The 51704-nt window shown below is 61.0% G+C and carries 37 protein-coding genes and 1 tRNA gene; 21 read left to right on the top strand and 17 right to left on the bottom strand.

Going from position 1 to position 51704, the window contains the following annotated elements; all coding sequences use genetic code 11:
* Window positions 1-1429: MGH1-like glycoside hydrolase domain-containing protein (locus AAFH49_RS14515; RefSeq protein WP_425293333.1), on the top strand; the 1429-nt coding region annotated here is incomplete at its 5' end.
* A 92-nt stretch (window positions 1430-1521) separates the two neighbouring features.
* Window positions 1522-3801, top strand: coding sequence for a GH92 family glycosyl hydrolase (locus AAFH49_RS14510; protein WP_342299244.1), 2280 nt, complete (start codon window positions 1522-1524; stop codon window positions 3799-3801).
* 90 nt (window positions 3802-3891) lie between these two features.
* Here AAFH49_RS14510 and AAFH49_RS14505 read toward each other — a convergent pair whose 3' ends face one another.
* The 3 genes from AAFH49_RS14505 to AAFH49_RS14495 all read right to left on the bottom strand — a co-directional run bounded on the left by AAFH49_RS14505 (window position 3892) and on the right by AAFH49_RS14495 (window position 7247).
* The gene (locus AAFH49_RS14505; protein WP_342299242.1) at window positions 3892-4977 is read right to left on the bottom strand and encodes a mechanosensitive ion channel family protein; all 1086 of its coding nucleotides are present in this window, start codon (window positions 4975-4977) and stop codon (window positions 3892-3894) included.
* Window positions 4978-5082: 105 nt separating this feature from the next.
* Window positions 5083-5943: an ion transporter gene (locus AAFH49_RS14500; protein WP_342299240.1), complete on the bottom strand. Its 861-nt coding sequence runs from the start codon at window positions 5941-5943 to the stop codon at window positions 5083-5085.
* Window positions 5944-5963: 20 nt separating this feature from the next.
* Window positions 5964-7247 carry a zinc dependent phospholipase C family protein gene (locus AAFH49_RS14495; protein WP_342299238.1) on the bottom strand — a complete coding sequence of 428 codons (1284 nt, stop codon included), beginning with the start codon at window positions 7245-7247 and terminating at the stop codon, window positions 5964-5966.
* A 126-nt stretch (window positions 7248-7373) separates the two neighbouring features.
* Here AAFH49_RS14495 and AAFH49_RS14490 point away from each other — a divergent pair, with 126 nt between their 5' ends.
* The 5 genes from AAFH49_RS14490 (at window position 7374) to AAFH49_RS14470 (ending at window position 16087) form a co-directional block, all read left to right on the top strand.
* A complete protein-coding gene (locus AAFH49_RS14490; RefSeq protein WP_342299236.1) occupies window positions 7374-8570 on the top strand; it encodes an acetyltransferase domain-containing protein in 1197 nt (398 codons plus the stop codon).
* A gap of 116 nt (window positions 8571-8686) precedes the next feature.
* Window positions 8687-9520 carry a phosphatase PAP2 family protein gene (locus tag AAFH49_RS14485; protein WP_342299234.1) on the top strand — a complete coding sequence of 278 codons (834 nt, stop codon included), beginning with the start codon at window positions 8687-8689 and terminating at the stop codon, window positions 9518-9520.
* Between the two features lie 197 nt (window positions 9521-9717).
* Window positions 9718-12609 carry an endo-beta-N-acetylglucosaminidase gene (locus AAFH49_RS14480; protein ID WP_342299232.1) on the top strand — a complete coding sequence of 964 codons (2892 nt, stop codon included), beginning with the start codon at window positions 9718-9720 and terminating at the stop codon, window positions 12607-12609.
* 311 nt (window positions 12610-12920) lie between these two features.
* On the top strand, window positions 12921-14444 hold the full coding sequence (locus tag AAFH49_RS14475; RefSeq protein ID WP_342299230.1) for a M48 family metallopeptidase: 1524 nt from the start codon (window positions 12921-12923) through the stop codon (window positions 14442-14444).
* Window positions 14445-14503: 59 nt separating this feature from the next.
* A complete protein-coding gene (locus AAFH49_RS14470; protein ID WP_342299228.1) occupies window positions 14504-16087 on the top strand; it encodes a DUF6770 family protein in 1584 nt (527 codons plus the stop codon).
* A 185-nt stretch (window positions 16088-16272) separates the two neighbouring features.
* Here AAFH49_RS14470 and pncA read toward each other — a convergent pair whose 3' ends face one another.
* The gene (gene pncA, locus AAFH49_RS14465; RefSeq protein ID WP_342299226.1) at window positions 16273-16881 is read right to left on the bottom strand and encodes a bifunctional nicotinamidase/pyrazinamidase; all 609 of its coding nucleotides are present in this window, start codon (window positions 16879-16881) and stop codon (window positions 16273-16275) included.
* Window positions 16882-17121: 240 nt separating this feature from the next.
* On the opposite strand from pncA, the gene AAFH49_RS14460 reads away from it, so the two are divergent.
* Window positions 17122-17991, top strand: a complete 870-nt coding sequence (locus tag AAFH49_RS14460) for an SDR family oxidoreductase (RefSeq protein ID WP_342299224.1) — start codon at window positions 17122-17124, stop codon at window positions 17989-17991.
* Here the strand turns inward: AAFH49_RS14460 and AAFH49_RS14455 are convergent.
* Window positions 17988-18539 (bottom strand): GNAT family N-acetyltransferase, encoded by a 552-nt coding sequence (locus tag AAFH49_RS14455; protein ID WP_342299222.1) that lies wholly within the window; start codon window positions 18537-18539, stop codon window positions 17988-17990. The genes AAFH49_RS14460 and AAFH49_RS14455 overlap by 4 nt on opposite strands.
* Before the next feature lie 135 nt (window positions 18540-18674).
* On the opposite strand from AAFH49_RS14455, the gene AAFH49_RS14450 reads away from it, so the two are divergent.
* Window positions 18675-19415 (top strand): SDR family oxidoreductase, encoded by a 741-nt coding sequence (locus tag AAFH49_RS14450; RefSeq protein WP_342299221.1) that lies wholly within the window; start codon window positions 18675-18677, stop codon window positions 19413-19415.
* 167 nt (window positions 19416-19582) lie between these two features.
* On the opposite strand, the gene mqo is transcribed toward AAFH49_RS14450, so the two are convergent.
* Window positions 19583-21094 carry a malate dehydrogenase (quinone) gene (gene mqo / locus AAFH49_RS14445; RefSeq protein ID WP_342299248.1) on the bottom strand — a complete coding sequence of 504 codons (1512 nt, stop codon included), beginning with the start codon at window positions 21092-21094 and terminating at the stop codon, window positions 19583-19585.
* 321 nt (window positions 21095-21415) lie between these two features.
* Here mqo and AAFH49_RS14440 point away from each other — a divergent pair, with 321 nt between their 5' ends.
* From AAFH49_RS14440 to AAFH49_RS14430, 3 genes are all read left to right on the top strand, one after another.
* The gene (locus tag AAFH49_RS14440; protein WP_342299220.1) at window positions 21416-22504 is read left to right on the top strand and encodes an asparaginase; all 1089 of its coding nucleotides are present in this window, start codon (window positions 21416-21418) and stop codon (window positions 22502-22504) included.
* A gap of 119 nt (window positions 22505-22623) precedes the next feature.
* Window positions 22624-22711, top strand: a tRNA-Ser gene (locus tag AAFH49_RS14435).
* A gap of 347 nt (window positions 22712-23058) precedes the next feature.
* Window positions 23059-24282 (top strand): acyltransferase family protein, encoded by a 1224-nt coding sequence (locus AAFH49_RS14430; protein ID WP_342299218.1) that lies wholly within the window; start codon window positions 23059-23061, stop codon window positions 24280-24282.
* A gap of 123 nt (window positions 24283-24405) precedes the next feature.
* On the opposite strand, the gene AAFH49_RS14425 is transcribed toward AAFH49_RS14430, so the two are convergent.
* Both AAFH49_RS14425 and AAFH49_RS14420 read right to left on the bottom strand, forming a co-directional pair.
* Window positions 24406-27930: a DUF7948 domain-containing protein gene (locus tag AAFH49_RS14425; protein WP_342299216.1), complete on the bottom strand. Its 3525-nt coding sequence runs from the start codon at window positions 27928-27930 to the stop codon at window positions 24406-24408.
* A gap of 275 nt (window positions 27931-28205) precedes the next feature.
* Window positions 28206-29018, bottom strand: a complete 813-nt coding sequence (locus AAFH49_RS14420) for a DUF5602 domain-containing protein (protein ID WP_342299214.1) — start codon at window positions 29016-29018, stop codon at window positions 28206-28208.
* Between the two features lie 229 nt (window positions 29019-29247).
* Here AAFH49_RS14420 and AAFH49_RS14415 point away from each other — a divergent pair, with 229 nt between their 5' ends.
* Window positions 29248-30675: an MFS transporter gene (locus tag AAFH49_RS14415; RefSeq protein WP_342299213.1), complete on the top strand. Its 1428-nt coding sequence runs from the start codon at window positions 29248-29250 to the stop codon at window positions 30673-30675.
* A gap of 84 nt (window positions 30676-30759) precedes the next feature.
* A complete protein-coding gene (locus tag AAFH49_RS14410; protein ID WP_342299211.1) occupies window positions 30760-31290 on the top strand; it encodes a DinB family protein in 531 nt (176 codons plus the stop codon).
* 71 nt (window positions 31291-31361) lie between these two features.
* Here AAFH49_RS14410 and AAFH49_RS14405 read toward each other — a convergent pair whose 3' ends face one another.
* Both AAFH49_RS14405 and AAFH49_RS14400 read right to left on the bottom strand, forming a co-directional pair.
* Window positions 31362-33029 (bottom strand): amidohydrolase, encoded by a 1668-nt coding sequence (locus tag AAFH49_RS14405; RefSeq protein ID WP_342299209.1) that lies wholly within the window; start codon window positions 33027-33029, stop codon window positions 31362-31364.
* Between the two features lie 167 nt (window positions 33030-33196).
* A complete protein-coding gene (locus tag AAFH49_RS14400) occupies window positions 33197-33967 on the bottom strand; it encodes an AMP nucleosidase (RefSeq protein ID WP_342299207.1) in 771 nt (256 codons plus the stop codon).
* Between the two features lie 120 nt (window positions 33968-34087).
* Between AAFH49_RS14400 and AAFH49_RS14395 the strand changes: the two genes are divergently transcribed.
* Together AAFH49_RS14395 and AAFH49_RS14390 are read left to right on the top strand one after the other, a co-directional pair.
* Window positions 34088-34549, top strand: coding sequence for a type I restriction enzyme HsdR N-terminal domain-containing protein (locus tag AAFH49_RS14395; RefSeq protein WP_342299246.1), 462 nt, complete (start codon window positions 34088-34090; stop codon window positions 34547-34549).
* 899 nt (window positions 34550-35448) lie between these two features.
* A complete protein-coding gene (locus tag AAFH49_RS14390) occupies window positions 35449-37044 on the top strand; it encodes a T9SS type A sorting domain-containing protein (protein WP_342299205.1) in 1596 nt (531 codons plus the stop codon).
* A 141-nt stretch (window positions 37045-37185) separates the two neighbouring features.
* Here the strand turns inward: AAFH49_RS14390 and AAFH49_RS14385 are convergent, their stop codons facing one another.
* On the bottom strand, window positions 37186-37482 hold the full coding sequence (locus tag AAFH49_RS14385) for a hypothetical protein (protein WP_342299203.1): 297 nt from the start codon (window positions 37480-37482) through the stop codon (window positions 37186-37188).
* A gap of 648 nt (window positions 37483-38130) precedes the next feature.
* Between AAFH49_RS14385 and AAFH49_RS14380 the strand changes: the two genes are divergently transcribed.
* The 5 genes from AAFH49_RS14380 to AAFH49_RS14360 all read left to right on the top strand — a co-directional run bounded on the left by AAFH49_RS14380 (window position 38131) and on the right by AAFH49_RS14360 (window position 44662).
* Complete coding sequence (locus tag AAFH49_RS14380) at window positions 38131-38289, top strand: hypothetical protein (RefSeq protein ID WP_342299201.1); 159 nt, start codon at window positions 38131-38133, stop codon at window positions 38287-38289.
* A gap of 205 nt (window positions 38290-38494) precedes the next feature.
* A complete protein-coding gene (locus AAFH49_RS14375; RefSeq protein WP_342299199.1) occupies window positions 38495-39658 on the top strand; it encodes a serine/threonine-protein kinase in 1164 nt (387 codons plus the stop codon).
* A 64-nt stretch (window positions 39659-39722) separates the two neighbouring features.
* On the top strand, window positions 39723-42137 hold the full coding sequence (locus AAFH49_RS14370) for an ABC transporter transmembrane domain-containing protein (protein WP_342299198.1): 2415 nt from the start codon (window positions 39723-39725) through the stop codon (window positions 42135-42137).
* The gene (locus AAFH49_RS14365; RefSeq protein WP_342299196.1) at window positions 42112-43341 is read left to right on the top strand and encodes an HlyD family secretion protein; all 1230 of its coding nucleotides are present in this window, start codon (window positions 42112-42114) and stop codon (window positions 43339-43341) included. The genes AAFH49_RS14370 and AAFH49_RS14365 overlap by 26 nt, the downstream gene beginning before the upstream one ends.
* On the top strand, window positions 43331-44662 hold the full coding sequence (locus tag AAFH49_RS14360) for a TolC family protein (RefSeq protein ID WP_342299194.1): 1332 nt from the start codon (window positions 43331-43333) through the stop codon (window positions 44660-44662). The genes AAFH49_RS14365 and AAFH49_RS14360 overlap by 11 nt, the downstream gene beginning before the upstream one ends.
* Before the next feature lie 44 nt (window positions 44663-44706).
* Here AAFH49_RS14360 and AAFH49_RS14355 read toward each other — a convergent pair whose 3' ends face one another.
* The 6 genes from AAFH49_RS14355 to AAFH49_RS14330 all read right to left on the bottom strand — a co-directional run.
* Complete coding sequence (locus tag AAFH49_RS14355) at window positions 44707-46617, bottom strand: LTA synthase family protein (protein ID WP_342299192.1); 1911 nt, start codon at window positions 46615-46617, stop codon at window positions 44707-44709.
* 241 nt (window positions 46618-46858) lie between these two features.
* Complete coding sequence (ald, locus tag AAFH49_RS14350; RefSeq protein ID WP_342299191.1) at window positions 46859-47986, bottom strand: alanine dehydrogenase; 1128 nt, start codon at window positions 47984-47986, stop codon at window positions 46859-46861.
* A gap of 99 nt (window positions 47987-48085) precedes the next feature.
* The gene (locus tag AAFH49_RS14345; RefSeq protein WP_342299190.1) at window positions 48086-48607 is read right to left on the bottom strand and encodes a VOC family protein; all 522 of its coding nucleotides are present in this window, start codon (window positions 48605-48607) and stop codon (window positions 48086-48088) included.
* Between the two features lie 89 nt (window positions 48608-48696).
* Complete coding sequence (locus tag AAFH49_RS14340; RefSeq protein ID WP_342299189.1) at window positions 48697-49785, bottom strand: hypothetical protein; 1089 nt, start codon at window positions 49783-49785, stop codon at window positions 48697-48699.
* A 105-nt stretch (window positions 49786-49890) separates the two neighbouring features.
* The gene (locus AAFH49_RS14335; RefSeq protein ID WP_342299187.1) at window positions 49891-50880 is read right to left on the bottom strand and encodes a sulfatase-like hydrolase/transferase; all 990 of its coding nucleotides are present in this window, start codon (window positions 50878-50880) and stop codon (window positions 49891-49893) included.
* 227 nt (window positions 50881-51107) lie between these two features.
* A partial coding sequence (locus tag AAFH49_RS14330) for a DUF1573 domain-containing protein (RefSeq protein ID WP_342299184.1) occupies window positions 51108-51704 on the bottom strand: 597 nt, incomplete at its 5' end.

Here is a 51704-nt window from a genome sequence, read left to right as displayed (position 1 = left end):
GCACCTGCACAATGCCGACATCGTTTCGATGCCCGACAAGTGGGAGTACCCTTGGTACGCCGCCTGGGACCTGGCCTTCCACTGCCTGCCGCTGGCCATGGTCGATGCCGATTTTGCTAAGCAGCAGCTCCGCCTGCTCTGCCAGGACGGCTACCTGCACCCCAACGGCCAGATGCCCGCCTACGAGTGGAAATTCGAGGACGTGAACGCGCCCGTGCACGCCTGGGCCACCTGGCGCGTGTACCAGATGGACCGCAAGCTGCACGAGGGCCAGGGCGACACCGCCTTCCTCGAAGCCGTGTTCCAGAAGCTGGTCATGACCTTCACCTGGTGGGTAAACCGCAAGGACCGCGACGAGCGCAACATCTTCGAAGGCGGCTTCCTGGGCATGGACAACATCGGCGTGTTCGACCGCTCATCCCCGCTGCCTACCGGCGGCAAAATCGAGCAATCTGACGGCACCAGCTGGATGGCCATGTTCGCCCTCAACCTCATGCGCATTGCCCTGGAGCTGGCCCGCACCACGCCCGTCTACCAGGAAATGGCTACCAAGTTCTTCGAGCATTTCCTCTACATCGCCGAGGCCATGACGCGCGGGGGAGGCGGCCATTTCAACCTTTGGGACGAGGAGGATAAGTTCTACTACGACGTCCTCCACGCCCCCGACGACTCGCGCACCCGTCTGCGCATCCGCTCCATGGTCGGCCTCATCCCGCTCTTCGCGGTCGAAGTCATTGACGATGAATTACTCGCCACCGTGCCCGAATTCCACGCCCGCGCCCTGGCCCTCATCAAGCGCCGCCCGCGCCTGGCCGAGCTGGTGAGCCGTTGGGAAGAGCCCGGCCAGGCAACCCGCCACCTCATGGGCCTCATGCGCCGCAAGCGCCTGCGCAGCGTCCTCACCCGCATGCTTGATGAGACCGAATTCCTCTCCGAATTCGGCATCCGCTCGCTCTCCCGCTACCATCTCGATAACCCTTATCACTACCACACCGACGAGGACAGCTTCTCGGTGTCCTACGTGGCGGGCGAAGCGGAATCGGACATGTTCGGCGGCAATTCCAACTGGCGCGGCCCGGTCTGGTTCCCGGTCAATTACCTGATTATCGAGTCGCTCCAGCGCTACCACACCTACTACGGCGACGCCTTTACGATAGAATATCCCACCGGCTCGGGCCAGCTGCACACGCTGGCGCAGGTGGCCGATGCGCTGTCGGGCCGCCTCGCCCGCCTCTTCCTGAAGGATGAAAACGGCCGCCGCCCGGCGATGGGCGATACTGAAATCCACCAGACCGACCCGCACTTTCAGGACAACCTGCTCTTCCACGAATACTTCCACGGCGACGACGGACACGGCCTCGGCGCCAGCCACCAAACCGGCTGGACCGGCCTGGTGGTGCGCCTGCTGCACAAGGCGGATGCGAAGTAGCGCGGATTTTGTAGTCCGCGAGTCGAACAGTCTAACTCGCGGACTACAAAGTCCGCGCTACTTTGCGCATCAAACCGTTTTCCCGCCCGCCAATGTCCCTTCGGCTACTTCTGGTTCTCCTGCTCGCGCTGCTCGGCTCCGCCCAATCCTCGGCCCAAACCCTCGCGCCCGCCGATTTGGTGAACCCGCTCATGGGCACCGATTCCAAGCCCGACCTCTCGAACGGCAACACATATCCCGCCATTTCGCGGCCCTGGGGCATGAACTGCTGGATGCCCCAAACCGGCAAAATGGGCAACGGCTGGGCCTACCAGTACGGGGCCGATAAAATCCGGGGCTTCAAGCAGACGCACCAGCCCTCGCCCTGGATGAACGACTACGGGCAGTTCGTGCTCATGCCCGGCACCGGCAAAATCAGGGTGGGGGAGGACGAGCGGGCCAGCTGGTTTTCGCACAAATCCGAAACCGCCCGGCCCTACTACTACAGCGTGTACCTGGCCGATTACAACATCACCACCGAGCTGGCCCCCACCGAGCGCGCCGTCCGGTTCCGTTTCACCTTCCCCAAAACCGACAGCGCCTACGTGCTGCTCGATGCCCTCGACAAAGGCTCCTTCGTGAAGATGCTGCCAGCCCAGAACCGCATCATCGGCTACACCACCAAAAACCGGGGCGGCGTGCCCGCCAACTTCAAAAACTACTTCATCGTTGAGTTCGACCGCCCATTCACGGCCACTCACTTAGTCAACGATAACACCCTGACCAGTACCGGCACCGAGCTCACCGCCGCCCACGCGGGCGCGGTGGTCAGCTTCCGCACCGGCCGGGGCGAGCAGGTGCAGGCCCGCGTGGCGTCCTCGTTCATCAGCGCGGAGCAGGCTGAGCGCAACCTGCTGGAAATCGGGACCGACGACTTCGAAAGCGTGAAGCAAAAAGGCCGCGACGCTTGGAACAAAGCCCTGGGCCGGGTCGAAATACAAGGCGGCACCGATGAGCAGCAGCGCACATTTTATTCCTGCCTGTATCGTTCGCTCCTGTTTCCGCGCAAGTTCTACGAGCTGGACGCGGCCGGCCAGGCCGTGCACTACAGCCCGTATAATGGCCAGGTGCAGCCCGGTTTCCTCTACACCGATACCGGGTTTTGGGACACTTTCCGGGCCTTGTTTCCGCTGCTGAACCTGATGTATCCGTCGGTAAATGCCGAAATCCAGGCCGGGCTGGCCAATGCCTACCGCGAGGGCGGCTGGCTGCCGGAGTGGGGCAGCCCCGGCTACCGCAACATCATGGTGGGCAACAACTCCGCCTCCGTAGTGGCCGAGGCTTACCTGAAAGGCGGGCGCGGCTATGACATCAACACCCTCTACCAGGCCCTGACGCATGGGGCCAACAATGCCGGCCCGCTTGAAGCCGTGGGCCGCGCCGGTGTGAGCTACTACAACAAGCTCGGCTACGTGCCCTACGATGTGAAAATCAACGAAAGCGCCGCCCGCACCCTCGAATACGCCTACGACGATTTTGCCATTGCCCAGCTGGCCACGGCCCTGAAACGGCCCAAAAAGGAAATTGCCCTCTACACCCAGCGCAGCCAGAACTACCGCAAGCTCTTCGACAAGCAGAGTGGCCTGATGCGCGGCCGTAACCAGAACGGCACCTTCCAAACGCCGTTCAATCCCTTCAAGTGGGGCGATGCCTTCACCGAGGGCAACAGCTGGCACTACACCTGGTCGGTGTTTCACGACGTGCAGGGCCTAATGAACCTGATGGGCGGCCCCCGGCCCTTCCTGGCCACGCTGGACTCGGTTTTCACCCTGCCGCCCATCTTCGATGAGGCGTATTACGGCGAGGTAATCCACGAAATCCGGGAAATGCAGATTGCCAATATGGGCCAATATGCCCACGGCAACCAGCCGGCCCAGCACATCATCTACCTCTACAACTACGCCGCCCAGCCCTGGAAAACCCAGTATTGGGCCCGCGAAACCATGAACCGCCTCTACCGCCCCACGCCCGACGGCTACTGCGGCGACGAAGACAACGGCCAAACCTCGGCTTGGTACGTGTTTTCGGCCCTGGGCTTCTACCCCGTGTGCCCCGCTTCGGACCAATACGTGCTCGGCGCGCCCCTTTTCCCCAAAGCCACCCTGCACCTCGAAAACGGCCACGACGTGGTGCTGAACGCCCCCGCCAACAGCGCCGCCAACCGCTACATCAGCCAGCTGAAATTCAATGGCCAGCCCTACGGCCACAACTGGCTCAGCCACGCTGCCTTGCAGCAAGGCGCTACGCTGGACTTTGATATGGTGCCCGCGCCCGCCACCACCCGCGGCACCGCCGCTGCTGACGCGCCCTTTTCCGCCTCCAAACCACAATAGCAACGTAGCGTGGACTCTGCGAGTCCGCGTCCTATACGGATATCTGAACGGCGCGGAGACGCGGACTCGCAGAGTCCGCGCTACAGCCTGCTAAACAGTTGCGCCAACCACCGGCGGCCCGTCCACCTCGGCCCGCATGCGCGGCAAACTCCCCGGAAAATTCCGCTGCAAAAACGCCACCAGCCCCTCGCGCACGGCGCAGCGCAGGTCCCACAGCGCACTCGCATTGGCCGCGCTCACCAGCGCCCGCAGCTCCAGAGTGCGCTCCTTGGAGTCCGTCACTTGCAGCACGCACACCCGCTCGTCCCAGAGTGGGGTGGCTTCCAGCAGGCGGCGTAGTTCGGCGCGCAGGGCGTCCACGGGAACGGTGTAGTCGGTTTGGAGGAAGACGGTGCCGGTGAGGCGGGCGCTGGTGCGCGTCCAGTTCTGGAAAGGCTTTTCAATAAAGTAGTTGAGCGGCAGCACCAGCCGGCGCTCGTCCCAGATGCTGAGCACCACGTAGGTAAACGTGATTTCCTCGACGCGGCCCCACTCGCCCTCCACCACCAGCACATCATCAATGCGAATGGGCTGGGTGAAGGCTATCTGAAACCCCGCCAGCAAGTTGCTGATGGAGCGCTGCGCCGCAAAGCCCACAATCACGCTGGCAATGCCGGCCGATGTGAGCAGGCCCGTCCCTAGCCGCCGCACCGTTTCAAAGCTCATCAAAACTAAACCCACCGCCACGAATGCTACCAGCGAAGCCGCCAGCTTCTTCAGAAACTGGAGCTGCGTGAAGAGCTTGCGCACGCGCAAATTATCGGGCGAGCCGAGTTGGTAGCGGAGCTGCACCAGGTCCTGAAACACATCCAGCGTCTTAATCAGGCCCCAGGCGAAGGTGAGAATCAGCGTGAACTCGATGAAGCGGCGCAGCACCTCAAACGGCCGGGGCGGCAGCGGCACCAGCGGCAGCAGCAGCGAAATGGCCAGCACCGGCAGAAACCACGCGCTGGCCATGCGCAAGTGCCGCGCCAGGGAGCGGGCCAGGACCGAATCCTCGCGCCGGTCATAGGCCCGCAGCCCGGCGAAGATGACGAACCGGACCACCAGCCCGGCGGCCAGCCCGCCCAGCAGCACGGCCAGACCCGTGAAAATATCGGGAAAATGCGAGACGAGATGCGCCAGCGGTTCGTTCATAATTACCAGTTGCGCGGGCGGCCCGGGCCGCCTTCGGGTGAGCAGGGTGTACCGCGCCCGCCTCGGAAAGGTTAGCCGTCGGCGTTTGTGGTGCCCTGGCCGATGCTACACCGGCTGCCCGCAGTGCCAGCAGAAGGCCGCATCGGGCCGGTGGCCGTCGGCCTGGCAGGCGGGGCAAACGGCCTGCTTGAACGCGGGCGCGGCCGGCGCAACGGGCGCGGCTGGCTTAGCTGAGTTTGCCGGCATGGCCATCTGGGCTGTCACGATGCCCGTGGGCACGGCAATGATGGCGTAGCCCATTACCATGAGCACCGAGGCCAGCGTCTGGCCCAGCACCGTGACGGGCGAAATGTCGCCATAGCCCACTGTCGTCACCGTCACCACGGCCCAATAAATGCTTTTCGGAATGCTGGTGAAGCCGTTCTGGCCGCCTTCCACCACGTACATCAGCGTGCCCACCACGACAACCAGCGTGAGCACCGCCGTGAGAAATACCATGATTTTATAGCGGCTGGCCTTCAGCGCCTGCACGATGAACTCGCCCTCGCCCACGAAGCGCCCCAGCTTGAAAATCCGGAAAACCCGCAGCAGCCGCAGCGTGCGAATGGCCAGTAGGTAGTGACTACCCGCCAGCACCAGCGCCGCCAGCGCGGGCACAATGGCCAGAAAATCAATGATACCGAGCAGGCTCAGCGCGTAGGCCAGCGGCCGGCGCACCACCAGCAGCCGCACCACGTATTCGATGAGAAACAGCCCGGTAAACGCCCACTCCACGGCCCGCAAAAAGGGGCCGTACCGGACCGCGATATCGTGCACGCTTTCCAGCATCACGGCCAGCACGCTGAGCACCACGGCCACCAGCAGCACGATGTCAAACGCCCGCCCGGCGCGGGTATCCGACTCAAAAATAACGCGATAAGCGACCCGCTGCCAGCGTGGAGCGTCGTCGCGGGGCCGAATATCCATGGGTGAAAAGGGGGCTTGGGTTAGGACGCGGGCCGCGCCTGCAAAGCAGCCAGGGCAGCCTGCGTTTGCTGGAGTTTCTTCTGGGCTTTTTTCTCTTTTCTGTTGTCGTCGTGCTCCTTTTCCTGGGCGGCGGTGGGCACGCCGTTGGCGAAGTAGCTGAGCAGGGTCTGGCGCAGGGCGGGGGTGAGGTGCTCGAACTTACGTTTACGCAGCTTGCGCAGCAACTGGCCGTAGGTCTGGTCGGCCAGGGCGTAGGCGGTGGGGCGGGTGGGCTGGCCGGTGTCGAGGTTGGTATCGGGCAGGGCTAGGGTGCGGGTGGTGTCGGTGGGCTGCTCGTTGGTGAGGGTGCAAAACCGGGCCAGCGAAGCGCGGTAGCTGCGGTGAAACTGCAGGGCTCCCGGCACGTCGGTCAGGGTGAAGGCATATGGTTTCAGCGGGCCGACTTTGGGCAGCACGCTCAGCACACCCGCCATCAGGCGCGCGCCGAAGCCCGGTCGCTCGTAGTCGTGGCCAAACTCGCGGCGGTACTGGCGGCGGTTGTTGTGGTAGAGCGAGTCGCCGCGCCGGGCGCGCGGGCTCAGCTCCCGAATTTCGTCGTGCTTGTGGTGCCAGGCGGCCCGCGCCGCCGCCGGCAGCAGCTGGTTCACCGCGAAGCGGAACATGGCCACGCTGGCATTCACGTTGAAAAAAATCTGCTTCATTTCCAGCCCGTAGGTTTGCCGGAAGGCGCGCTCCATCACCGGCTTGCTCACCCGGAAGCCGATGGCCTTGTGGTAGGTCTGGCTGCGGTAACGGCCGGCCGCCACCTGCACCACATCGAAGGAAAACTCCAGCTCGGTATGCCGCACGGTGGCCTGCTCGTAGGTGATGATGGGGCCGAATTTCGCCTTCAAATCGGGGTAAACGGTGGCGATAATCTGGTTGGTGCCTTCGGGGTGGCCGGTGTTGTCGGCGGCGTAGTGGGCCAGCGCGCCCAGCGCGAAGGCGTACTCGTTGCGGTTGCGGGCCTGGCGCAGCAGGTTGCGCACGAAGTCGCCGGAGCGCACGTAGTGCGTAAGGTTGGTGAAGAACGTGGAGCCCAGCGGGTAGTAGCCCATGTCCTGCAAAATGGCCCCACCGTAGGCGTAGCTTTTGGCCTCGTTCATCTCGTGGGGCGTGCCGCCGGGGTAGTGGTGTTGCAGCAGCGGGGCAATGCAGTCGGCCCAGGTCGTGTCGATAATGGCCTGGTGGGTGAGCACCGAATAGGCGGCGGCCGGCGCGGCCGGGGCCAGCAGCAACAGGAAAAACAGAAGGCGAAAGCGCATGAAAACGGGCACGAGAGAAGCGTAACATGGGCAACGTGGAAACCCGCCCGCCCGTTGCTGGCCCTTTATTAGCAAGCTTCGGGAAATCTCCTAACTTGGCTGCGTCTTTCTCCAAAATACCCGCCTATGCCGCTGACTACTACCCATCCACCCCAGCCAATTGCCGGCCGCGCCGCCACGCCCCGCGTGCAGGCCATCGACGTGGTGCGCGGCCTGGCCATGGTCATCATGGCCCTCGACCACATCCGCGAGTTCTGGACGCCCACCGCCGTACGGCCCGAAGATGTGGCCCACGCCTCGACGGCGCTGTTTTTCACGCGCTGGATTACGCATTTCTGCGCGCCCACCTTCGTGTTTCTGGCTGGCACCAGCGTGTTCCTTTATCAGCAAAAGCAGGCCGACCGGGGGCGGGTGAGCCGGTTTTTGCTCACGCGGGGCCTGTGGCTGATTTTCATGGAAATCGTGATTGTTAATTTCCTGCTGCAATGGGGCGCATTTAATCTGATTCTGCTTCAGGTAATCTGGTCGATAGGCTGGGGCATGGTGGCGCTGGCCGGCTTCATCTGGCTGCCGCGCTGGCTGACGGCCACGCTGGCGCTGGCCGTGATTTTGGGGCATAACGCGCTGCCCAATATTCAGCCCGTGACGGCCGCCACGCTGCTGCCGGCCCTCATTTACGACAGCCCATTTCTGTACCAGCTCACGCCCAAGCTGCCCGTGCTGGCGGCTTACACCATCCTGCCTTGGGTGGCGGTGCTGGCGGCGGGCTACTGCATCGGCCCGTGGTTTCAGCTGCCGCTGCCGGCGCGCAAGCAGCGATTGCGGCTGGCTGGGGCGGGCGCGCTGCTATTCTTCGTGGCGCTGCGGTTCAGCAACCTGTACGGCGACCCGCAGCCCTGGGCCGTCCAGCCACGCGGGGCCTTCTATACCGCCTTGTCCTTCGTCAACATCACGAAGTACCCGCCGTCGCTTCTGTTCCTGAGCCTCACGCTGGGCACGGCGTTGCTGCTGCTCTCGGTAACTGAGGACGTGCCCGGCCGCCTGGCCCGCTGGCTGAGCACCTACGGCAAAGTGCCCATGGGTTATTACCTGATGCATTTCTGCCTCATCAGCGGCGGCGCGCTGGTCTGGACGTGGCTGCAATTCGGCAAGCCCTTCAACTTCTCCTTTGCCCAGCCCAAGGACTGGCCTGCGGGCTACCAGCCCAGTCTGCTGCGGGCGTATGTGGTGTGGGCGGTGGTGGTACTGCTGCTGTACTGGCCGTGCCGCTGGTACCAGGGCTACAAGCAGCGGCACTCGCACTGGTGGCTGTCTTATTTGTAAACGCTGGTGACGTCAAAGGGGGCCGGGCACTGGAAACGAACGAAAAAGAAAGCTCAGCCATCATTAACCCTGCGCGCTGATTCTCCGTTTCGGGCTTCATCACCAGATTTTTTCAGATGAAGTTTTTTGCCTCTCTCGCCCTGGCCGGCACGTTGCTGACGGCTGCGGCCCCCACGGCATCGGCCCAAAGCCGGGCCGGCTCGCCCTACCACACCCGCTTCGCCGTCGATGGCCCCGTCATCCTGGGCCTGGGGGCGGTGAGTGCCTTCGGCCTGTACCGCGTGCAGCAAAAAAGCGGCCTGAGCGATGCCCAACTGGCCGCCCTCAATAAAAACGATGTGCCGAAAATCGACCGCTTTTCGGCCGGCTGGTACAGCGAAAGCGCCCAGACCGCCAGCGACTTAATCTGCTACCCTACGCTGGCCATCGCGCCGGCGCTACTAGCCCTCAACGATGACGTGCGCAGCCACTACGGCCAGGTGCTGGGCCTCTACGTCGAAACCATGCTGGCCACCGATGCCCTGTTCACCACTTCGGTGGGCAACATCTACCGCTACCGGCCCTACCTCTACGGCCCCGAAGGCGACGGCGGACGCTCGGGCAAAATCGCCACCAATTCCTTCTTTGCCGGGCACACCGGGCACACGGCCACGGCCACGTTCTTCGCCGCCAAAGTCATGCACGATTTCAACCCCGGCTATGCCGGTGAGCCCTTCGTGTGGGGCGCGGCGGCTGTGGTGCCGGCCGCCGTGGCCTATTTTCGCATCGAAGCGGGCAAGCATTTCCTCACCGATAACCTCGTGGGCTACGCCGTGGGCGCGACCATGGGCGTGGTGGTGCCGCAGCTGCACAAAGTGGCCGGCCGCAATGGCGTGTCTTTGATGCCGTTGCAGGGGATGAATGCCAACGGGTATGCCTATTCGGGGATGCTGCTGAGCAAGCGGCTGTAGCTAAGGGTAGAGCTTAGACCCTGCTGAAACCCGAAATGCCCGCCGGATTACTTCCGACGGGCTTTTTTGTGGATTGATGGCAAGGCTGTCGGGAAATAATTTATCCTGAGACAGGGTAGGGGCGTGAGTGGTTGAGCTTTACCTTGCCGTGGGGTTGTCTGGCCCCGGTTTTCCTCATCCACCCCCATCACCACCCCATGAAACACTGCTACTCCCGATTTTGCCTGCTGCTGGTGCTGCTGGCGGCTACCCTGGCCGCGCAGGCCCAGATTGAGCCGGCCGCCCAGTACACCACTCTCACCCCAGCCCAGCTGATGACCTGGACCGCCACCGGCCCCACCGCCGTGCCGGCCAACGTGAGCACCGTGCCCCTGGCCACCCGCCAAAACTCCCTGGCCCCCCAGCTCAACCCCGCCCAGAGCTTCAGTTCCAAAGTGAACTGGTGCCCCGATGGCATGAACAACTTCGTGGGCTACCTCAACGAGCAGCCCCAGTTCAATCTCTACAACTTCACGCACTGGCAATATATCGACGTGCTGACGTGGTTTGCCAGCCCCATCGGCATCCCGTGCCGGCCGTGGGTGGAGGCCGCGCACCGCAACGGCGTGAAGATTATCGGCACCGTTTTCACCGATGGGCCGGGCTTCATCGCCCTCACCCAGAAGGATGCGGCCGGCAACTACATCGGCGCGCAAAAGCTGGTGGACGTGGCCAATTATTACGGCTTCGACGGCTGGTTTTTCAACGAGGAATCGCGCCTGACCACGGCCCAGTCCACCGAATTGATTAACCTGCTCAAGCAGCTGCAAGCCCTCCGGCCCGCCGGCATGGAGATTCACTGGTACGATTCGATGCTGCCCAGCGGCGTGGTGTCGTATCAGAACACGATGAACACCAGCAACGCCCCGCTGCTGCAAAGTGGCCCCGACCGCGTGAGCGACGCGATGTTCACCAACTATTTCTGGTCGGGCACCACGGCCATCAACACCGCCGTGACCACGGCCGCCAGCATCGGCCGCAGCCCGTTTGATGTGTATAGCGGGGCCGATATCTGGCCGGGCCGCAACCCCCAGCAGTTGTTCAGCAGCACCACCTGGCTGGGCAATTACTACACCGGCAACAGCCCCGCCACCCCGCGCACCTCGCTGGCCGTGTTCGCCCCCAACCTCACCTTCAACGGCGGCCTGAACAACTTCAACAGCAACCCGGCCGACTACGCCAACTTCTACAAAACCGAAGTGCGCCTTTTCGCCGGCGATGACCTCGACATCACCACCGCCGATGCCAGCGGCTGGCAGGGCTTCGGCTACTACCAGCCGGTGCGCTGCGCCATCACCAGCTTGCCCTTTGAAACCAACTTCTGCGTGGGCCAGGGCAAGATTTTCGCCAACAACGGCGCGGTGGCCGTGAAGGGCTGGACCGATATGGCCAAGCAGGCCATCCTGCCCTCGTGGCAGTGGGCCAAAACCGGCGCTACTACCATCAGCACGGGCTTCGATTTCAGCCGCGCCTGGTACGGCGGCACCAGCGTGAAACTGGCCGGCAGCCTGGCCGCCGGGGCCAGCACCACCGTCAAGCTCTACCAAACCAAGCTGCCCATCACCGCCACCACCAACCTCGACCTCACCTACAAAGGCCTGGCTGCCGGGGCCAGCAGCACCCGCCTGGCCCTGTATTTCAGCGACAACCTGACCACGCCCGAGTACGTGAACGTGCCCGCCCTGGCCGATACGCTGTGGGCCAGCACCACCGTTTCGCTGGCCGCCTATGCCAACCGCGAGCTGGCCATCATCGGCGTGCAGGCTACCTCGGCTACGGCCCTCACGGCCTACCGCTTCAACCTGGGCAAGCTGAAACTGTACAACGGCACGGCCGCCGCCGTGGCTCCGGTGGCCAACTTCGCGGCCACCGCCACCACCGTGCTCACCGGCCAGCCCGTCACCTTCGCCAACTCGTCCACCAACGCTACCAGCTACGCCTGGGCGCTGCCCGGCGCTACGCAGACCAGCAGCACCGCGGTGCACGCCACCGCCACCTACGCCACGGCCGGCACCTACGCCGTGACGCTCACGGCCAGCAGCGCGGCCGGCCAGAACGTGCTCACCCGCCCGGCCTACATCACCGTGCTCGCGGCCCCGCCCACGGGCACCAACACGTCCCTCAGCTTCGATGGCCTGAGCAAGTACGTCGACGCCGGCATCATCAATATGAGCGGCGCGGCCTTCAGCCTCGAATGCTGGGTGAAACCCAACGCGTTTAAAACCACCTCTCCCTACATTTCCAGTCTGATGGGCATTGAAGATGGCGGCGTGAATACGCTGATGCTGCGCCTCGGCGATGCCGGCATTGATGCCAGCCAGGTGCAGTTTGTGGCCCAGGTTGGCGGCAGCACCCGCAAGCTGGCTTCAGTGACGCGCCTCACGGCCGGGCAGTGGACCCACCTGGCGGGCACCTACGACGGTACCACAATGAAGCTCTACGTCAACGGCGTGCTCGATAACTCCCTGGCCGCCACCGGCAGCCTGACCGCCAACGCGCCCTTCACGCTGGCCCGCAACTACGCCGCCTCGCGCGGCCTCGACGGCCGCCTCGACGAAGTGCGCGCCTGGACCCGTGCCCTCACCGCCGCCGAAATCGCCGCCAACACCTGCGGTGTTTCCGCCACCAGCACCGCCCTGGCCGCCTACTGGAAGTGCAACGACTCGCCCGCCCTCACGGCCGCCGATGCCTCTGGCCACGCCCACCCCGGCACCCTCACCAACATGGCCACCAGCGACTGGTCGACCGACGTACCCACGCAGTGCCCCACCATCACGGCCACCCGTTCCGCCTCGGCTACCGGCCTGCAAGTGCAGGTTTTTGGCAACCCCGTACCCGGCGGCCGGGCCGAAATCGAAATTCAGGGTGCCCAAAACCAGCCGGTCACGCTGCAAGTGAGCAACGCACTCGGTGCCGTGGTGTGGCGGCAAACCGTGGCTGCCAGCGCCGCCAGCCGCCTCAGCGTGACGCTGCCCGGCGCAGCGGGCGTCTACCTGCTGCGGGCCAGCACGGCCAGCGGCACGACTACCGTGAAGCTGCTGAAGCTGTAGCGCGGCTTCGGAGGTGGTGTATCGCCTGAACGATGTAGGGGCGGGGCTTGTCCCCGCCCGGACGTTGAACGAAAATGTTGAGGCGGCGCAGTTGCCCGGGCGGGGGCAAGCCCCGCCCCTACATTTCACTGACCCCGAAACAGTTCTGGCTATGTTTGACAACAGCGGCTCCTCAACAGGGAGCCGCTGTTTGTTTTATGCTTTCTGAATGGGAGGACTTCAAAAAAGAATAGTGCAAAGTGAATAAAAAATATTTCAGAAAATAGGAATTGTCTGAGCGGTTCGGGTAGCTTTGAGGCAATTATATTCCGATGTTGCGCTCTACCCCGAACCCGCGCATTTCCACTGCGCTCCGGCTTCTTTGCCTGCTGTTCCTCACCGTGCTAGGCCCATACCGGGCTGCTGCGCAGGACGCGGCTTACCGCCCGTACTATTCGCCCGATACCACCCGGCTCTACCAGCTGGCCGTGGCGCAGCGCAATGCCGTGAAAGCGCATTTCGTGCTGCCCAAAACCGGCAACGGCGAGTTCCGCGACCATTACCGCAAAGTGGTGCAGGAAACGTCCGACGACGTGTTCAATTCCATCCGCTATTCGGCCCTGCTCGACCCCGTGGTGGAGCCCTTTGTGCAGCGCGTTTTTGCGCAGATTCTGAAAGCCAACCCCCAGCTGCCGGCCACGGCCCGGCTGGTGCTCACCCGCAACCCCGAGCCCAACGCCCACGCCGTGGGCAACGGCACGGTGATGCTCAACATCGGCCTGCTGCCCCGCCTCGAAAACGAAAGCCAGCTTGCCTTCATCCTCTGCCACGAGCTGGCCCACGTAGCCTGCCGGCACATGGAAAACGGCATGCAGGAGCGCCTGATGGCCCTGCACAGCAAGGAATTGAAGCGCGAGTTCCGGCGCATCGTCAACGCCGAGTACAACATCAGCTCGCAGGTGAAGGCGCTGGCGCTGGGCTTTTCGCTCAACGCCAACTACCACCACCGCCGGTTCGAGACGCAAGCCGACTCGCTGGGCTACGCGCTGCTGGCCCGCACTTCCTACGAGGCCCCGCAGGCCTACCGCGTATTGCAGCTGCTCGATACCATCGACGAGCCCGAAAACCCCGCGCCCGTGGCCCTGCCCACGTATTTCAGCTGCGCTGATTTCCCCAAAAAGTTTGGCACCGCGCTGGCTAAGCCCGCGTCCATCTTCACGGTGCAGAAGGAGGTGACGGCTCTCGAAACCACCGATACGCTGAAATCGCACCCCGACTGCGCCAAGCGGATGCGCTATGTGCAGGCCCTGACCAAGGGGCAGATAGCCGAGGGGCCGCAGCCGGCCAGCCTGCCCGATTTTGCCCGCATCCGCGCCGCCAGCCGGCTGGAAGTTATCCAGAGCTGGTTTGATTACGACTGCTACGACCATGCGCTTTTCGAGGCCTTGCAGCTGCTGCCCCAGCAGCCCCAAAACGGCTACCTGCACGCCGTGGTGCAGCTGAGCCTGTTTGAGCTGCGCCAACACTTGCAGGACCACACCTACTTCGCGGTCGTGTCCAACCTATCGGCGCACAATCCGGCCACTTTTAACGCCTTAGTCAGCACGCTGCACGACCTGCGCTACGACGATTTCAAGGGCCTGAGCGCTTGCTTCGCCCAAGCCACCGGCCCCGAAGACGCCGCCGACGAGTATGCCCTGGCCGCCCGATACGCCGCCAGCGCCCTGGCCGCCGATGCGGCCGCGCCCGCCACGGCGGCCCTCAAAACCCAGTTTCAGCAGCAGTACGCCGCCGGGCGGTTTGCCAAGCTGCTGTTTCCGGCCCCGCTGCCCAAAGCCACAGGCAAGCACCGCTGATACACATTTCCTTAACTCACTCCCAATCCTTATTGTCCACTCTTACCCCACTTTCCACGATGAAATTTACCCCCCGCACGGCGCTGGTCGCCCTGCTGCTGCTGGCTGCGCCGGCGGCTTTTGCCCAGACCAATACGCTCAACGGCATCCAAAATATGCACCGCTCGGCCCTTTCGCCCATCTATGATGGCAATGAGGTAAAGGGCTACGTGATGTTTGCCCGCGGCGACAAAGCCGACCGCAAAAACGACAACTACCTGCTCGACCTCTACGACCAGAACCTGGCCAAGATTTCGACCATCACCATTCAGAAACCCGCCGGCCGCTACACGCTGCTGAAAAACACCTTCAACGGCTCGGCTTTCGCGTTTTACTTCTTCAACAGCAAGGACAAAACGCTGGAAATGGAAACCTACGACACCAGCCTGAAAAAGCTGGGCTCCAAGGCCATCGGCGAGCTGACCAAGGGCGACCTGCGCGTGCTGGACGCCCAGCAACGGGCCGTGGACCCCACGGCCGGCGGCATGATGCTGGGATTGAACCTGTTTCCGGTGCCCGGCCTGGGCTTTGTGCGCAACGGGTACACCGGCGGCATGGCCAAGGGCTACACCCTGGCCATCTACGACAACAAGCTGGGTATGCACTGGCGCATCACGTCCGATGAAAACGCGAAACAGTATGAGTCGTTGAGCATTACGGAAGCCGCCGACAAATACCTGCTGGGAATTATGGTGCGGCGCGACGGCCTGCTGTCCCGCAAAACCACGTCCTACATGGTGGCGCTGGATGCCAAAACGGGCAAGAAGCTGCTCGATTTGCCGGTGGAAACCAGCGCCACGGAGCAACTTTCGCTCAGCTCGTTCACCTTCGATGCCGACAAGCGCGAGTTTGTGGCCGTGGGCGAATACTACAAGCTGGATGACAAGCCGTTCGTGAACAAAAGCCAGGGCCTTTACGTGAAGCGCTTCGGCGAAAACGGCAAGCAGGTGAGCACCAAAAACTACGGCTGGCACAACGAAATAGCCGCTCTGATGCCCGCCGAAGCCAAAGCCAGCCTGGAAGACAACTATGTGAACTACAACCACGCCGTGGTGAAAGGGGCCAATGGCCGGATGTACATCGTGGCCGAACAATTCAAAATCGTGGGCGATGGCCTCGGCATTGCGGCAAGCATTCTTAACGGGGGCGGTGGCAGTGCCAGCGTGTCCAAAGGCAAGGTAGCCAATATGTTGGTCTTTGAAATCGACCCGCAGGCCACGCTGACCAGCGTAAAATTCTATCCCAAGACTGTCACGAATGCGGAGCTGCCGGCCGGCACCGGGTTCATGGGCGCTGGCCTGCTCGGACAAATCATGAAGTCGCAGGGCGACTTTGACTACCAGTTCATGCAGAAAAACGACGATAACACGCAGTTCAACGTCGTGTACGTCAACTTCGACAAGGAGAAAGGTGAGAAAGCGCAGACATACATCGGCAACATTGCCTTCGGCGACAACGGCAAGTATGCGGTCGATAAAATCGAAATGCCGAGCGGCCCCACGTACTCCTATCTGTACCCGGCCAAGCCCGGCTACGTGATGATTGCCGACTATTTCAAGAAGAAAAACCAGCTCGGCATGAAGCTGGTGAAGCTCAACATCTGAGCCACCCAATCACTTGCAAAAAAGGCTCGGCGCATTGCCGGGCCTTTTTTGTTGGGTTAGTAGCCCGGTCCGACCGCCCTAGGCGGTCTGACCGGTTGAAGCACCACTGATACCGCCCTGACAACAACTGGTCGGACCGCCTAGGGCGGTCGGACCGGGGCATGCGTTTGCTATTGCCGAACTACTCAAAGCACCTCCGCACTGCTCCGCAGCTGCGCGCCGCGCTGGTGCAAATCGGCCTGCGCGGCTGCCCAGCCCTCGGTCGAAATGGCGCGGGTGGCATCGGTGATGACGGTGGTCGCGAAGCCAGCTTCCAGCGAATCGAGGGCGGAGTAGTACACGCAGTAGTCGGCGGCCAAGCCGGCCACGAAAACTTCACTCACGCCCCGGCCGCGCAGATAGTCGGCCAGGCCGGTGCTTTTGCGGTGGCCGTTGTCGAAAAACGCGCTGTAGCTGTCGATTTCCGGGTTCATGCCCTTGCGGAAGATGGCCTCGATGCGCTCGGTGCGCAGGGTGGGAGCCAGTTCGGCCCCGTCGCTGGCCTGGGTGCAGTGGTCGGGCCAGAGCACCTGGGGCAGGCCGTGCAGGTCAATCTGCTCAAACTGGCTGCGGCCGACGTGGCTGCTGGCGAAGCTCTCGTGGCCGGCCGGGTGCCAGTCCTGGGTCGCCACCACCAGGTCGAAATGCGGCTGTAACTCATTCACCAGCGGAATAATGGCGTCGCCCTCGGGCACGGCCAGCCGGCCACCGGGCAGGAAATCGTTTTGGATATCAATGAGCAGCAGGGCTTTCATGGGCAGGAGGGAAGGGTTGGGTGGGCTGAGTAGAAGGCACTGTCGTGCACAACACAAAAGAACGTCATGCTGAGCGCAGCCGAAGCATCTCTACTGCTTCGTTGCAACGATTGGATTACTCGAGTAGTAGAGATACTTCGGCTGCGTTCAGCATGACGTTCTTTTTCCTTACGGCAATAGACAAACCAAGCATTTGGCCCGCAGTTACGTTTACCCAGAAAACAACCCACGTCACTCCCCATGCCCGACCTTCAAAACCAGATAATTCTCGTCACCGGAGCCACTTCCGGCATCGGCAAAGTCACGGCCACCGAGCTGGCCAAAATGGGTGCCCACGTCATCATCCTGGCCCGCAGCGCCGAAAAAGCAGCCGATACTCAGCAGGAAATCAAAGCCGCCGCTGGCCACGACCACGTGGACGTGCTCCTGGCCGACCTCGCCGACCTGGGCCAGGTGCGCCGCGCCGCCGCCGAATTCAATGCCCGCTACCCGCGCCTCGACGTGCTGGTGAACAACGCCGGGCTCATTTTCGGGTCCGAGCGCCAGCTCTCGCCCGATGGCAACGAGTTGGGCCTAGCCACCAATCACCTCGGCCCGTTCCTGCTTACGGCCCTGCTTTTTGATAAACTAAAAGCCAGCCCCGCCGCCCGCGTGGTCAACGTGGCCTCCAAAGTATACCGCATTGCCCGGCCGGATTTGGCGGATTTTCAGTCGGCGCGGGGCTACGGCGGCTTGCGCGTGTACGCCAACACCAAGCTCTACAACATCATGTTCACGCAGGAGCTGGCCCGCCGCCTGCGCACCCACGGCATCGCCAACGTAACCACCAACGTGCTACACCCCGGCGTGGTGGCCAGCGGTTTCGGGAACGAGTCCGGCGGCCTGATGGGCTTTCTCACGCAACTGGGCCGCCCCTTCATGATTTCAGTGGCGAAGGGAGCCGAAACCAGTGTTTTCCTGGCCTCCGCGCCTGAGGTGGCGGCCATCAGCGGCGGCTATTTCGATGAGAAAAAGGCCGAGCCCGTGAAGCATTCCTTCAATACGCCCGAAAATGCTGCGCGACTCTGGGCGCTGAGCGAGGTGCTGACGGGGGCACAGTTTCTGGATTAGGCCACCGGATGCGCCGGGTGCAGTGCCCGCCACTCATCTTCCAGAATGCCCATTTCGATGAGCGTCCAGTAGCCCTCGCCGTGGCGCACCACGTCGCGCATCACGCCTTCCTGCTGGAAGCCGCACTTGAGGTAGCAGTTGATGGCCGCGTGGTTGAAATCGTAGACGCCCAGGCTGATGCGGTGCAATTTCAGGTCCTCGAACCCGATGCGCAACAGCGCCTTCACCATGCCCTGGCAGATGCCCCGGCGGCGCTCGGTGCTGTTGCCCACCAGCACGCGCGTGATGCGCCCGGCCCGGTCGCGCTCGCTGATGCCGCCCAGCGAAATATGCCCGACGGTAACGCCGGTTTTGGAATCCACTGCCTTGTAAATGAAGACGCTGGGGTCGTTCACGTCGTTGGAGCCTTCAACGTACCAGCTCAGGCCGGCCTCGGTGAGGGGGAAGGAAAACATCGAGCCGCTCCACTCTTTCATCAGCCGCTCGTCGTCGACCCATTCCATGAGTTGGGTGAAATCGTCGGAGGTGAAGGGTTCCAGTTTAATCATATTCCAAAAGGGGAGAGGCCGGCTTGATAAGCCCGGCAATAAGCCCGCAAGATAAGGCCCCGCTAGGCTGCCTTGCTAACCAAGCGGGCAGCTGGCTTGTTAGCGGCTTGCTTCTCAAACCTTCTATTTCGCTTCATGAATTTAGCCACCAACACCATCCTGCTCACCGGCGGCGCTTCGGGCATCGGCCTGGCGCTGGCCGTCCGTTTTTTGCGGGCTGGCAGTACCGTCATCATCGTGGGCCGGCGGGCCGATAAGCTGGCCGAAGCCCAACAGCGCTACCCCGGCCTAATTACGCGCCAAGCCAACATCGCCGACGTGGCCGAGCGCTTGGAACTGGTGCGCTGGGCCACCACCGAATACCCCGCCCTCAACGTGCTGGTGAACAACGCCGGCATCCAGAACCGCATCCAGCTGGCCGACGATGCCGCCACCGATTGGGAGCAGCGCCGCGAAGAGTTGGTTATCAACGTGGAGGCGCCCATCCACCTGGCCACGCTATTGGTGCCGCACTTGCGTCAGCAGCCGGGCGCGGCCATTATCAACGTCACTTCGGGCCTGTCGTTCGCGCCGGCCGCGTTCGTGCCAATTTACAGTGCTACCAAGGCCGCGCTGCATTCATTCACGCTCTCGCTGCGCCACCAACTGGTACCCACGGGCATTTCGGTGCTCGAAATCGTGCCCCCGGCCGTGGATACCGACCTCGGCGGGCCGGGCCTGCACACCTTCGGCGTGAACGTGGACGAGTTTGCCGATTCGGTGATGGCCCGCCTTGGCGCTGGCGAGCAGGAAGTGGGCTATGGCAGCTCCGAGAAGTCCCGTCTGGCCTCGCGGGCCGAGCTGGACGAGCAGTTTCGGGTGATGAATAACCGGTAGTCAGGCGGCAACAGCCCGCAAAAAGCACGTCATGCTGAGCGCAGCCGAAGCATCTCTACCGCAGTAGTAATCCCTTTCGATTGGGTTAGTTACGCGGTAGAGATGCTTCGGCTGCGCTCAGCATGACGTGCTTTTTCGTTCGCTAAGGCTTTCCTAAGTTCTCATCCTCACGCCTCCAGCTGCAGCACCGCGCGGCTGTGCTCGCGCACTGCCGCTGCCAGCGCCGGATTATCCGCCAGCTTCTGACCGAATGACGGCACCAGCTGCCGAAACCGGGCCTGCCACTCGGGCGAGGCGGCGCGCTCGGGGAAACACTTCTGCACCAGCTCCAGCATGATGGCTACGGCCGTGCTGGCCCCCGGCGAAGCGCCCAGCAGCGCGGCAATGGAGCCGTCGGCGGCGGTCACCATCTCGGTGCCGAATTCCAGCACTCCTCCTTCTTTCTTGTCTTTTTTGATGACCTGCACGCGCTGTCCAGCCACTTCGAGCTGCCAGTCGGCGGGGTTGGCTTCGGGGTAATACTCGCGCAGGGCAGCGGTGCGCTCTTGGGGCGTTTGCAGCACCTGGCCGATGAGGTATTTGGTCAGGCCCAGGTTGCGCGCCCCGGCGTAGAGCAGCGGCCGGATGTTGCCCAACTCGATGGATTTAAACAAATCGGTATACGAGCCTTTCTTCAAAAACTTGGTGCTGAAACCCGCGTAGGGCCCGAACAGCAGTTCTTTGCGGCCGTTTATCTGGCGCGTATCGAGGTGGGGCATCGACATGGGGGGCGAGCCCACGGCCGGCTTGCCGTACACTTTGGCTTCGTGCCGGGCAATCACTTCGGGGTTCTGGCACTTCAGCCACTGCCCGCTCACGGGGAAGCCGCCGAAGCCGTTGGCCTCGGGGATGCCCGACTTTTCGAGGAGCGGCAGCGAGCCCCCGCCTGCCCCGATGAACACGAATCGGCCCCGCGCCACCACCTTTTCGCCCGTGGCCAAGTTGCGCACTTTCAGCCGCCAGATGCCGTCGTTCTTGTGTTTGAAACTCTCCACTTCGTGGCCCAGGTGCAAATCCACACCCGGCAGGCCCTTCAGGTGGTCGGACAGGGCGCGGGTGAGCGCCCCGAAATTCACGTCGGTGCCCACTGCCATGCGCGTGGCGGCCACCGGCTGGGCGGGGTCGCGCCCTTCCATCACCAGCGGAATCCATTCGGCAATCTGCTTGGGGTCAGTGCTGAATTCCATGCCCTGAAACAGCGGCGAATGCAACAGCGCGGCGTGGCGCTTGCACAGGTATTCCACATTGGCCTCGCCCCATACAAAGCTCATGTGCGGGATGCTGTGGATGAAGGCCGTAGGGTCGGGCAGCTGGCCTTCTTGCACCAGCGAGGCCCAGAACTGCTTGCTGAGCTCGAATTGCTCGGCAATTTTATCGGCTTTGGAAATGTCAATCGAGCCATCGGGCCGCTCGGGTGTGTAGTTGAGCTCGCAGAAGGCCGAGTGGCCGGTGCCGGCGTTGTTCCAGGCATCGGAACTCTCGGCAGCCACCGCGTCCAGCCGCTCGTAGCCGCTGATGGTGAGGCTGGGGTCGAGGGCCTTAAGCAGCACGCCGAGTGTGGCGCTCATGATGCCCGCGCCGATGATGATGACGTCGGAAACGGGTTTGGCAGGGGAGGAGTCGGTTGAATTCATGAAAATGGGTAAGAATGCCGCAGGCAATACGATGGACAGGGAAGCAGGGCTGTTTGTTGGCGGAAAAAGGTGAGGTGAACGGAAAAACTCCCCTCCTTACCAAGGAGGGGATGTTGAGCCGCAGGCCCAACTGGGGTGGTTGTGGCGTTGAGCTGAGGTAGTAATGAAGCCTAATTGCTTCCAGCCGCCATGCGCCCATTTCGCCCCAACTTTGTGCAACGCCAAAGCAACGCCACAACCACCCCAATTTTTGCTGCGCAAAAATGTCCCCTCCTTGGTAAGGAGGGGAGTTTGCCGTTCTTACTGTCCGTTCAACCTCGCCCACCCATGCCCGACAACCTCGACCTGCCCCTGCTGCCCCTGCCCACCCGTGCCGATGCGGCCGACGCCACGGCCCCGCGCCTGCTCATCATTTACACCGGTGGCACGGTGGGCATGGCCGTGAACCGCCGCGGCGGGCTGGTGCCCATGCAGTTCGGCCGGCTCGACCGCAAGATGCCCGAGCTCACGCGCCTGCCCTTCCGGCTGGAGCTGCTGAGCCTGCCCGAACCCATCGACAGCAGCAATGTGACGCCCGCCGACTGGCTTTTTCTGGCCCAGCTCATCGGCCGGCATTATGCTGATTTTGATGGATTTGTGGTGCTGCACGGCACCGATACAATGGCCTATTCGGCGGCAGCACTGAGCTACATTCTGGAGAATCTGGGCAAGCCGGTGGTGTTTACCGGGGCGCAGGTGCCGGTGGGGGCCAACCGCTCCGATGCCCAGCGCAACCTCATCACGGCGCTGGAAATCGCGGCGGCCCGGCACCCCCGCGCCGGCACCGTGCGCGTGCCTGAGGTGTGCGTGTTTTTCAACGATGTGCTCATTAGAGGAACCCGGGCTAAGAAAGTTGAAAGCCAGCAGTTTGCCGCTTTCAAGAGCGAGAATTACCCGCCACTGGCCCGCGCCGGCATCGGCCTGGAATTCGACGATAAAAGCATTCGCCTGCTGCCCGGTGCGCGGCTCAAGGTGCACCAGCAGCTTGAAACCGGCGTGGCCGTGCTGCCGCTGTTCCCCGGCATCACGGAGGCGGTGGTATCGGCTGTGCTGAGCGTGCCGGGCCTGCGCGGCTGCGTGCTCGAAACCTACGGCTCGGGCAACGCGCCCACCGCGCCATGGTTTCTCAATTGCCTGGCCGAGGCCCGCCGGCGCGGCGTGTGGCTCCTCAACGTGAGCCAGTGCGAGGAAGGCCGCGTGGTGCAGGGTAAGTACGAAACCAGCGCCCGCTTCGCGGAAATGGGCATCGTGGGCGGCGAAGATATCACCACCGAAGCAGCCGTGACCAAGCTCATGTTCGTGCTGGGCCTGGGCGTGAGCGAAGCCCATACCCGCGAGCTGCTGGCCACCGACTTACGCGGCGAAATCACCCTGTAGCGTGGACTCTGCGAGTCCGCGCATCGAGCGGCCCACGCGCGGACTCGCAGAGTCCACGCTACATTCCGCTTGCCCGGCCAGCGTAGCCGCCCTATCTTTGCCCCATCAACCACCATCCTTGAGGGGTGTCCGAGTGGTCGAAGGAGCACGCCTGGAAAGTGTGTATGGGTCAAAAGCTCATCGTGGGTTCGAATCCCATCCCCTCAACAAGCCGTTAAAAAAGCCCTGAGAAACACTCGTCAGCAGTGTTGCCAGGGCTTTTTTTAACTGCTGTGTGCACGCATAATCGATGAAAACAGCTTAGAAGTGCACACCCATCAAAGCTGTGCCTTTGCAAAGGCCTCACCAGCTACGCCGGCTTCCGCCGTGGCCATACATACCACTGATTTCACGCCCAACGTTTAGATGGTGGTGATACGGGAACACGCCTGCGCCCACGGCCTGACGCGCCAGACCTAATGCGACGCACTGGTGGGAAAAAGAAATAGCACTGCTATATACTGGCTTACATTATTGTTAATTATTGTATTCAATTATGGTAAATATGCGCAACGATGACGGGCACAACCAGTAGCGTAAAAGTTTATTTCCAAAATCTGAATGCCATTCGCTTCATCGCGGCATTTCTGGTCGTCATTCACCATACCGAGCAGTCAAAGTTTGACATGCACATCCCCAACTACTGGAATAATGCCGTGGTGGGGATGCTTGGCAAGTTGGGCGTAGTGCTGTTTTTCGCCCTTAGCGGGTTTCTGATTTCCTACCTGCTCTTCAAGGAGCAGGAGGTTACCCACACCATTAGCATTAGGGATTTTTACATGCGCCGCATGCTGCGTATCTGGCCCCTGTATTTCCTGACCATTGGGCTGGCCTTTTTCGTTTACCCGTTCATTCCCTTTCTTACGCAGGATGCCTTTCCGCGCAGCGTGGTGTGGCATGAACTGGGAACGAAACTGGCCCTTTACCTCTTTTTTCTGCCCAACATGGCTTTTACCGTGTTTGGGATGATTCCCTACGTTTCGCAAGCGTGGTCCATCGGCGCGGAGGAGCAGTTCTACTTGGTATGGCCCGTGCTCAACAAAGCAGTGAAGAACAAATGGCTGCTCATGTTTGCCGTGATGGGATTTTACACGGTGGTGAAGCATAGCTTTGGCTATGTGCTGCCCCTCGGCCCGCTGATGAGGGTCTGCATCAGATTCTGGGATTCTACGCCCATTGATTGCATGGCCATTGGGGGCTTGTTTGCCGTCATTCTCAACGAGCAGTCGGCTTTCGCGGCCCGCTTAAGAGGTGTTTTGTTTGCCAAACCGGTGCAGTGGGCCACGCTGCTGCTGACTGTGGGGCTGATTTCGACCGGCCTGCATATTCCCTATTTTCACTACGAGGTATATGCCGTGCTGTTTGGCATTCTGATTTGCAATTTCGCCGCCAATCCGGGGCGTATTTTCTCCATGGAGAATGCCTGGACTAATTACCTGGGCAAGATTTCCTACGGCTTGTACATGTTTCACCCCGTGGTCATCGTGTTCAGCATTCGGCTGCTGCAAAAGGTTGGGTTGCTGCATGATGCCATCCTGTACCCGCTAGTGGTTGGGCTGGTCGTGCTAATGGCCACGCTGTCCTACGACTTTTTTGAAAAGCGCTTCATCAACCGCAAAGCCAAATATGCCAAGGTGATAAGTGGCAACGAGGCCAAAGAAGCTGCGGAAGCTGCCGCGGCCGCTATGCCGCCCGTAGTGTTGCTGGCCCACGATGCCACGACTGCGAAGGTTGGCTAGCAATTTCGACTCGATAAGGTTCCGGCACCGGGCTGAAGTATCATTCCGGGCCCCGTATTAGCATCAAAGAAAAAGCCCGCTTCCAATCAAGGAAGCGGGCTTTTTCTTGGCCTGGTACCGAAGCTATTTTACCACTTCGAGCCAGCCTTTCCAGGTTTGGCCGGCGGCGGTGCGCAGCTGGTAGTAGTAGATACCGGCGGCCACGTCGGGGGCGCTGCCCCAGCCCTGGGTGTAGTTGGCCTGCTCGAATACCTTACGGCCCCAGCGGGTGAAGATTTGCAGCGTCACGGGCTCGGTGCTCACGTAGGGGCGGAAATCGTCGTTCTTCTTGTCGCCGTTGGGCGTGATGACGTTGGGGAACTCGAAGGGCCGGGCCGGGGCCACCACCAGCGTCAGCGTGGCCGTTACCGGACAGCCGCTGGTGGCCACATCGGCGCTCAGGCGCACGGTGTAGGTGCCTGGGGCGGCGTAGGTGTGCGTGGGCGCGAGGCCGGTGGCCGTCTGGCCGTCGCCAAAGTCCCAGCGGCGGTTGGTGAGTAGCGAGGTGGCCGGCAGGGTGTCGTTGAAGGTGACCAGATTGCCGGCGATGGGCAGCAGCGGCGCGGCGTGCAGCCGGATAACGGGCACGCCCAGGCGGGTAACCACCACAGTGGCGCTGCCGGTGCAGCCGGTGGCCGTAGTCACGCGCACGGTGTAAGTGGTGGTGGCGGTGGGGTTAGCCGTTACGGTGCGGCCGGTAGTGGCGCTGAGGCCGGTGGCGGGGCTCCAGGTATAGGTAGCGCCAGGGCCGGCATCGGCCGTGGTCAGTGTGGCGGTGGTGCCGGGGCAGAGCGCCGCCACGGCCGGAATGGCCACGGAAAGATTGCGCACGTTCACTACCACAGTGTCGCGGCTGATGCAGCCGCCGGGCGTGGTGGCCGTCACGATGTACTGGGTGGTGGCGGTGGGCGTGGCTACCACGCTGGGGCCGCTGGTGCTGCTCAGGCCGGCGGCGGGGCTCCAGGTATAGGTGGCGGGCTGGCCGGGAGTGGCGGGCACGGTGAGCGTGGCCGACGAGCCGGGGCACACCGTCTGGTCGGGGCCGAGGGCGGCGCGGGGCAGGCCCAGCACCGTCACGGTATCGAGGCCCACCACGGCGGCCTGGCAGCTGGTCGAGTCATACGCGGTGAGGCGCACGGGGTAGCGGCCAGGCGCGGCGTAGGTCACCAGCACGTTGTTGGGCTGGGTCGAGGTCTGGCCGTTGCCGAAGTTCCAGGTGGTGCCGTTGTTGGAGGGCGTGGCGCGGGTGAAGAGCACCGTGAGCGGCGCGCAGCCCACGCGGGTATTGGCCACGCCGTTGGCGGCCGGCACGAAGCTGGCATCGAGGCGGGCAATATCCATCTTGAAGGCCGCGCTGGAGGTCTGGTTCGAGTTGGTCTGGGTGCGGGCCAGGGCGTTGGGCGTGGTGAGGATGGCCGGAGCGCGCTGCCCGCTCTGGGTCTGGCGCACGCAGATGGCTTGGTAGATGATGCCCTTCTTATCGAAACGCGAGGTGCCGCCGTCCACGTGCGTGGTGCCGGTGCCGAAGTACGTGCCGTACACTAGGCGGCGCGCGCCGGGCGAGAGCTGCATCACGTACAGGTAGCCGAAGCTGTTGTCGATGTTGTCATTGGACAAGGTGGTGCCCGTGACGCGGTAGTTGGGCGCGGTGGCCAGCAGGGCATCGGGGGTGGTGGGCAGGCCGGCCACGTTGGCCGCGCCCCAGCCCGAAAGCAGAATCTGCCCGCAGTTATCCACCAGAAACGCCGTGGGCGAGATGTTGGGCAAGGTGCCCACGCTGCCGCTGCCAATCACCGTGGAGAACAGCGTGGCGTTCAGCTGGTAGTTCAGCCGGTGAATAAACTGCCGGCTGTTGGCGTTGCGGTAGGTGCCGGCCGTCACGGGATAGGTGCCGGTGGTTTGGCCCAGCACGTACACCGAGCCCTGGCGGCCCAGCTGCACAAAGAAGGCCTGGTCGTAGCTGCTGGTGCCCAGGTAGGTGCTTTGCACCATCTGGCTGCCATTGGGGCTGATGTGGGCCACGAAGCCGTCGGCGATGCCGCCGCGGGCGGTGGCATTGAGGCCGTTGGTGGTACCCGGGAAGTTGGTGCTGGTGGTGCCGCCGGCCACAAACACGCCATCAAGGCTGTCGAGCTGAATGCTGTAGCCCGACTCATTGCCGGTGCCGCCCAGGTAGGTGCTCCACACCACCGCCGTGAGGCCGGCGTTGAGCTTGGTGACCACGGCATCCGACGCGCCACTGCGGGCGATTTGGAAGCCGCCGGTGCTGGGGTAGTTGGTCGAGCGGGTCACCGAAGTAAAGTACACGTTGCCGGTGCGGTCCAGAATCACGTCGCCGCGCAGGTCATCGCCGAAGTTCTGGTACAGGGCAATGCCGGTGTCCATGCGCCCGTCGATGCCGGTGCCGCCTACGTAGGTGGAGGCCAGCAGCTGGTTGCCGCCCGCGCTCAGGCGCGACACCACCAGGTCGGTGGGGCCGCTCAGGGCCCGGCCGAAGGCGGTGGTGGTAGTGGGGTAGTTGTTGGCGTCGGTGCTGCCCAGCAGCACCAGCTCGCCGGCCCCGTTGGTCACCAGGCTGTGCGGGTAGTCGCGGGCGGAGTTGCTGCCGGTGCCGCCCAGGTAGGTGGCATACACGAGGCTGCTGGTGCCGGTAGCGGCCCGGGGATTATACTTGCTGATGACGATGTCGGTATCGCCGCCGTTGAAGCTCACGTCGTAGGCCCCGGTGGTGGTGGGGTAGCCGGCCGTGAAGTTGATGCTGGCCGCGTAGAGGTTTCCCAGCGTATCGGGGCAGGCGGTGTAGCCCCAGTTCAGGGCCGCCGTGGCCCCGGAGTAGGTGGAGTACACCAGCACGGGGTCGATGACGAGCGGCTTGGTGTGGTCGTAGCCTTTCGGCAGGCCGAAGCTCACCGTGTGCTGCGGCCCCAGCACGTAGCGGCAGGGCACGGCCACGCGGCGGCCCTCAATCACTTGGTAAGCATAGGGCTTTTGCTCCGTAACACGGCCCACGCTGGTGCCGATTTGCAGCGCGCCATCCACCACGGCCAGCGACTCCTGCCCGTCGTAGCGGAGCTTGATGCGAGCCGCATCGGCCCCGGCAGCCAGCTCGAAATCGTACTCCATCACCGGGCCGCGCGAGTAAAAGCGCAGGTCGGTGCCGGGGTAAAGCTGCTGGTAGCGCACGTCGGTGAAGGCGGGCACGTCGGTAGCCCAGCGGCTTTCGTCGTTGCCGAGGAAGTAGTTCATATGCTCGCCGGTGGGCTGCTCGCCGCGCACGGCGGGTCGGGCATTGGCCCCCACGAAGCTCACCGAGTAGGCGTGCCCGCCGATGCGCTCGCGGGCGGCGGCGGGGCCGGCGTGGTGCTGGCGGTCCACGGCGGGGGCATCGTAGCGGGCCACCAGCAGGCGGCCGCGCTCCAGAAACATCCGTCCGGCCGGAATGTCGGCCGCAAACAGGATGGGGCTCTGCCACTGCCGCTGGTTGGGCACGAAGCGCAGCGGGTGGGCATCTGTCGGCACTGGGGCCACGGCCGGGGTGCCGGCCATCGTATCAGAAAAGGCAAACAAGGCACTGCCCAGGCAGAGCCAACGCGTAAGGGTACGACGCATGAAGAGGGGTGGAGGTGGAGGGAAAAAGAACTGCTTATGGAAAAGGAAAAGCCCTGCTGGGGGCAGGGCCTGACTTTCCGGGGGTGAAGTTCCGGTGAATTCCTGGATTTATTGTCCTGCTTAGCGATTTGATAATTCTGCTTATACCGCCACGAGGGCAATAACCGCTTTCCCCGCCCCAATCCACGATATTCCCTATTCAAACAAACGCAAGCGCCGCCCCGCCCAACGTCCAAAGCTTGGGCAGAGCGGCGCTAAAGCCGTAGCATATCGCCTCAGTGCAGCACCATGTCCTTCAGCAAAATGATGTATTCCTTACTCTCCGCGTTGTAGCGGATGACGTATTTGGTGGGGAAGAACTTGCCCGTTACCTCATACACGGCCGGCTGCTTGATGTCGCGCTCGATGCTCACGGCGGGCACCAGAATGGCCTTGGTAAACATGGGCTCGACGAAGGTGACGTGCCCGTCGTAGGTGCCGTAGATGAGGGTGTGGGTGAAGGCCGTGCCCGGCGTGTATTCCGGGCTGGTGGGGTCTACCCAGTGGCGGCCCATCATGGGGATGGTGCGGGCGGGCGCCACGTTGGGCGCCGTGATGTAGCCGGCGGGCAGCTTGTTAGAGGCCGGGAAGATGTCGCCCTTGGGGTCGTCGAGGGTGATGGCGTGCTGCGCGGCCATGGGCTGCATGTAGAAGTGGGCATCAAAATGCGGCAGGGTGTAGATGGGGGACGGGTCGTGGCCGTTGGGGTTCCAGTCGAAGGAAATGTGGTCGAATGGCATCTGGGAGGTGGCGTTGTTGGCGGGCAACGGCATGTCGTACATGATGCCGGTGGCCGGCGTGGTGGGCAGGCTAGCCAGGGCGGCTTCGTTCACGGCCACGCCAATTTCGGTGGGCTTGCCGTTGGCATCAGCTGATACAAAGCTGCGGGCCGCGCCGGTGCCAATCGTCACGGAGGTGCCGTAGGTGGTGGCGGGCTGCGTGGGCGAATCACTGTCTTTGCTGCAAGCCAGCAATAGCGGCATGCCAAGGGCCAGGAGCGCAATAGCGCGGCACCAGCCGCCCAAGGTGAGGGAGGGATATGTAGTCATAGACGGGAGGATGTGCGCAAGAGCTGCGTTGCTCTCACAGTCTAAATATAGTTATTATTGAATATTTATTCACGCTCCCCGAAAAGTCTCCTCCGGGCTGGGGACAAAGCCGGCTGGTCTGGCGCTGGCGGAGCCCCGCCGGCCTCCGGTATTCCCGCCCGGCCCAACCTGAGCCGTAAAAACCCGTTACCTTCCCCGGCGCAACCCCACACATTCCCGGCGCCCACTTATGACCCCAACTTCGACTCCCTCCGCTGCCGCCCCAGGCTTCGAGAAAGACAACAAGCGCATCACCACCGGCTGGACGTTCTACGACTGGGCCAATTCGGTGTACCCGCTGGTCATCACCAGCTCGATTTTCCCGATTTACTGGTCCAGCGTCATCAAGCAGATTACGCACTCCGACAGCGGCCAGAGCCCCGTCAGCTTCCTAGGCATGATGGTGCCCGGCTCGTCGCTGCTGAACTACGCCATCTCGGTGTCATTCCTGCTCATTGCCATCGTCAGCCCTTTCCTCACCTCGCTGGCCGATTTTTCGGGGCGCAAGAAGCTATTTCTGCAAATCTTCTGCTACATCGGGGCGGCCTCGTGCGCGGGCCTGTTCTTCTTCTCGCCGGCCACGCTCACGCTGTCCACGTTCATTTTCGTGGCGGCCACGGTGGGTTTTTCGGGCAGCATCGTGTTCTATAATTCTTATTTGCCCGAAATCAGTTCGGAGGAAAAGTTTGATTCGCTCTCGGCCAAGGGCTTTTCGATGGGCTACATAGGCTCGGTTATCCTGCTGGTGACCTGCCTGGTGATTAATCAGTTCCACGATAAAATCGGCATTGGGGCCGAGCGGGCCGCGCAGCTTTCCTTCCTGCTCACTGGCCTGTGGTGGGCCGGCTTCGCCCAGATTCCCTTCGCCACGCTGCCGCCCGACCGCGGCCGTCCCGCCGATGCCCCCGAAGCCAAAGGCGGCTGGCTGCTAAACGGTTTCCACGAGCTGGGCAAGGTGTGGGACCAGCTCAAGCAGCTGCCCAACGTGAAGAAATTCCTGCTCGCCTATTTCACCTACAACATGGGCGTGCAAACGGTGATGTACGTGGCCACCCTCTTCGGCACCGATGAATTGCACCTCGAATCGGGCGCGCTCATCCTCACCATTTTGCTGCTCCAGGTGGTGGCCATCGCGGGCGCTTACCTGTTCGCCAAGCTCTCCGAGCGCATCGGCAACACGCGGGCGCTGAGCTGGTCGGTGTTCATCTGGATGTTGATTTGCATCGCTGGCTACTTCGTGCAGGCCGGCTGGAGCTTCTACGCGCTGGCGTCCGTCATCGGCCTCACCATGGGTGCCATCCAGAGCCTGAGCCGCAGCACCTACTCCAAAATCATCCCCGAAAACACGCCCAACTCGGCCGCCTTCTTCAGCTTCTTCGACGTGACCGAGAAGCTGAGCATCGTCATCGGCACGGCTACGTTCGGCATTATCAACCAGGTCACCGGCTCGATGCGCAACAGCCTGCTGGCCCTGATTGTGTTCTTCATCCTGGGCCTTTATTTCCTGCTCCAGCTGCGCGGCAAGAAGCTGCGCGAAGATTCGCTGGGGCCGATAATTCTGCCTGGCCCACCGCCCGCCTCGGCAGCCGCTGAAATGGGTGCCCCGATGAGCCGGTAAAGTAATTGGCGGCCCGGTGCGTCTAGCAGCCGGTGCCGACCAATCAGCCCGTTCACCTTCTTTCTCTTTTTTGTTCCCAACCCAATGAGCGAAACCACCACCGCCCCCAGCCGCCTCACTCCGCAGGCCGCCCTGGCCCAGGAAGCCCAGCGCGAACTGGCCCTCACCCGTCGCCTGCTCGAACGCATCCCCACCGATAAGTTCGACTGGCAGCCCCACCCCAAAAGCATGAAGCTGGGCACGCTGGCCTCGCACATGGCCAACCTGGTGAGCTTCCTGCAAATCAGCCTGCAAGGCGCTGAAACGGACATGGCCGCCGGCCATTTTCCGCCTTCGCCCACTCACACCGACGAAGTCCTGCGCCGCTTCGACCTGAACGGCGAAACCCTGCGCCAGGCCCTGGCCGACGTCGACGACGCCACCTTCTGGGAAATGTGGAGCATGCGCCGCGGCGAGCAAACCATCATGGCCATGCCCCGCATCATGGTGGCCCGCGTGATGGTGCTCAACCACCTCATTCACCACCGGGGCCAGCTCTCGGTGTACTTGCGCCTGCTCGACATCCCCGTGCCCGCCATCTACGGCGGCTCGGCCGACGAAGCCCCGCAGCGCTAGCCATCAGGATTTTTTAACGCAGAACGGCCGGCTGAGCATCGCTCAGCCGGCCGTTCTGCGTTAGCGTTTTGCTATTTTCTGGTAAATACCGACTCCCCGCCAATCCACGTTTGCAGCACCTGTGCAGCGCGCAATTTCTCCTTCGGCGCGGTCAGCAAGTCGGTATCCAGCACCACGAAATCGGCCAGCATGCCGGGCTTAATCTGGCCCTTGCGCTTCTCCTCAAAACCGGCGTGGGCGGCCCAGGTGGTCATGCCGCGCAGGGCATCGGGCCGCGAAATGGCATTTTCCATCTGAAAACCGCCTTTAGGAAAGTTCTTGGCATCCTGCCGGGCCACGGCCGAGTGGAAGCCGAACAGCGGGTTGATGTTCTCCACCGGAAAGTCGGAGCCCAGCGCCAGCTGGCCGTATTGCTTCAGCAGCTCTTTGTAAGCGTAGGCCGTTTTCAGGCGCTCAGCACCCAGCCGCTCGCCGGCCCAGTACATATCCGACGTAGCGTGGGTAGGCTGCACCGAGGGCACTATGCCGAACTGCCCAAATTTGGGCATGTCGGCCGGGGTGACAACCTGAGCGTGCTCAATGCGCCAGCGGCGGTCCTTCTGGCGGTGCAGCGCCTCGCCGTAGATATTGAGGATGATGCGGTTGGCCGAGTCGCCGATGGCGTGGGTATTCATCTGGAATTTCGACGCGGCCAACTCTTTGGCCAGGGCGCGGAACTGCTTTTCGGTCGAAAGCAGAAAGCCGGTTTCCTTGGGCCGGTCGGCATAGGGCTTCACCAGGCAGGCCCCACGCGAGCCGAGCGCGCCGTCGGCGTACACTTTGAAGGAATTGATGGTGAGCTGGTCCGTCAGCACCGGGCCATTTTTTAGATAAAATGCCCGATTTTCCGGCGTCGGGTTCAGCATAGTGTAGAGGCGCAGCTTGAGCTTCTTTTGCTGCTGTAGGGCAGCCATCTGGTCGATGTTGGCTTTGTCGAGGCCGGCATCGGCGAGGCTGGTGAGGCCCACGGCCAGGCAGTTTTGCTGGGCTTGCAGCAGGAGTTGGGCGGCTTCGTCTGGGGCCGGGTCGGGGATTTTGCTGCTCACCAGGCGGGTAGCATTGTCCACCAAAAGGCCGGTGAGGCGGCCCTGCGCATCGCGCATAATAATGCCGCCGCTGATGGGTGTGCGGGCCGTGACACCGGCCAAATCCAGCGCCTTCTGGTTCACCAGTGCGGCGTGGCCGTCCACGCGAACCAGTAGCACGGGCACGTCGGGAAACAGCTGGTCGAGCGTGTCCTTGGTTGGAAATTGCTTGCTGGGCCAGTCGTTTTGGTCCCAGCCGCGCCCCGTGAGCCAGGCAGCCTGCGGGTATTTCTTCCGGTTCTCCTGTAGCTTCTGAATCACCTCTTTCCACGAGTTTGTTCCCACCAAATCGGCGCTCGGCAGGGCCAGCGCGTAGCGGTAGAAATGGCAGTGCGCGTCGTAAAAACCGGGATAAATGAACTTGCCGCCCGCGTCCACTTCCTGCGCCGCCTGGTACTTCGCTTTCAGCTCAGCCGCCGGCCCCACGGCCACAAATTTGCCATCCTTCACCGCAAAGGCTTCGGCCTTAGAAAAGGTCGAATCGACGGTGTAGACTGTGGCGTTGGTAACCAGCAAATCCACGGCCTCGCGCTTCGCGGAGCAGCTGCTGAGCAACGCGAGGGCCAGCAGCGGCGCGGCGAGTTTGGGGAAATGGAAACAGGAGCGGAGCGCCATACGAAGAATTTTGAGCGGAAGAATTCTGGTAAGAAAGAATAAAAAAGAACGTCATGCTGAGCGAAGTCGAAGCATCTCTACCGCAACAGTAAATGAATTACTCTCACGGTAGAGATGCTTCGACTTCGCTCAGCATGACGTTCCGGAGTCGTCAAATCAAGAGCCCCTTACTCGAAGCGCATGTGCTTCACCGACTCGCCCGAGAACTGCAGCTCCTGCAGCGACTCGATGCCGATTTGCAGGTGGCGCTTCACGAAATCGGTGGTCACTTTCGAGTCCGATTCTGAGGTTTTCACGCCTTCGGGGGTCATCGGGTTGTCGCTCACCAGCAGCAGCGCGCCGTGCGGGATGTCATTCATGAAGCCGACCACGAAAATGGTGGCCGTTTCCATGTCCACAGCCAGGGCGCGCACGCGGCGCAGGTAGTCCTTAAAATCCTGGTCGTGCTCCCACACGCGGCGGTTGGTGGTGTACACCGTGCCGGTGTAGTAGTCCAGCTCGTGCTTTTTAATCATCGACGAGACAGCGCGTTGCAGGCGGAATGAGGGCAGGGCCGGGATTTCCTTGGGCAGGTAGTCATCCGAAGTACCGTCGCCGCGAATGGCCGCGATGGGCAGCACCAAATCTCCGAGCTTGGTCTTTTTCAACCCGCCGCACTTGCCCAGAAACAGGGCCGCCTTGGGCTTGATGGCCGACAGCAAATCCATCACCGTGGCCGCCATCGGCGAGCCCATGCCGAAGTTGATGATGGTGATGCCATTGGCCGTGGCCGTCTGCATGGGCTTGTCCAGCCCGCGCACTTCGCACTCGAACTGCTCGGCAAACATGTACACGTAGTTGCTGAAATTGGTGAGCAGGATGTACTGCCCAAAGTCGCTCAGCGGCACGCCGGTGTAGCGCGGTAGCCAGTTGTTGACAATCTCTTCTTTGGTCTTCATAAAAGTGTTTTGAGTGGCGGGATGGCTAAGTTCGGGAGTGAGAAAAGGGTATGCGTTTCGGAGTCACTTAGCCACTCAGTTGCTCAGTCACTCGATACCAGACCCCTACCTTTGGAGGTGATGCAAGCCCTGGACCTGCCGCCTTTCGACGCCAAACTTACGCAATCGGCCACAAATCAACCACTCATCTGGGATGGGCTGCGGCGCAAGCACGTCGTGCTCACGCCCGAGGAGTGGGTGCGCCAGCATGTCGTGCACTATCTAATCAACCACCTGGGCTACCCGCGCGGCCTGCTGGCCCTGGAGCGCGGCCTGCGCTACAACCAGCGCCAGAAGCGCACCGACCTGCTGGCCCTCGACCCCGCCGGCCAGCCCCTGCTGCTGGTGGAGTGCAAAGCGCCCTCGGTGGCGATTGATGCCGCCGTGGCCCGGCAGGCCACCACCTACAACCAAACCATCGGCGCACCGCTGCTGCTGCTCACCAACGGCCTGGTGCACTACTGCTGGCGGGTCGATTTCGCGACGCGGACCAACGAGCGACTGGAGGAGATTCCGCCGTTTGAGGCAGCGGTGGGGCGGTAGGTTGTAGGCCTTTGCAGGAAGCCGTATATCCGGCTAGCCAAGCAGTACTTCGGGTTAATTCAAGCGGGGGTAGTACATAGCATTTTATTAATGGTGGCGCGTGAGGGATATTATTAGTATATGATATATAATATGTTATATTTGATTGCCTGCCGGAGAAGCGCTTCAACGCGCCAGTAGTGGCTTGGTGAGGGAAAGCTGAGCGGTAGGATGATTTTTTGTTCACCTCAAAATATAATTCCTATGTCACCTTAACTACACGTTTCCGACAGCAGAATATATAATTAGGGATGGATAGCCAGGCTTTTCATTCCATGATGAGGCCGTGATTTACGGCCTGAAAAGCGGCTGGGTATTTCCTGCTTCACTCCGAAATACCGCCGCGCAGCACCCGCCCGCGGGTACGCTGAACCAGGCGTTGAAGCCCTGCGCGCATCGCCTTGAGCATTGAAGCCCCACTCCCGGCTACCGTTTGATAATCGGGTTCCCCTTCCGGCTGGTGCTGCACTTGCAGCACCCCATGCGCTTGCACCCGGTAGCCCCGCTGCCGGCCCGGCCGCGCATTGCGCCCAAGCAGCGGCGCACCCAATGACTCCGCATTTTAGAATGGTGTGCCGGCTCGTCGCCTGGGGCTGTGCTGCGGCTAATAGGCAGTGTAACAGCTGCCCGGCACCTTTTCTGCCCATCGCATTTTTTTGCCAATAGCCATGAAAAAACATGAATCAATTATCGCACGTGCCAGTGCCCCCGGAACCCCCTGGGGCAGCGTAGTATCACCCGGCAAGTATGAGCCAATAAATTGCGAACGAAACCAGAAACCCACCGCCGGTTGGCAACGGCTGGTGCTGGCGGTGCTGGCCTCCGTCTTATTATTTTCAACGGTGAGTTTCGGTCGTGTAATGCCCTTGGGCACAGCGGCCAGCGCTGGCACCAGCGCCACGGCCACCACCTGCCCATCGCCGCCTGTCCTTTCGAGCGCCAACGTCACGGTCACGCAACCTACCTGCACTATCCCTACCGGGTTTATTCAGGTGCTGAATGCGCCGTTTAACAGCGTGGCCCAACTCACGCCGAACGCGCCCAAACCGTCTGGAGGCAATGCCTACCTGTTCTCGTACCTGGTGCCGGGCACCTATAGCCTGACCCTGACGGTGAATGGCTGCACTTCCGCGCCATACACCGTCGTCATCAATCCGGCTCCTGCGCCGCCGGTGCTCACGCTGGCCAACGTCAGGGTAACGCAGCCCAACTGCACCACCACCACCGGTTTTATTCAGGTGCTGAACCCGCCGGCGGGGGCCACGGCCCAGCTCACGCCGAATGCGCCCAAACCGTCCGGAGGAAACTCTTTTCTGTTCTCGTATCTGCCGCCGGGCACTTATAGCCTCACGCTCACGGTGAACGGCTGCACCTCGGCTCCGCTGACCATCGTTATCAAACGGGCCAAACAAGCCGTCACCAGCTTCACCCTGGTCGATGCGGATACCGATACCGACATTATGCCCCTCACCAACGGGATGGTGCTCAATTTGGCCACGCTGCCCACGCAAAACCTGAGCGTGAGGGCCAATACCACCTCGGCCCGTAGTATCAGCAGTGTCGTGTTCAGCCTCCATGGGCCTACCAGCCAGAGCCAGACCGAGCTCTATGCCCCGTACACGCTGTTCGGCGACAATGCCGCTGGCGACTACTTCGGCCATACCCTGGCCCTGGGGCGCTACGAGTCCTTGTCGGCCCAGCCGTACTCCGCCACCGGTTGCGCGGGCACCCCGCTGGAAATCGCCTTCTCTGTAATCAATGAGCCTACTACGCCCGGCCATATCACCTACACCTTGGTCAACGCCAATACCGGCTTCGAGTTTATGGCCCTCACAGACGGGGCCACGCTGAATCTGGCCACGCTTCCCACTCGCAATCTGAACATCCGGGCCAACACCAATCCCGCTACAGTGGGCCGGGTCGAGTTTGAGCTTGGAGGCACCCAGACCTGGAGCCAGACCGAATTTCTGGTCCCATATGCGCTGTTCGGCGACAACGGCGCGGGCGACTATACCGACTGGACCCCTGCGGCCGGTAGCTATGTCCTCACCGCCACGTCCTACGCGGCCGACGGCACCGCGGGCACCCCGCACACCATCACCTTTGATGTGATTGATGGCGCGGCGCGCATCGCCGCCGCGTCTTCCGCTGGCAGCCCGGCCCCCGTGGCCCGCAAAACCGCAGGCAATACGGAGTTGACGGCGTTGGTGAATGCATACCCCAACCCGTCGGACGGCCAGGTAAGCCTGCTGTTGCCCGAGGCTTTGCAGGGCGAGGTTTCCTACACATTGGTGTCGGCGCTCGGGGCGAAAGTGAGCAGCGGGACCCTCCCGGCTCTGAACGGGGCCACCACCCTTCGGCTCGATTTCTCCCGCCAGATGCAGGCCAGCGGCGTCTACATGCTGCACCTAACCAGCGCGCACGCCCAGGCACACCTCAAACTGCTGCGCCGGTAATAATCAATCATTGGCAAGGCCCCACATGGAGCTTCTCCCGCCCACTGAGGCCATTTCACGCCGATAATCAGTAATGCAAAAAGCCCGGCCGCAATTGCTTGCGACCGGGCTTTTTAAATGGAAAACGATGGGCAGAAGGCCCTATCTTTTCGGCTTTATTTTCGTCTTGTTGCGCTTATCCTTCACCTTGGTATCGGCGGGAATGGCAGTTTGGGCGGGGGCTGCCTGAATTACCGTAGTAGAAGCCGGGTCAGTGGTGGTCGTGGTCGATTCCGTAGTGGTGGAAGTCGCAGGCGCGGGCGTAGCCGTAGGGTACGTGGCCGGGGCGGGCGTCACCGTCGTTTGGCGCGTGGTAGTAGTGCTGGTGCTGCTTTGGGCGTTGGCCGAGAAACCACAAACGGCGAGGAACAAGGCGAGAACGAGGGGTTGCTTTTTCATAGGACCGATAGGTTAGTGAAACAAAGTGCCTGCGTCGTTTTAGAACGCTGCAATTGAGTTGCCTCTAACGCGGGAAAGCAAATTCGGGTTCGATTCGGATATAAGTAATTAGTATGAAGGTGATTATATGGTTGGTGGTTTGTTAGGGTTAGGTGCAGATGGGCCCTTGATGAAATGCACCAGCAGCCAGCAGGGCCAAAACTACTCCAGGCAGTAACCCTGATTTCCGCATACGCTTGCGCTTTTGCTGGGACCGGCCAGAAATCCGGCGAGCAGACCCAATAGCTTTTACGGTTGTGCTCTATTTGCTCAGCGCCGCGAATTATGCCTCAAGCACTGGCAAAAGCAAGTCGCTGACTTACCGGATAGTTGATAGCGGGAACCTGGTCTGTATCGGAATAGTCTAAAATTAGGCAAGCAATTGCAATGCCAGGATTATATGAAATAATAAATATTTGCTCGACTATAAAGTTGAATTATAAGTAGTAAAACAGGGAGATATGCCATATCTAGACTGTGTGTACACATCAGCTTTAGAAAAAAATGTAATTATTATCACTTGATGACTTATTAACAATATAAATTTGTATATATAAATTTGTATAAGCAGCTGCCCAAAATCTCTCCCACATTCTAACCTTTACTGTCATGCTTACTCTAGATAACCTCGTGTCCGAGCTGCAAATGCAGCAAGTTGAGTTAATCGTTGGTGGTGGCCGTCGTCGCCACTACAGCCGCAGCAGCAGCAGCAGCAGCACCCGCCGCAGCAGCAGCCGTCGTCGTCGCAGCAGCCGTCGTCGTCGCTAAGCCGGCGTGTCGCAATCTGATATGAGGCAGTAACTGTATTGGATTGCACTAGCGAAAAATAAGAGCTGGAAAAGCGGGACTTATTCTGTTTTTCCAGCTCTTGATTTTTCCTACTTACCGGGTCGCGGTAAGCGCCGCAATTGATTCTGGCCCCACGCCCGCCTGTACCGCCTTTTCTGCAATCATACTTCAAGCCTCTGCGCCTATGAAAGCTCAAAGATTTTACCTTTCGCAAGGGGTGAGCGTGCGCGAGCACGAAGATGAGTTCTACATCGAAACCCTCAAAAACGAGTATAAAATTAACCGGACGATTGCCACGTTCATCGGCCTGCTGGATGCCCCCAAAACGGCCCCGGAGCTGACCACCGGATTGCAGGCCCTCATAACCGGGGCCAGCGCGGCGGTGGTTGAGCCGTTGGTGGCTAAGTTTCTCAAAGACCTGCACCGCCTCGACGTGGTGCGCAGGGAAGGGGAGGCAGACCTGGTGCCCCGAGCGGCGCTTTATGAGCCAGGCGCGCAGCTTGGCCAATACCTGATTACCGAATTGCTGTCGTTGCACGACGACGTGCAGGTGTACCGGGCCACCGACGGCGAAACCGGCCAGCCGGTGGTGCTGAAGCTGTTTTCCCACAAGCCGGAGAGCATCCGCCCCGATACCCACCTGGATGATGACTTTGAGCAGTTTCAGCAGGAGTTCGACATTATGCGCGCCCTGCCGGCGCACCCTGGCATCTGCCTGCTGCATGCCTACCACACCGAGCCGTACCACTACGCGGTGCTGGAATATCTGCCGGGCGCATCCTTGTCCGAGGCCGCCCGCAATGTCAACATCTGCGAGGCCACCGCTACGGAACTGGCCACGCAAATTTTGTCGGCACTGGCCCATCTGCATGGCCACGGCATTGTGCACGGCGACATCCATGCCCGCAATTTTGTGGTGGATGCCGACCGGGTAACCATGATTGATTTTGGCTATGCGTACCGCGTGGGCATTTCCGAGCGCGAGCAGCTCATCTGTCGGGGCGGCGTGCCCACCTACATGGCCCCGGAACGCATTAAGCAGCACAACTATAAGTTCAGTAAGCAGGCGGCCGATTTCCGCGCCGAAGTGTACCAGATTGCCCTCGTTATTTTCAAGCTCTACCACAAGGAGCTGCCCTTTGCGGGCGAAACTTGGCTAGAGCGGGCCGCCTCGATTGCGACCTATGATTTTAGCCTGCATTTCAGTCCCTCCGTGCCGCACGAGCAAGTGCTGTTGCACGCGCTCCAAAAGGACCCCCAGGCGCGCTATGCCAGCGGCCAGGAGCTGCTGGCCGCCTGGCAGCAGGCCCTCGCCGTGGAAATGCCGGCCCTGGCAGTAACGCCCTAGCGGCCCGCGCCTGCCGGAATGCCGCATTCAGCGGCGGAATCTTCACCATTTTTCTCGAAACGCCATGGTAGACTGTCAGTTGAAAAACAACGATTGCGGCATCAGCGCGGTGAAGACCATCTTCAATATCTTCGACCAGGACGTGAGCCGCAAGTACATCCAGCAGAATATCTTTCTGGATGAGCAGGGCTCAAGCCTGACCGACCTGCAGAATTTCCTGCAGCAGCACGAGTTCTCGGCCCTGCTGCGGATTCTCGACATCAACCACCTGCAATCGAATCCGGCCGGCTGGCAGGAGCTGATTCCGTTTATCATGCCCATCGTGCACGAAAACGGGCTGCACTACGTGGTGGTGGATAAAATAAGAGGGGCCAAGCTGCGGGTGCTGGACCCCGCTAAAGCTAACGAATACTACGTGACGTTGCCCGAGCTGAAGCACATGGCGTACTTCAGCAAAAGCTACTGGAACCTGGTGCAGATGGAGCAGAAGCTCATGGTGCTCTGCAACCAGGAGCTGTTGCCCTACGACGTGAGAATTGAGCAGGCGCTCACCACTAACAACGCCAGCACGCTGTTCAACAAGCTCAGCTACTTCTCTTATTTGAAGGAGAATTTTGGGCTGAAGGACAAAGAGGCCGAGCAGAATTTCCTGCACGACCTGCTGTTCAACCAGGAAGCCGGGGCCCTGCCCAAGCACTTCCGGGCCCTGAAAAACAGCGAAACCCAGATGATGCTGCAGGCCCCGCTGGTGCTCACCGTGGCCCCGCTACCCCCCAAGCCGGACCAGATAGCCCCTAAGGCTCCGGCCACCCGCCCCGCCGGCGCGCAGCCGGAACCCAGCCCTTACCTCACCCTGCTGAAGGAGCTGGGCCAGTACCGCAAAATCTGGTACATCTACATTTTCGCGGCCCTGTTTTCGGCCATGACGGCCCAGCTGTCGGTGTTTATCAACCAGGTGCTGATTGACTACGTGCTGCCGTCCTACCAGCTCAATACGCTGGTGGTGTTTGCCATTGGCCTGGGCGTATTCAAACTCTTCGACCTGGCTACCCGGCTCAATGTGTCCTTCGTGGGCATTCACATGGGCAACATTCTGGATAAGTACTTCTTAACGCGGTTCGATGAAAAGCTGAACCAGTATTCGTTGCCCTATATCCAATCTTTCAAGCGCGGCGACCTGACCGAGCGCATGAGCGACGCCTTCAAGCTGAAGGGGTTTTTCCTGCGCTTTTTCACCAGCATTCTGGTCGATGTCTTCGTGTCGGTCTACTCGCTGGGCATTCTGTTCTACATCGATGCGAAGCTGACCCTGGTTATCTGCGTGGTGATGGTGGCCTTTTACGGCTGGTTCCGGCTGGTCACGCCCACGCTGCGGCGCAACGAGCGGCTGCGCTTCCTGCGCAAGTCCGAATTCTTCACCCGAATGATTGAGAAGCTCGACGGCATTCAGGTGCTCAAGTCGTTCCGCATCGAGGAAACCTACTCGCGCAAGCTGCTGCAAATCGTGAATCAGCTGCTTAAAGTGCAGATAAGCAACAAGTACGTCGACCTGGTGAACGTGGCCGTGGTGTCCATAATCACCATGCTGGCCTCGCTGCTGATAATTGTGGTGCTCACCAAAAAGGCCATCCTCAACAACGCCATTTCGCTGGGCCAAATCATCACCTTCATTGCTCTCTCGGAGCGGGTGTTCTCGTCGTTGCGCGGCATCCTGTCCGAAAACCTGGAGCTGCAGGAAAACGAGGTGGTTCTGCGCCGCTATCTCGATTTTGAGGAAGCGCCAGCGGCTACCTCTGCGGCCCGGGGCATCGAGGATTTTTCGGTAAACAGCCTGGCAATGTGCGAGCTGGGCTTTGGCTACAACCCGCAGCAGCTGGTGCTGCACAACCTCTCGTTTGAGGCGGTGAGCGGGGACAAAATCCGCATCGAAGGCCGGAACGGCTCCGGCAAAACCACCCTGAGCAAGGTCCTGACCGGCCTCTACGAGCCCGCCGCCGGCCGCATGCTGCTCAACGACATTGACAGCCGCTTCTACGCCACCGAAAAAGTGAAGGACAAGCTGGTGCTGGTGACCAACGAGGACATTTTATTCAACGACACCATCGAATTCAACATTGCTTTCGGCCGCGACGTGTCGCCGGAGCGCATCCTGCACATGGCCCGCAAAATTGGCCTCTACGAGTTCATCGCCTCAAAAGAGGAAGCCCTGGGCTTTCTCATCAATGAAAACGGCCGCAACCTATCCACCGGCCAGCGCAAAAAGATACTGCTGCTGCGCGCGCTGTTTTCGGCCGCCGATGTGGTGATTCTCGACGAAGTGCTTTCCGGAATTGACGCGGCCTCGCGCAAGCAGATTGAATACCTGCTCAACGAGTTCACTAGCAAAATCCTGATTGTGATTTCGCACGAGAACATCGATTACATCCAGTTCACCAAGCATTTTTCCCTCGAAAATGGAACCCTTGTCGTACCGGCCTAACATGGCCACCCGGCTCATCCAGGTGTTTGGCGGCCTGCTGGTTGGCTTTCTGGTCATCTCCATTGGCCTGCTGATTTTCATGCACATTAACGAAACCATCGACTTTAAGGAAGGCGAGATTTACTCCCGCAATCCGCAGTCGGTTATTCGGACGCCCACCGATGTGCACGTTGTGAAAGTGCTGGTGCGCGAAGGCGACAACGTGCGGCAAGGCGACACGCTTTTCGTACTGGAAAACAAGAAGGTGCAATATGACTACGCCACCACGCGGCAGGAGGTGGGGCTCATCGAGAACAAAATTGCGGTGGCCGAGCGCATGCTGGCCTACACCCGCGAGCGCCGCGCGGCCATTGAGCAGCAGCGCACCCTGTTTCATCAGATTTATGCCGCCGACCTCCAGCAGAACCAGCGGGAACTGCACACCCTGGCCGCCGCCACTGGCTATGCCCGGCAGCAAAACGCCATGACCCGGGACCAGTACCGGTCCGATTCAATTCTGTATGCCCGCCACGCCCTTTCCCGCGTGGAAGCCTCAGAATCGAAAAGCCGCAGCCTGCTCAAACGCAAAGAAGCCTCCGAAACCCGCGCCACCTACGAGCAGAAACGCGCCTACCAGACCACGCTGCTCCAGAATTTCCGGCAGCAGGTTGCCAGCCTCAACATTGACCTGAACACGCTGCAACAGGACGAGCAAAGCAAGCAGCGCGAACTGCTGGACCTGCGCTCCCAACTGGCCAGCGCCCGCAACACGGCCGTGGTGTTAGGCGATGTTGCCAACCAGCTCATTGTGCGGGCCCCCGTGGCCGGCCACATCATCAACCTCTACAACGACCGGCAAAAAACCGAGCTGCTGGACCGCAATCAGCCCCTGGCCGTCATCGCCCCGCAGCAGGAACAGTTCTACGCCAAGGTGATACTGCCCGAGCGCGAGATGGCCTTCGTGCGCACCGGCCAGGCCGTAAACCTGAAAATCAACGCCTATTACTATTACCAGTATGGCGCCATTCACGGCCGCGTCTCCTTCATTTCCCCGGCCAATGTGGAAGACCATTTTTACACCATCGTCCAACTCACCGGCCGGCCCCGCTTTCCGCTGAAAGCTGGATATAAACTTAAAGGCGAGATAATTACCGCCAAGTATACCTTGCTGCGGTACGCCGTAAAAAAGTTGTTTGACAAACTTGACAACTACAATGAAACCTAATCATCGGGCCGCTTTCTCGCTGCTTTTGCTGCTCCTGATTATTGCCCGGCCCGGCCATGGTCAGACCGTGCTGGCATATGCCGATTGTGTAGAGCGGGCCTTTCAGCAGAATTTGCAGCTCAAGCGGGCGCTGCTCGACTGGGAAGCCGCCACCGTGCAGCTCAAACTGAAAAAAGCTGACATATTGCCTACGCTCAACGGGCAGGTGCGCAATAGCAATTCAGTAGGACGCAGCATCGACCCGCTCACCAATAATTTCATTAATAGCCAATATAATTCGGTGAGCGGCACCGCCTATTCATCGGTTTATCTATTTCAGGGGTTCAAAACGGCTAATGCCATTAAGTCGGCCAAGCAGGAGGTTGAGCAAAATACTAATCAGACGCAGGCCATTAAAAACGAAATAATGGTCGATGTCGCGCTGGTCTATATTCGCATTAATTATTTGCTGGAATTAATTAAAAGCCAGCAGCAGCAAGTCAAATTAAGCGAGCATCTGGTGAGCCTGACCCGGCTCAAGCTCAGTGCGGGCCGGGTGCCGGCCAGCGCATTGTTTAAGCTGCAGTCGCAGCAGGCCACCGAGCAGTTAAATGTAGTTACCAGCCAAAACGAGCTAAGCCTGGCGTACCTGGACCTGCGGCAGCTCATCAACGCGCAGCCCACAGAAGACATCGTTATTAGCCCATTATCGGGCAATACGCTATCAAATATCGACTTCCAAACACCCGCCCGGGAGGAAGTAGCGCAGGCCGTCGAAACCCAGCCGGCCCTGGTGGCGAAGCGGCATAATGCGGCCCGGCTCTACCACCAGATTGCCGTGGCCCGGGCTGATAAATACCCGTCCCTGCAACTAACCGGCTCCCTGGGCTCCGATTATAGCAATACCAATCTGGAATACAATTTCAGCAACCAGATAAATAACAATATGTACTACGGGACGGGGCTGGTATTATCAATCCCGCTATTTAATAGCTTTCGCAATAATCTGCTTATCCGGCAAAGCCGTCTGCGCTACCAGCAGGGCATGCTTGATACCGACATTGAGCGCAACCGCTTAACCAAGGTTGTGCAACAAGCCGTGTACGATGCCGAGGCCGCCAGCCAAAGCTGGAATGCCGCCCAAAAAGCCGAAGAGTTTGCTCGTAAAAGCTACGAAGCCGATAATTTAAAATACGAATTCGGTACCATCTCCGTATTCGAGCTTAACCAAACTAAAACAGTTTATCTAAGCGCACAAACTAATCTATTCAGAGCAAAATATGAGTTGATTTTGCGCTCCAGACTCGTCGACTTTTACAAAGGCCTGCCCATGGCGTTGTGAATTATAAAAGCGAAAAACCGAATTTACCAAGCAATGCGCGGCTGTTACTTATACAGCCGGTTGTCCAGCAGCCCATTCACGTAGAACTGCACGCAGGCGCGCAACTCATCGCCGTATTTTTTCACCAATGCCGGGTCGGGCTTGGCGACGGGCTCATTGGGAATGAAATGGGTCTGGTAGGGGTAAAGGTGCACTTCGTTCTTATTGGTCAGCTCGGCTACGAAATCGGAATGCACGAGGTAATACGAGTCGCCGTCGCGGAATATGGCGCGGCCCGGGCTGGCTGCATCAAACACCGAAGAGCCGAAGGGCAGCAGCGCTGGCTGCTCCTGCGCCAGGCCCAGCACATCAAGTACAGAAGCAGGTACATCGACCTGCTCGCTGATGCGGTGCGGGTTGGCGGCCGGCAGCGGCTGGCCGGGGCGGAAAAACAGCAGCGGCGTTTTGTGCACGCCCAGCGGGTTTTGGTAGCCGGCACGGTCTGATTGCGACGTATGGTCGGCCGTGAGCACGAACAGCGTGTGCGCGTACCACGGCTCCCGGCTGGCCGCCGCGAAAAAGCGCCGCAACGCCATGTCCGCGTAGGCAATGGTGGGATGAATGGGCTGCGTGCCCACCGGGAATTTGCCTTGGTACTGCTTCGGCAGTGAGAATGGCTCGTGCGCGCTGAGCGTGAACAACGTGGCCATAAACGGCTGTTTGGTGGCCGTGAGCTGGCGGTTGAAGTATTGCAGATAAGGCTCGTCGAAAATGCCCCAATGGCCGTCATAGTCGGGGCTGGCGGCCCCGCCGGGGTACTCATTCAGGCCGTAGTAGTGCTGCATTCCGGCAATGCCGGCGAACATATCGAAGCCCATGGTGCCGTTGGAGCCGGCGTGGTACATGGCCGTGTTGTAGCCGTGGCGGCCCAGAATTTCGCCCAGCCCGTGCAGCTCCGCGGTCTGGAAGCTGGAGGTGATAAACGGCTCATCCATCAGCGAAGGCAGACCGGACAGCACGGCCGGCAGCGCCTCGATGGAGCGGCGGCCGTTGGCATAATTCTCGCGCATGAGCCGCGCCCCGGGGGCGACGGCCAGTGAATCGAAAAACGGCGTGAAGCTGCCCTGGCCGCCGTTTTCCACGCCGTTGTATTCCGAGCCGAAGCTTTCCATCAGCAGTACCACCACGTTGTCGGGCGGGGAGGGCGCGGCGGCTCGGGCGGGCAGCAAGGCGGCGCTCATAGCCGGCCGCAACGCCGTAGCAGTCGGAAAATACCCCACCCGGTCAATCTGCACTTCATCGAAGGATTTCAGCACCGTGAACGTACTGTTCAACGCCAGGTGGCCGAGCACGGCGGGCTGCTGCTCGAAGGCAATGCCGGTGCGCAGCGGCTTGAGCTGCCAGCCGCCACGCAGGCCCAGCACCACCAGGCCCACCACCAGCATAAACTCCGCGGTGCGCTGCACCCAACCCCAGCGGCCGGCCGAAGCAACCTGCTCAGTTAGCGTGGGCATGGGGCACAGCCGCCACAGCACATACACCAGCCCTGCCAGCGGAATGGCCAGGTACCAGTAGTGCAGGCCAATCTGGCCAGCCTGCTGGGCAATGTCATGGCCGATGGTGCTCCACTCGTTGCTCAGCCGCCGCCCGATGAACTTAAAGTATTCCCAATCAATGATATTGAGCAGGAACCCTGGCACGTTCAGCAGCACAAAAAGCGCGCGCAGCCACTGCTGCCCGCGCTGTGCCTCCACCGGCACCAGCAGCGACAGCAGCACCAGCGGCAAATTCAGCCACAGCAGCGCGGCAATATCGAACCGCAGCCCGTGTACGAATGCCTGCGCCACCGCCCCCGGCGCAATGCCCCGGAACGTGACCAGATTAAGGCAGTAAAAACCCAGGCGAAGCAGCGTATAAACGGCCAGCAGCAGCGCAAAGCGACGCAGCAGCAGGCGGATAGCAGGGGAGGGAAGCATTTAAATTATGTTGTCATTGCGAGTGGAGCGCAGCGGAACGCGGTAATCCGTCCTCAAAGCGCAACCAGCCAATTTTCGTGACAAGGATTCACAAATGTTTTTAATTCACACATAGTAGCGAAAAGCCCCGACGCCGTTGCAGGCGTCGGGGCTTTTCACATCTCAGGGCTTAGTGCTTTGAGGGACGGATTGCCGCGTTGCGCTGCGCACCACTCGCAATGACAGGCCCCGTTGCAGTTGCCTATACCGCAGCCAGTTCCAGCACGGTTTCCACGTTCACCAAGGGCAGGCCCCAGGCTTCGGCTACGCCTTTGTAGACTACCTCGCCGTGCACCACGTTCAGGCCGAGGCGCAGGGCCTCGTCGCGGCGGCAGGCTTCCTGCCAGCCCTGGTTGGCTAGTTTCACGGCGTAGGGCAGGGTGGCGTTGGTCAGGGCCAGGGTCGAGGTGTAGGGCACCGCGCCGGGCATATTGGCCACGCAGTAATGCACCACGTCGTCGATGATGAAAGTCGGGTTTTCGTGGGTGGTGGGGTGGCAGGTTTCGATGCAACCACCCTGGTCCACAGCCACATCCACTACCACGGTTCCGGGACGCATGGTCTTCAGCATGTCGCGGGTGATGAGGTGCGGGGCCTTCGCGCCGGGAATCAGCACCGCGCCCACAATCAGGTCCGAGGTTTTGATGGCTTCGCGGATGTTGTACTCGTTCGAGTACTGCGTCACCACGTTCTTAGGCATGAAGTCGTCGAGCTCGCGCAGACGGTTCAGGCTGATATCCATGATGGTAACCTGTGCGCCGAGACCGGCGGCCACTTTCGCAGCCTGGGTGCCTACCACGCCGCCGCCCAGTACGAGCACGTTCGCGGGCTTCACACCGGGTACGCCGCCGAGCAGAATGCCACGGCCTTTCAGGGGTTTCTCCAGGTACTTGGCACCTTCCTGCGGGGCCATGCGGCCGGCCACTTCGCTCATCGGGATGAGCAGGGGCAGGGCGCGGTTGCTGAGCTCTACCGTCTCATAAGCCAGGCAGATGGCCTTGCGCTCAATCATGGCGTGGGTCAGCTCCTCGCCGCTGGCGAAGTGGAAGTACGTGAACAGCAGTTGGTTTTCCTTGATGAGCGGATACTCCTCGGCAATCGGCTCCTTCACTTTGATAATCATCTCGGCCTGCCCGTACACGTCGGCAATGGTGGGCAGGATGGTCGCGCCGGCGGTCTGGTACTCCTCGTCCGAGAAGCCCGAGCCTTCGCCGGCGGTGTGTTGCACCAGCACGTTGTGGCCATGCTTGCGCAATTCGGCTACGCCGGCGGGCGTGAGGCCCACGCGGTTTTCATTGTTTTTAATCTCCTTAGGAACGCCAATAATCATGAGCGAATGGGGGGAAGTGATGGAGTGGGGGAGGTGAGCTTTCGAGCCGCAAAGATAGGGCGCGGGGGTACTACCCGGTACGCCAAGATTTGGTTCAGCTTATGCTTCCGCCAGCAGCGCGTTCAGGTCGAGGGCGCGGGTGTACATCTGCACTTCGCCGTTGGCCGTCATGGGCCACTGCTCGCGCGGCCGGTCCCAGTACAGCTCCACCCCGTTGCCATCGGGGTCGTCGAGGTAAATGGCTTCTGACACGCCGTGGTCGGCCGAGCCGGTGATGGGGTAATTGGCTTTTACCAATTGCTTAAGCGCGCCGGCCAGTTCGGCCCGCGTGGCGTAGAGAATGGCCGTGTGGTACAGCCCCGCGCCCTGCTTGCGGGCGGGTGGGCCGCCCAAGCTGTTCCAAGTATTGAGCCCGATGTGGTGATGGTAGCCGCCGGCCGAAATAAACGCCACCTGATTGCCAAAGCGCTGCACCACCTGGAAGCCCAGAATGTCGCGGTAAAAGCCCAGAGCTTTGTCGATGTCAGTGACCTGCAAATGGATGTGGCCGATGCGCGTTTGCGCCGGCACTACGTAGGGGGCGCTGGCTTCAGAAGCGGCGCTGCTGGTTTCGTTTGCCATGATGAAGAGGGTAATTAATAAAATTAATGTACCAACATCAATCCAAAATCGCTCCAAAAAAAGCCCCGCCAAATTGGCAGGGCTTCCAGTCAGTCGAAGCCCCTGATATGGGTGTATTTTCGTTCGTTTTGCCGCCCCACTCGCACGATTTGGCGCTCAAAGTCTTTGGAATCGTTGAGGACTTTATAGAACCCATCTAAATAGTGGGTGGCAAATTCCTGCTCATTGCGGCTGAGGTAGGGGCAGGCCAGGTACACGTTGTAGAGCGCGGTGCGCCGGGCATTGAAAAGGTCGCGAATGGCGGCATACGTCTCCGGCGGGAAGTCGTAGCCCCGATACAGTCGCTGCCGCACCGACGTGATGCCGAGCTGCTCCGGCGGCACGGCGTAGGGGGCATTCACCAATCCGCTGTAATCGAAATCGAAGGTCACCGGTATTGGCGGGGTACTCAGGCTGCGGGCCAGCAGGCGGATATTGTGCCGGTAGGGCACCGACCAATCCGTGTTGCCAATCATGTATTGGAACATGACCATCGTGGCCGTGGCCGGTTGGTCCAGGTTGTCCATGCCGATGAACAAGGGCTTCGGCACCACCTTGGCCTGGTTGCGCCGCGCCATCGCCTCGGTATTTTCCAAAAAGAAGCCGTAGTGCACCGATGTGCTGCCCCGGCCGCTGTCGTCGCGGTAGGTGATGCGACATAGCCTGACCCGGTAGCTGAAGTCCGTCAGAGCGTTGTAGAGCTTATACACGAGGTATTCCCGCAGGGTGTATTCGTCGGAGAGGCAGTGGGTGGTCAGTTTCAGCTCGGCTACGGGCCCGAATAGGGCGGTGTGCCCGTTGGGCGGTGGAAACTTTACCAGCAGCGGCGGGAAGTCGCACACGTTGGGGTCTTTGCGCCGATTGCCGCGCACCTGCACCTGCACGGCCAGCGTTTGCAGGGTGGCCTTGGCATCGCGGTAGGTGATGAGGGCCGGGTGGATACTGGGACTAGCGCCGCGGTCTTTCAGAACCTGCTCCAGCGGCAGCGAGAGCGTGAGCTCGACGATTTCTTCGCTGGTAAAGAAGGGATTATCGCCGGCGTAGGCCTGCCCCTGTGCCGGCCATCCAGCCGGTGCCAACGCCGGCTGCCCCAGCAGCAGGCCGTAACAAACCAGAACCAACAGCAGCGAAATCATCACGGCAGCGGGCCAACGTGAGGCGGCCCTTTAAAGTCAACCGGCCTGGCGATGCAATCAACCGGAGCAAATACGGCTCAACCTGAAACAGGTCAAACGGCTAGATTATCAACGCTTAAAAAGCGCATCAATCGACTTGCCCTGGCCCTGGGCGAAGGGAATACCCATCATATAAGCCACAGTGGACGGCACGTCGACCAGGGTGCAGGTATCCTTCACAGTGCGGCCTTTTCTGAAATCCGGCCCCAGTGCCAGCAGGCTGATGTGGCGGCAGCCCTCGCAGCCATCGCCGTGCTCGGTCCAGCCGGGGGGCACGGTGTCGAGGTGGCGGCCATGGTCGTTGGTCACGAACAGCGCCGTGTTGTTGCGGTAGGCTTTGTTCTTCTGCAGAAACTCATAGAGCTGCTCCACATACCGGTCATCGCGGTTGATGCCCCGAATGTAGTTGGGCCAGTTGCCAGCGTGGGCGTAGCCGTCGGGCTCCATAAAATTGATGAGCACCAGGTTGGGCTGGTACTGCGTTAGAATGCGCTTAACGGCTATTAAGGTTAGAGAATCAGCTCGGTAGCCGGTGCCCGGGCCGCTGATGCCGCAGTCGATGGAAGGCGGGTACTGGTCCTTCCACTCGGGGTTGAGTGTATTGGCCAGAATGTACAGCTTGTCCTTGCTGGTGATAAGCCAGGCGGCCGTGGCAGGCTTGCCCGTGGCCTTGCGCCACAGCTGAAAGATGGAGGGCTGCTGCGGAAATTCCTTGTCGTAGTTATCAATGGGCTGGTTGATGCCCGTGGTCAGGGCCGTGTGCCCGGAGTTGGTATAAGTGTACCCCTTGTTATAAAAAGCGGGAAAAAACACGCCCCGGGACTTGAGGCTGCCTGACATATTAGGAATGTTGCCCGGAATATTGCCCCACGTCTCGGAGTAGCGCGGACCGTCGATGACGACAATAATGACGTTTTTAGTACGCAGGCGCTTCTTGGTTGGGGCCGGAGCCACACCCACCACAATGAGCAGCAGTAGCAACCCGCCAAGCACGTATTTCAGCCAACCAGGGGCTGTGAGAAAGCGGCTTCGCCGCCCAACAGGTGCAAAGAAAGCCATGGCGCTTAACGAAATAAAACATATAAATATACATTATAATATATTAAATCTATTAAAAAGAGCCCGCCTGCGGCAGTCCAGGTAAAAGCACGAAAGGCTCTTGCTATCCAGTTTGAAGCAGTTGGACCAACATCCCTGAAATAGCAACGGGCTCCGACAGCCGGCCAGCACTGTATTGTGCTGGTCGGCTGTCGGAGCCCGTTTATAGGCTATCTGGAAACCAGTCCTTACTTAAACGGAACTGCCGTGCCGCTTTCCTTCACCATGCTGTTGCCGCTGAGGTCGCGCACGATGTTGGCCTTGAGCGTGATTTTGGCGTCGCCGCTCACGTCGTTGGAGCTGATGGTCACGGCGTCGCTCACTTGCCCGAGCTGGCGCTGGCTGTAGAGCAGTTCCACCACTTCGCTCTGGCCGGGCGCGATGGGGGCGGGGTTGTTCTTATAGCCCACGCAGTAGCAGCCCGACGACAGCGCGCCAAGCACGAGCTCAGTTTTGCCGGTGTTCTTCACCGTGAAGCGGGCGGTGGGCTGCTGGCCGGCCTCCATTTTGCCGAAATCGTGGGCACTGCGGTCCAGCACCAGATGCGGCGAGGCGGCCAACTGGGCCGGCGTGAGCGTGGGCTTAATCTGGTCTTTGGTGAGCACCGTGCCTTTGATGCTGAGGACCTTGCTGGCCTCGGTGGCATTGCTGGTCACGGTCACCGTTTTGTTGAACACGCCGGGGCGGCCGGCGCTGCTGTACATGGCCTTGATGACGCCCATCTTGCCGGGCAGCACTGGGGTTTTGGTCCAGTCCGGGGTAGTGCAGCCGCAGCTGGCCTGCAC

It is taken from the genome of Hymenobacter segetis, from assembly GCF_038448715.1.
GTDB lineage: Bacteria > Bacteroidota > Bacteroidia > Cytophagales > Hymenobacteraceae > Hymenobacter > Hymenobacter segetis.
This window is presented reverse-complemented; position numbering and strand designations above follow the sequence as displayed.

Coding starts and splice junctions, on each gene's coding strand:
- AAFH49_RS14510 (WP_342299244.1), top strand. CDS start 1,522: ATGTCCCTTCGGCTACTTCTGGTTCTCCTGCTCGCGCTGCTCGGCTCC.
- AAFH49_RS14505 (WP_342299242.1), bottom strand. CDS start 4,977: ATGAACGAACCGCTGGCGCATCTCGTCTCGCATTTTCCCGATATTTTC.
- AAFH49_RS14500 (WP_342299240.1), bottom strand. CDS start 5,943: ATGGATATTCGGCCCCGCGACGACGCTCCACGCTGGCAGCGGGTCGCT.
- AAFH49_RS14495 (WP_342299238.1), bottom strand. CDS start 7,247: ATGCGCTTTCGCCTTCTGTTTTTCCTGTTGCTGCTGGCCCCGGCCGCG.
- AAFH49_RS14490 (WP_342299236.1), top strand. CDS start 7,374: ATGCCGCTGACTACTACCCATCCACCCCAGCCAATTGCCGGCCGCGCC.
- AAFH49_RS14485 (WP_342299234.1), top strand. CDS start 8,687: ATGAAGTTTTTTGCCTCTCTCGCCCTGGCCGGCACGTTGCTGACGGCT.
- AAFH49_RS14480 (WP_342299232.1), top strand. CDS start 9,718: ATGAAACACTGCTACTCCCGATTTTGCCTGCTGCTGGTGCTGCTGGCG.
- AAFH49_RS14475 (WP_342299230.1), top strand. CDS start 12,921: ATGTTGCGCTCTACCCCGAACCCGCGCATTTCCACTGCGCTCCGGCTT.
- AAFH49_RS14470 (WP_342299228.1), top strand. CDS start 14,504: ATGAAATTTACCCCCCGCACGGCGCTGGTCGCCCTGCTGCTGCTGGCT.
- pncA (WP_342299226.1), bottom strand. CDS start 16,881: ATGAAAGCCCTGCTGCTCATTGATATCCAAAACGATTTCCTGCCCGGT.
- AAFH49_RS14460 (WP_342299224.1), top strand. CDS start 17,122: ATGCCCGACCTTCAAAACCAGATAATTCTCGTCACCGGAGCCACTTCC.
- AAFH49_RS14455 (WP_342299222.1), bottom strand. CDS start 18,539: ATGATTAAACTGGAACCCTTCACCTCCGACGATTTCACCCAACTCATG.
- AAFH49_RS14450 (WP_342299221.1), top strand. CDS start 18,675: ATGAATTTAGCCACCAACACCATCCTGCTCACCGGCGGCGCTTCGGGC.
- AAFH49_RS14440 (WP_342299220.1), top strand. CDS start 21,416: ATGCCCGACAACCTCGACCTGCCCCTGCTGCCCCTGCCCACCCGTGCC.
- AAFH49_RS14430 (WP_342299218.1), top strand. CDS start 23,059: ATGACGGGCACAACCAGTAGCGTAAAAGTTTATTTCCAAAATCTGAAT.
- AAFH49_RS14425 (WP_342299216.1), bottom strand. CDS start 27,930: ATGCGTCGTACCCTTACGCGTTGGCTCTGCCTGGGCAGTGCCTTGTTT.
- AAFH49_RS14420 (WP_342299214.1), bottom strand. CDS start 29,018: ATGACTACATATCCCTCCCTCACCTTGGGCGGCTGGTGCCGCGCTATT.
- AAFH49_RS14415 (WP_342299213.1), top strand. CDS start 29,248: ATGACCCCAACTTCGACTCCCTCCGCTGCCGCCCCAGGCTTCGAGAAA.
- AAFH49_RS14410 (WP_342299211.1), top strand. CDS start 30,760: ATGAGCGAAACCACCACCGCCCCCAGCCGCCTCACTCCGCAGGCCGCC.
- AAFH49_RS14405 (WP_342299209.1), bottom strand. CDS start 33,029: ATGGCGCTCCGCTCCTGTTTCCATTTCCCCAAACTCGCCGCGCCGCTG.
- AAFH49_RS14400 (WP_342299207.1), bottom strand. CDS start 33,967: ATGAAGACCAAAGAAGAGATTGTCAACAACTGGCTACCGCGCTACACC.
- AAFH49_RS14395 (WP_342299246.1), top strand. CDS start 34,088: ATGCAAGCCCTGGACCTGCCGCCTTTCGACGCCAAACTTACGCAATCG.
- AAFH49_RS14390 (WP_342299205.1), top strand. CDS start 35,449: ATGCCCTTGGGCACAGCGGCCAGCGCTGGCACCAGCGCCACGGCCACC.
- AAFH49_RS14385 (WP_342299203.1), bottom strand. CDS start 37,482: ATGAAAAAGCAACCCCTCGTTCTCGCCTTGTTCCTCGCCGTTTGTGGT.
- AAFH49_RS14380 (WP_342299201.1), top strand. CDS start 38,131: ATGCTTACTCTAGATAACCTCGTGTCCGAGCTGCAAATGCAGCAAGTT.
- AAFH49_RS14375 (WP_342299199.1), top strand. CDS start 38,495: ATGAAAGCTCAAAGATTTTACCTTTCGCAAGGGGTGAGCGTGCGCGAG.
- AAFH49_RS14370 (WP_342299198.1), top strand. CDS start 39,723: ATGGTAGACTGTCAGTTGAAAAACAACGATTGCGGCATCAGCGCGGTG.
- AAFH49_RS14365 (WP_342299196.1), top strand. CDS start 42,112: ATGGAACCCTTGTCGTACCGGCCTAACATGGCCACCCGGCTCATCCAG.
- AAFH49_RS14360 (WP_342299194.1), top strand. CDS start 43,331: ATGAAACCTAATCATCGGGCCGCTTTCTCGCTGCTTTTGCTGCTCCTG.
- AAFH49_RS14355 (WP_342299192.1), bottom strand. CDS start 46,617: ATGCTTCCCTCCCCTGCTATCCGCCTGCTGCTGCGTCGCTTTGCGCTG.
- ald (WP_342299191.1), bottom strand. CDS start 47,986: ATGATTATTGGCGTTCCTAAGGAGATTAAAAACAATGAAAACCGCGTG.
- AAFH49_RS14345 (WP_342299190.1), bottom strand. CDS start 48,607: ATGGCAAACGAAACCAGCAGCGCCGCTTCTGAAGCCAGCGCCCCCTAC.
- AAFH49_RS14335 (WP_342299187.1), bottom strand. CDS start 50,880: ATGGCTTTCTTTGCACCTGTTGGGCGGCGAAGCCGCTTTCTCACAGCC.